General features: G+C 66.6%; 48 protein-coding genes and 1 pseudogene (2 of these 49 only partly in view). 17 read left to right on the top strand and 32 right to left on the bottom strand.

The genetic code is table 11. From position 1 onward, the window contains the following. The 9 genes from ACP7C5_RS15530 to ACP7C5_RS15490 form a co-directional block, all read right to left on the bottom strand. Positions 1–245: the start of a helix-turn-helix domain-containing protein gene (locus ACP7C5_RS15530; RefSeq protein ID WP_426264918.1), read on the bottom strand. The gene continues 727 nt to the left of window position 1, outside the view; the window shows 245 of its 972 coding nt (coding positions 1–245); it begins with the start codon at positions 243–245; its stop codon lies off the left edge, out of view. 107 nt (positions 246–352) lie between these two features. Next, complete coding sequence (gene ptsP / locus ACP7C5_RS15525; protein ID WP_206365587.1) at positions 353–2,620, bottom strand: phosphoenolpyruvate--protein phosphotransferase; 2,268 nt, start codon at positions 2,618–2,620, stop codon at positions 353–355. A gap of 100 nt (positions 2,621–2,720) precedes the next feature. Next, positions 2,721–3,743 (bottom strand): Holliday junction branch migration DNA helicase RuvB, encoded by a 1,023-nt coding sequence (gene ruvB / locus ACP7C5_RS15520; protein ID WP_426264917.1) that lies wholly within the window; start codon positions 3,741–3,743, stop codon positions 2,721–2,723. After that, on the bottom strand, positions 3,740–4,384 hold the full coding sequence (locus ACP7C5_RS15515; RefSeq protein ID WP_426264916.1) for a hypothetical protein: 645 nt from the start codon (positions 4,382–4,384) through the stop codon (positions 3,740–3,742). Before ACP7C5_RS15515 ends, ruvB begins: the two co-directional genes overlap by 4 nt. Then, on the bottom strand, positions 4,381–4,974 hold the full coding sequence (gene ruvA, locus ACP7C5_RS15510; RefSeq protein WP_133190772.1) for a Holliday junction branch migration protein RuvA: 594 nt from the start codon (positions 4,972–4,974) through the stop codon (positions 4,381–4,383). The genes ACP7C5_RS15515 and ruvA overlap by 4 nt, the downstream gene beginning before the upstream one ends. 43 nt (positions 4,975–5,017) lie before the next feature. Further along, entirely contained in the window at positions 5,018–5,503 is a 486-nt protein-coding gene (gene ruvC / locus ACP7C5_RS15505; RefSeq protein WP_426264915.1) for a crossover junction endodeoxyribonuclease RuvC, read from the bottom strand. A gap of 316 nt (positions 5,504–5,819) precedes the next feature. Further along, complete coding sequence (locus tag ACP7C5_RS15500) at positions 5,820–6,563, bottom strand: YebC/PmpR family DNA-binding transcriptional regulator (RefSeq protein WP_133190776.1); 744 nt, start codon at positions 6,561–6,563, stop codon at positions 5,820–5,822. A gap of 112 nt (positions 6,564–6,675) precedes the next feature. Then, entirely contained in the window at positions 6,676–6,915 is a 240-nt protein-coding gene (locus ACP7C5_RS15495; RefSeq protein WP_010185731.1) for a DUF2312 domain-containing protein, read from the bottom strand. A 63-nt stretch (positions 6,916–6,978) separates the two neighbouring features. Continuing rightward, positions 6,979–7,272 (bottom strand): DUF1244 domain-containing protein, encoded by a 294-nt coding sequence (locus ACP7C5_RS15490; protein WP_189676125.1) that lies wholly within the window; start codon positions 7,270–7,272, stop codon positions 6,979–6,981. An 80-nt stretch (positions 7,273–7,352) separates the two neighbouring features. Between ACP7C5_RS15490 and pyk the strand changes: the two genes are divergently transcribed. Next, positions 7,353–8,810: a pyruvate kinase gene (pyk, locus tag ACP7C5_RS15485; RefSeq protein ID WP_133190780.1), complete on the top strand. Its 1,458-nt coding sequence runs from the start codon at positions 7,353–7,355 to the stop codon at positions 8,808–8,810. Between the two features lie 145 nt (positions 8,811–8,955). Here pyk and ACP7C5_RS15480 read toward each other — a convergent pair whose 3' ends face one another. Beyond that, the gene (locus tag ACP7C5_RS15480) at positions 8,956–9,564 is read right to left on the bottom strand and encodes an HAD family hydrolase (protein WP_189676126.1); all 609 of its coding nucleotides are present in this window, start codon (positions 9,562–9,564) and stop codon (positions 8,956–8,958) included. A 5-nt stretch (positions 9,565–9,569) separates the two neighbouring features. Further along, positions 9,570–9,695, bottom strand: coding sequence for a type B 50S ribosomal protein L36 (ykgO, locus tag ACP7C5_RS15475; RefSeq protein WP_010160916.1), 126 nt, complete (start codon positions 9,693–9,695; stop codon positions 9,570–9,572). Between the two features lie 172 nt (positions 9,696–9,867). Here ykgO and ACP7C5_RS15470 point away from each other — a divergent pair, with 172 nt between their 5' ends. From ACP7C5_RS15470 to gpmA, 3 genes are read left to right on the top strand one after another with little or no spacing between them, the layout of a single operon-like run. Beyond that, positions 9,868–10,503, top strand: coding sequence for a DUF4136 domain-containing protein (locus tag ACP7C5_RS15470; protein WP_133190784.1), 636 nt, complete (start codon positions 9,868–9,870; stop codon positions 10,501–10,503). After that, positions 10,500–11,618, top strand: coding sequence for a M14 family metallopeptidase (locus tag ACP7C5_RS15465; RefSeq protein WP_426264914.1), 1,119 nt, complete (start codon positions 10,500–10,502; stop codon positions 11,616–11,618). The genes ACP7C5_RS15470 and ACP7C5_RS15465 overlap by 4 nt, the downstream gene beginning before the upstream one ends. A 23-nt stretch (positions 11,619–11,641) precedes the next feature. Continuing rightward, a complete protein-coding gene (gpmA, locus tag ACP7C5_RS15460; protein WP_426264913.1) occupies positions 11,642–12,328 on the top strand; it encodes a 2,3-diphosphoglycerate-dependent phosphoglycerate mutase in 687 nt (228 codons plus the stop codon). Between the two features lie 171 nt (positions 12,329–12,499). Here the strand turns inward: gpmA and ACP7C5_RS15455 are convergent, their stop codons facing one another. After that, the gene (locus tag ACP7C5_RS15455; protein ID WP_133190791.1) at positions 12,500–13,135 is read right to left on the bottom strand and encodes a hypothetical protein; all 636 of its coding nucleotides are present in this window, start codon (positions 13,133–13,135) and stop codon (positions 12,500–12,502) included. 119 nt (positions 13,136–13,254) lie between these two features. On the opposite strand from ACP7C5_RS15455, the gene purE reads away from it, so the two are divergent. Together purE and ACP7C5_RS15445 are read left to right on the top strand one after the other, a co-directional pair. Continuing rightward, complete coding sequence (purE, locus tag ACP7C5_RS15450) at positions 13,255–13,746, top strand: 5-(carboxyamino)imidazole ribonucleotide mutase (protein ID WP_426264912.1); 492 nt, start codon at positions 13,255–13,257, stop codon at positions 13,744–13,746. A 157-nt stretch (positions 13,747–13,903) separates the two neighbouring features. Next, positions 13,904–14,974 carry a 5-(carboxyamino)imidazole ribonucleotide synthase gene (locus ACP7C5_RS15445; protein WP_426264911.1) on the top strand — a complete coding sequence of 357 codons (1,071 nt, stop codon included), beginning with the start codon at positions 13,904–13,906 and terminating at the stop codon, positions 14,972–14,974. 35 nt (positions 14,975–15,009) lie between these two features. Here ACP7C5_RS15445 and ACP7C5_RS15440 read toward each other — a convergent pair whose 3' ends face one another. From ACP7C5_RS15440 to ACP7C5_RS15415, 6 genes are all read right to left on the bottom strand, one after another. Then, the gene (locus tag ACP7C5_RS15440; RefSeq protein ID WP_426264910.1) at positions 15,010–16,899 is read right to left on the bottom strand and encodes a CocE/NonD family hydrolase; all 1,890 of its coding nucleotides are present in this window, start codon (positions 16,897–16,899) and stop codon (positions 15,010–15,012) included. Positions 16,900–17,209: 310 nt separating this feature from the next. Further along, complete coding sequence (locus ACP7C5_RS15435) at positions 17,210–17,512, bottom strand: hypothetical protein (protein WP_133190799.1); 303 nt, start codon at positions 17,510–17,512, stop codon at positions 17,210–17,212. A 23-nt stretch (positions 17,513–17,535) separates the two neighbouring features. Continuing rightward, on the bottom strand, positions 17,536–20,346 hold the full coding sequence (locus tag ACP7C5_RS15430) for an insulinase family protein (protein WP_426264909.1): 2,811 nt from the start codon (positions 20,344–20,346) through the stop codon (positions 17,536–17,538). Between the two features lie 224 nt (positions 20,347–20,570). Beyond that, positions 20,571–22,712 carry a penicillin acylase family protein gene (locus ACP7C5_RS15425; protein WP_426264908.1) on the bottom strand — a complete coding sequence of 714 codons (2,142 nt, stop codon included), beginning with the start codon at positions 22,710–22,712 and terminating at the stop codon, positions 20,571–20,573. Positions 22,713–22,758: 46 nt separating this feature from the next. Then, positions 22,759–23,829, bottom strand: coding sequence for a hypothetical protein (locus tag ACP7C5_RS15420; RefSeq protein ID WP_426264907.1), 1,071 nt, complete (start codon positions 23,827–23,829; stop codon positions 22,759–22,761). A gap of 121 nt (positions 23,830–23,950) precedes the next feature. Then, positions 23,951–26,266, bottom strand: a complete 2,316-nt coding sequence (locus tag ACP7C5_RS15415) for a TonB-dependent receptor (protein WP_426264906.1) — start codon at positions 26,264–26,266, stop codon at positions 23,951–23,953. Between the two features lie 214 nt (positions 26,267–26,480). Here ACP7C5_RS15415 and clpB point away from each other — a divergent pair, with 214 nt between their 5' ends. Beyond that, positions 26,481–29,060 carry an ATP-dependent chaperone ClpB gene (gene clpB / locus ACP7C5_RS15410; RefSeq protein WP_426264905.1) on the top strand — a complete coding sequence of 860 codons (2,580 nt, stop codon included), beginning with the start codon at positions 26,481–26,483 and terminating at the stop codon, positions 29,058–29,060. 80 nt (positions 29,061–29,140) lie between these two features. On the opposite strand, the gene ACP7C5_RS15405 is transcribed toward clpB, so the two are convergent. Further along, entirely contained in the window at positions 29,141–32,098 is a 2,958-nt protein-coding gene (locus ACP7C5_RS15405) for a TonB-dependent receptor domain-containing protein (protein ID WP_426264904.1), read from the bottom strand. 334 nt (positions 32,099–32,432) lie between these two features. Next, positions 32,433–33,416 carry a TauD/TfdA family dioxygenase gene (locus ACP7C5_RS15400; RefSeq protein WP_426264903.1) on the bottom strand — a complete coding sequence of 328 codons (984 nt, stop codon included), beginning with the start codon at positions 33,414–33,416 and terminating at the stop codon, positions 32,433–32,435. Positions 33,417–33,463: 47 nt separating this feature from the next. Here ACP7C5_RS15400 and ACP7C5_RS15395 point away from each other — a divergent pair, with 47 nt between their 5' ends. After that, entirely contained in the window at positions 33,464–34,432 is a 969-nt protein-coding gene (locus tag ACP7C5_RS15395) for a hypothetical protein (RefSeq protein WP_426264902.1), read from the top strand. Here ACP7C5_RS15395 and ACP7C5_RS15390 read toward each other — a convergent pair. After that, on the bottom strand, positions 34,422–35,714 hold the full coding sequence (locus tag ACP7C5_RS15390) for an aspartyl/asparaginyl beta-hydroxylase domain-containing protein (RefSeq protein ID WP_426264901.1): 1,293 nt from the start codon (positions 35,712–35,714) through the stop codon (positions 34,422–34,424). The genes ACP7C5_RS15395 and ACP7C5_RS15390 overlap by 11 nt on opposite strands. 63 nt (positions 35,715–35,777) lie before the next feature. On the opposite strand from ACP7C5_RS15390, the gene ACP7C5_RS15385 reads away from it, so the two are divergent. Further along, positions 35,778–36,839: a hypothetical protein gene (locus ACP7C5_RS15385; RefSeq protein WP_426264900.1), complete on the top strand. Its 1,062-nt coding sequence runs from the start codon at positions 35,778–35,780 to the stop codon at positions 36,837–36,839. Between the two features lie 4 nt (positions 36,840–36,843). Here ACP7C5_RS15385 and ACP7C5_RS15380 read toward each other — a convergent pair whose 3' ends face one another. Then, the gene (locus ACP7C5_RS15380; RefSeq protein ID WP_426264899.1) at positions 36,844–37,098 is read right to left on the bottom strand and encodes a hypothetical protein; all 255 of its coding nucleotides are present in this window, start codon (positions 37,096–37,098) and stop codon (positions 36,844–36,846) included. Between the two features lie 81 nt (positions 37,099–37,179). Here ACP7C5_RS15380 and ACP7C5_RS15375 point away from each other — a divergent pair, with 81 nt between their 5' ends. After that, positions 37,180–38,817, top strand: coding sequence for a sulfotransferase (locus ACP7C5_RS15375; protein ID WP_426264898.1), 1,638 nt, complete (start codon positions 37,180–37,182; stop codon positions 38,815–38,817). 137 nt (positions 38,818–38,954) lie between these two features. Here the strand turns inward: ACP7C5_RS15375 and ACP7C5_RS15370 are convergent, their stop codons facing one another. Beyond that, complete coding sequence (locus tag ACP7C5_RS15370; RefSeq protein WP_426264897.1) at positions 38,955–42,056, bottom strand: TonB-dependent receptor domain-containing protein; 3,102 nt, start codon at positions 42,054–42,056, stop codon at positions 38,955–38,957. A gap of 224 nt (positions 42,057–42,280) precedes the next feature. On the opposite strand from ACP7C5_RS15370, the gene ACP7C5_RS15365 reads away from it, so the two are divergent. Beyond that, positions 42,281–42,817, top strand: coding sequence for a hypothetical protein (locus ACP7C5_RS15365; RefSeq protein WP_133190827.1), 537 nt, complete (start codon positions 42,281–42,283; stop codon positions 42,815–42,817). Positions 42,818–43,040: 223 nt separating this feature from the next. On the opposite strand, the gene ACP7C5_RS15360 is transcribed toward ACP7C5_RS15365, so the two are convergent. The 4 genes from ACP7C5_RS15360 to xseA all read right to left on the bottom strand — a co-directional run bounded on the left by ACP7C5_RS15360 (position 43,041) and on the right by xseA (position 48,734). After that, positions 43,041–45,995 carry a TonB-dependent receptor plug domain-containing protein gene (locus tag ACP7C5_RS15360; RefSeq protein ID WP_426264896.1) on the bottom strand — a complete coding sequence of 985 codons (2,955 nt, stop codon included), beginning with the start codon at positions 45,993–45,995 and terminating at the stop codon, positions 43,041–43,043. 202 nt (positions 45,996–46,197) lie between these two features. Then, positions 46,198–47,130: a M23 family metallopeptidase gene (locus tag ACP7C5_RS15355; RefSeq protein WP_426264895.1), complete on the bottom strand. Its 933-nt coding sequence runs from the start codon at positions 47,128–47,130 to the stop codon at positions 46,198–46,200. Continuing rightward, a complete protein-coding gene (locus ACP7C5_RS15350) occupies positions 47,127–47,327 on the bottom strand; it encodes a DUF2093 domain-containing protein (protein ID WP_189676148.1) in 201 nt (66 codons plus the stop codon). Before ACP7C5_RS15350 ends, ACP7C5_RS15355 begins: the two co-directional genes overlap by 4 nt. Positions 47,328–47,339: 12 nt before the next feature. After that, the gene (xseA, locus tag ACP7C5_RS15345) at positions 47,340–48,734 is read right to left on the bottom strand and encodes an exodeoxyribonuclease VII large subunit (RefSeq protein ID WP_426264894.1); all 1,395 of its coding nucleotides are present in this window, start codon (positions 48,732–48,734) and stop codon (positions 47,340–47,342) included. Here xseA and purD point away from each other — a divergent pair. The 3 genes from purD to ACP7C5_RS15330 all read left to right on the top strand — a co-directional run bounded on the left by purD (position 48,734) and on the right by ACP7C5_RS15330 (position 51,526). Further along, entirely contained in the window at positions 48,734–49,999 is a 1,266-nt protein-coding gene (purD, locus tag ACP7C5_RS15340) for a phosphoribosylamine--glycine ligase (RefSeq protein WP_426264893.1), read from the top strand. The two genes, xseA and purD, sit on opposite strands and share 1 nt — an antisense overlap. A 39-nt stretch (positions 50,000–50,038) precedes the next feature. Beyond that, positions 50,039–50,707 carry a helix-hairpin-helix domain-containing protein gene (locus tag ACP7C5_RS15335; RefSeq protein WP_426264892.1) on the top strand — a complete coding sequence of 223 codons (669 nt, stop codon included), beginning with the start codon at positions 50,039–50,041 and terminating at the stop codon, positions 50,705–50,707. Between the two features lie 261 nt (positions 50,708–50,968). After that, positions 50,969–51,526 (top strand): hypothetical protein, encoded by a 558-nt coding sequence (locus ACP7C5_RS15330; protein WP_426264891.1) that lies wholly within the window; start codon positions 50,969–50,971, stop codon positions 51,524–51,526. A gap of 64 nt (positions 51,527–51,590) precedes the next feature. Here the strand turns inward: ACP7C5_RS15330 and ACP7C5_RS15325 are convergent, their stop codons facing one another. After that, a complete protein-coding gene (locus ACP7C5_RS15325; RefSeq protein ID WP_426264890.1) occupies positions 51,591–52,916 on the bottom strand; it encodes a hemolysin family protein in 1,326 nt (441 codons plus the stop codon). 177 nt (positions 52,917–53,093) lie between these two features. On the opposite strand from ACP7C5_RS15325, the pseudogene ACP7C5_RS15320 reads away from it, so the two are divergent. Further along, positions 53,094–53,774: pseudogene (locus ACP7C5_RS15320) on the top strand (OmpA family protein). Positions 53,775–53,895: 121 nt separating this feature from the next. Here the strand turns inward: ACP7C5_RS15320 and ACP7C5_RS15315 are convergent. Together ACP7C5_RS15315 and ACP7C5_RS15310 are read right to left on the bottom strand one after the other, a co-directional pair. Beyond that, the gene (locus tag ACP7C5_RS15315; protein WP_426265045.1) at positions 53,896–54,324 is read right to left on the bottom strand and encodes a nucleoside deaminase; all 429 of its coding nucleotides are present in this window, start codon (positions 54,322–54,324) and stop codon (positions 53,896–53,898) included. Between the two features lie 58 nt (positions 54,325–54,382). Beyond that, positions 54,383–54,670, bottom strand: a complete 288-nt coding sequence (locus tag ACP7C5_RS15310; RefSeq protein WP_133190845.1) for a hypothetical protein — start codon at positions 54,668–54,670, stop codon at positions 54,383–54,385. A 198-nt stretch (positions 54,671–54,868) separates the two neighbouring features. Here ACP7C5_RS15310 and rpmB point away from each other — a divergent pair, with 198 nt between their 5' ends. Continuing rightward, a complete protein-coding gene (rpmB, locus tag ACP7C5_RS15305) occupies positions 54,869–55,174 on the top strand; it encodes a 50S ribosomal protein L28 (protein WP_133192112.1) in 306 nt (101 codons plus the stop codon). Between the two features lies 1 nt (position 55,175). On the opposite strand, the gene ACP7C5_RS15300 is transcribed toward rpmB, so the two are convergent. Then, positions 55,176–56,177 carry an esterase-like activity of phytase family protein gene (locus ACP7C5_RS15300; protein ID WP_426264889.1) on the bottom strand — a complete coding sequence of 334 codons (1,002 nt, stop codon included), beginning with the start codon at positions 56,175–56,177 and terminating at the stop codon, positions 55,176–55,178. 150 nt (positions 56,178–56,327) lie between these two features. On the opposite strand from ACP7C5_RS15300, the gene ACP7C5_RS15295 reads away from it, so the two are divergent. Then, positions 56,328–56,726 (top strand): glycine zipper 2TM domain-containing protein, encoded by a 399-nt coding sequence (locus ACP7C5_RS15295; protein ID WP_426264888.1) that lies wholly within the window; start codon positions 56,328–56,330, stop codon positions 56,724–56,726. A gap of 324 nt (positions 56,727–57,050) precedes the next feature. On the opposite strand, the gene phbB is transcribed toward ACP7C5_RS15295, so the two are convergent. Next, positions 57,051–57,352: the 3' portion of an acetoacetyl-CoA reductase gene (gene phbB, locus ACP7C5_RS15290; protein WP_322161267.1), read on the bottom strand. It continues 421 nt past the right edge of the window; the window shows 302 of its 723 coding nt (coding positions 422–723); its start codon lies beyond the right edge, outside the window; the stop codon is at positions 57,051–57,053.

Here is a 57,352-nt window from a genome sequence, read left to right as displayed (position 1 = left end):
GCGATCGCGACCTCGTCGACGCCGACCGCGCGGGCATAGGCCTTGGCGAAGCCGACCGAATAGGTGATCGACGGAAGCGCCGCATAATTGCCCTCCTCGATCGCCTCGAGCTGGCGCACCGGGATCCGCGTCCGCGCGGCGACTTCGGCAAGCGACAGGCCTTGCGTCTCGCGCGCCTCGCGCAGCGTGTCCCCCGCGGTCTTGGGAAACAGCTTCGGCTCGTCGGCCGGGATCGGTTCGGTCATCACTTCCTCCGGCAAGGCGCGTGCGGCCCGATATGTCCCTTGCCCAGCGGCTGTCTCACAAAGGGGGCGGGACAAGTCAACGCCTTGTCACGCCGCCCGCCGTACGATCACGCCAGTTCGACACCGTTTTCGCCCGCCCATGCAAGCAGCGCCCCGCGCATGTCGCGCGGCGGCGTCTTTAGCAGATCGGCCATGAACACGGTGAGCGCGGCGCGATCGAGCGAGCGCACCATCGCCTTGATCGGCCCGACCGCCGCCGGCGTGATCGACAGGCGTTCGATCCCGAGCCCGATCAGCGCCATTGCCTCCAGCGGCCGCCCGCCCATCTCGCCGCAGACGGTGAGCTGCACGCCCGCCGCGCGCGTCGGCGCGACGAGCTTTGCGAGGAAGCGCAGGATCGCGCCGCTCAGCCAGTCATAGCGTTCGGCCAGCTTGGGATTGGCGCGGTCGGCCGCGAACAGGAACTGCGTCAGGTCGTTGGTGCCGACCGACAGAAACGCAATGTTGGGCAGCAGCAAATCGAGCTGTTCGGCAAGCGCCGGCACTTCGAGCATCGCGCCGTAGCGGATCTCGCTCGGCATCTTCTTGCCGCGCGCGCTCAACCATTCGCGCTGCGCCTCGAACAGCGCGCGCGCTTCGTCGAACTCCCATGGTTCGCTGACCATCGGGAACATCACGCTGAGCGTCCGCCCCGCCGCCGCCTCGAGCAGCGCGCGCGCCTGGACCTTCATCAACCCGCCGCGCTCGAGCGCGAGCCGGATCGCGCGCCAGCCCATCGCGGGGTTCTCCTCGTCGGCATCTTCCTTGTTGAGATACGGCAGCGCCTTGTCGCCGCCGATATCGACCGTGCGGAAGATTACCGGGCGGTCGCCCGCGGCGTCGAGCACGTCCTTGTAGAGCCGCTGCTGGCGCTCGCGCGATGGCAGTGTCGCCGAGACGAGGAACTGGAATTCGGTGCGGAACAGCCCGATCCCATCGGCGCCGGTCACGTCGAGTGCCGCCACGTCGTCGCGCAAGCCCGCATTGACCATCACCGTCAGGCGATGCCCGTCCTTGGTCACCGGCGCCTCGGTCTTGAGCGCGGCGAAGACCGCGCGGCGCTTCTGGCGCAAGTTGAGCGCGGTATCGAAAACCTCCTCCATCGCGGAGGACGGCCGCGCAAAGACATTGCCGGCAGTAACGTCGAGCAGCAGCAGATCGCCCTCGCCGATCAGCCGCCGCACGTCGCGAACGCGGCCGAGCACGGGCACCCCCATCGCGCGCGCGACGATCGTGACGTGCGCGGTGAGCGACCCTTCCTCGAGCAGCACGCCCTTCAGCCGCCGCCGGTCATATTCGAGCAGCTCGGCGGGCCCCAAGTTGCGCGCGATCAGGATCGTGTCCTGGCGCAGTCCCATCTGCGCCGCGGTGCCCATCTGGCCCGAGACGATGCGCAGCAGCCGGTTCGACAGATCCTCGAGATCGTGCATCCGGTCGGCGAGCAAGGGATCGTCGATCTGCCGCATCCGCATCCGCGTGCGCTGCTGGACGCGCTCGATCGCGGCCTCCGCGGTCAGCCCCGAATCGATCGCCTCGTTGATCCGCCGCGCCCAGCCCTCGTCATAGGCGAACATCTTGTAGGTCTCGAGCACCTCCTCATGTTCGCCACCGCCACCGAACTCGGCCTGGCTGGCGAGCCGCTCGATCTGCGCGCGCATCTTGTCGAACGCGGCATAGACGCGGTGACGCTCGGCCTCGGTATCCTCGGCGACGGTATGCTCGACATGGACGCGCGGCTGGTGGAACACGGCGTAACCGCTCGCCATGCCCTCGACGAGCTTCAACCCCATGATCCGCATCGGCGCGGTCGATTGCGGGCGCATCGTCGCGGCGCCACTCGCATCGACCAGTTCGGCATTGGCGATCAGCTCGGACAGCACCATCGCGACGGTCTGCAACGCCTCGATCTCGACCTCGTCATAGCGGCGCGGATCGACATGCTGGACCGACAGCACGCCGATCGCGCGCTCGCGCCGGATGATCGGCACGCCGGCGAAGCTGCGAAACTTCTCCTCGCCCGTCTCGGGATTCTGGACGAAGTCGGGGTGGCTCGACGCTTCGTCGAGGTTGAGGATCTCGGCCTGCTGCGCGATCGTGCCGACCAGCCCCTCGCCAAGCGCCAATTTGGTGACGTGGACCGCCTCCTGCGCAAGGCCGCGGGTGGCATAGAGTTCGAGCACGCCCTCGCGCAGCAGGTAGATCGAGCACACTTCGCTCGCCATGCCTTCGCCGACGATGGCGACGACGGCGTTCAGCTTGGCCTGCGGCGCGGTGCGCGAGGCCATCACGTCGTGAAGACGAACGAGGATTTCGCGGGCGGAGGCGGCTGCAGTCATACGAATGGGCTAACAGATTGGTGCGGGGCTTGGCTATCGTGCGCCGCACAAGATTTGCTTCTCTGGTCCTTCCCTCCCCTTCAGGGCAGGGGCTTTTAGGTCAGCTATCGAACAGGCTCTCCTGCGCGCCCTCGGGTGGCGTCAGCCCGAGATGCTTCCACCCGCCCGCATTCAGGCAGCGCCCGCGTGCGGTCCGCGCGATCAGGCCCAGCTGGATGAGATACGGCTCGATCACTTCCTCGACCGTGTCGCGCGGCTCGCTCAGCCCCGCCGCCAGCGTCTCGACCCCGACCGGTCCGCCGCGATAGATGTCGGCGATCATCATCAGATAGCGCCGGTCCATCGCGTCGAGCCCGAGCCGGTCGACCTCGAGCCGATTGAGCGCAGCATCGGCAGCCTTCGCATCGACCAGGTCATGCCCTGCGGCATGCGCGAAATCGCGCACGCGGCGCAGCAACCGCCCGGCGATCCGCGGCGTCCCGCGCGAGCGCCGCGCGACCTCGGTCGCGCCATCGCTCGACAGCGGCAGGTCGAGCAGCCGCGCAGCGCGCGACACGACCTTTTCGAGCTCATCGATGGTGTAGAAGCTCAACCGCACCGGAATGCCGAAGCGATCGCGCAAAGGGGTCGTGAGCAACCCCTGCCGCGTCGTCGCGCCGATCAGCGTGAAGCGCGGCAGGTCGATCCGCACCGAGCGCGCCGACGGCCCCTCGCCGATCATCAGATCGAGCGCGCGGTCCTCCATCGCCGGATAGAGCACTTCCTCGACCGCGGGCTGGAGCCGGTGGATCTCGTCGATAAAGAGGACGTCGCCATCCTCGAGATTGGTGAGCAAGGCGGCAAGATCGCCCGACTTGGCGATCACCGGCCCCGAGGTGGCGCGGAAGCCCACGCCCATTTCGCGCGCAACGATCTGCGCGAGCGTGGTCTTGCCGAGCCCCGGCGGGCCAAAGAAGAGTACATGATCGAGCGCATCGCCGCGCGCCTTGGCGGCGGCGATGAACACGCTCAGATTCTCGCGCGCAGCCTTCTGCCCGACGAAATCGTCGAGCGATTTGGGGCGCAGCGCGGCGTCGATGTCTTCGGACTTGCGCGTGGGCGCGAGGATGCGGTCGTCGGTCATGCCATCACCAGCTCAAATTTTGGCAGATCGCCTGCATTGAACATGGCCTCGCCATTGGTCTCTAACTGGAAAAACTGGGCAGGTTCGACAAAATTGCTTCTACATATCAACACGTTTTTGATCATTGGCAAAAAAAGTGCATGGTTTCTGAGGAGCCGATTAAATCCCGCCAGCCACTTTTCAGCAGTTAAGATATCGTAAGATGGCATCTTGTTTTTTAGCATGCGATCCAGCGACCCGACATGCAACAGTTCACTGCACTGGCCGTATATCTTAGAAATTTCTGCAGGATTGACCGGCTTCGCCAAAGGCACAAATTGGCGGCTATTTCCATCCGCTAGTATGTGAATGTCCAAAGGTATCTGTGTAGGGTGACCGCTCAATGAAGAGGTTTGCGAAAGTAGGTCTTTCGGTCGCCACTTCGACAAATCGTCTAGGCCCGTATCTTCATGGTGCGCTAACGCGATCGACAGGGCGACATATTCGCAGACTTTCCGAAACTGGAACCAGCAAAAATCGCAATTTTGCCATACATCTGGATGATCAGGATCGTCTCGGACTTCAACAAGCGAGAGCGAAATAGCATCTAATCTCCGAAATATTTCAGAAATAAAATTCGCATAATTTGTAACGATGTTCACTTCGCCGCCTTGCGCAGCGCCAGCCGCACCAGGGCGTCGAGCGTCGCACCCGCCCCCAATTCCTCCTCCGCCGCCGCCACCGCACCGCTGGCTTCGGCAGGACGGAAGCCGAGATTGAGCAGCGCGGAAACCGCGTCCGCGCCCGCCCCCACCGGCATGATCGACGACGCGGCGTGGCCAAGTTCGACCCCGCCGATCTTGTCCTTCAATTCACGCACGATGCGTTCGGCGAGCTTGGGCCCGACGCCGTTCGAACGCGCGACCATTGCCTTGTCTTGGGCGGCGATCGCGCGCGCGAGGTCGGTCGGTTCGAGCGCCGACAGAATCGCCAGCGCAACGCGCGCGCCGACCCCCTGCACGCCGGTGAGCAAGCGGAACCAGTCGCGCTCGGCAGCACTCGAAAAGCCGACGAGACGGATGAAATCTTCCGCGACGAGCATTTCGGTATGCAGCATCACCGCCTCGCCGACCGGGCCGATGCTGGCGAGCGTGCGGCTCGACGCGCCGACGAGATAGCCGACGCCGCCGACGTCGATCACGGCATGGTCGAGTCCGGTCGCATCGAGGCGGCCTTTGAGATGGGCGATCATGCGCCGGTACGTAACAGGAACGGGATGCTGCGGGAAAGCGAAATCAGGGCAATCGCCGCGCGCTCGCGATATGATGCGCGTGGCAGATCGCCACCGCGAGCGCATCGGCGGCGTCGGCGCCGTCGATCTTGACGCCGGGGAGCAGCACCGAGACCATTGCATGGACCTGCGCCTTCTCCGCGCCGCCGGTGCCGACCACGGCTTTCTTGACGAGCCGCGCAGCATATTCGCCGACGTCGAGCCCCGCGCGCGCGCCCGCGCACAGCACGACGCCACGCGCCTGGCCGAGCTTGAGCGTCGATTGCGGGTTGGAATTGACGAACACTTCCTCGACCGCGCAGCCTTCGGGCGCATGATCGATGATCAGCGCCGAGAGCATCGCGTCGAGATGCGCGAGCCGGCGCGGCAGCGTGGCGGCGGTGTCGGTCTTGAGCTTGCCGTTGGCGACATGGCTGAGCCGGTTACCCTCGGCGCGGATCAGCCCCCAGCCGGTGGTGCCTAGGCCCGGGTCGAGGCCGAGGATCAGCATTGCGCTGCGCGAACGGGATTCACGCCAAGGCGCGAAGGCGCGAAGAAGGGGTTTGTTCGCGCGGAGGCGCGGAGGCGCGGAGAAGAAGGTTGCGGGGTGGCTACGCCGCTTTCGTCACCCCGGGCTTGTCCCGGGGTCCACCGGGGTCCGAGAGCAACAAGTACCGCTAATGCGGCACGGTGGATGCCGGGACGGGCCCGGCATGACGGAGGAGTGGTGGTGCCCGATCCAGAGCGCACCACCTCCGCGCCTCCGCGCCTCCGCGCGAACGAACCTTCTTCTCTTCGTGCCTTCGCGCCTTCGCGTGAAACCCAAATCACCCAAGCTTCTCGAGGATCGCGTCGGACACTTCGTAATTGCCCCACACGGTCTGCACGTCGTCGTCATCGTCGAGCGTGTCGATCAGCTTGAACAGCGTCGCGGCATCGTCCTCGCCGACTTCGACCATCGTTTGCGGGCGCCAGGCGAGCTTGGCGCCTTCTGGCTCGCCGAGCACCGGTGTCAGCGCCGTCACGACTTCGTGGAGCGAATCGTTCGAGGTCCAGATCTCATGGCCGTCCTCGCTCGACTGGACGTCCTCGGCGCCGGCTTCGAGCGCGGCCTCGAACACCTTTTCGGCATCGCCCGCCGACGCCGGATAGGAAATCAGCCCCATCCGGTCGAACGCATGGCTGACCGAGCCCGAAGCGCCCATGTTGCCGCCATTCTTCGCCATGCCGGTGCGAACGTTGGTCGCGGTGCGGTTGCGGTTGTCGGTCAGCGCTTCGATGATCAGCGAGACACCGCCGGGGCCGAAGCCCTCATAGCGGATTTCCTCGTAATTCTCGGTGTCGCCCTTCGACGCCTTGTCGACCGCGCGCTGGATATTGTCCTTGGGCATCGACTGCGCCTTGGCGGCGTTGATCGCCATGCGCAGCCGCGGGTTCATGTCGGGATCGGGCAGGCCCATCTTCGCCGCGACGGTGATTTCGCGGCTGAGCTTCGAGAACATGCCCGAGCGCTTCTTATCCTGCGCGCCCTTGCGGTACATGATGTTCTTATATTTGGAATGGCCTGCCATTGGATCTCTCTCAAACTACAGTGTCGTCACCCCGGACGTGGGAGCCGGGGTCCATGGGCGACGCTCGGCCGATCGCATGGATGCTGAAACGAGTTCAGCATGACGGGTCGGCTTAGTCGAGCCCGAGCGCTTGCTTGTAGGTCTCGAGCAGCGCCTCGGCCTCCTCGCGGTGATGCTTCTCCATCTTGCGCAGCCGCACAATCGAGCGGATCGTCTTGACGTCGAAGCCGGTCGACTTGGCTTCGCCGTACACGTCCTTGATGTCGTCGGCGATGCCCTTCTTTTCTTCCTCGAGGCGCTCGATGCGCTCGATGAGAAGGCGTAGCTGGTCGGCGGCGATAATGTCGCTCACGGTAAATCCCCCGGGGTTTGAATCAGTGAAAGGCGCGCGCTTTAGGCCAGCGCAGCGCCGCCGTCACGCATTCTTCGAAACACTCTGGCGCATCCGCTCGAGTTGCTCGGGCGTCGCATCGCCCTGATGCTCGGCTTTCCACTGCGCGTACGGCATGCCGTAGACGATCGCGCGTGCCTCGTCCTTGGTCATGCTGCCGTCTGCCTCTTCGACCCAGTCCGACAGGCAATTGCGGCAGAAACCGGCCAGCCCCATCAGGTCGATATTCTCGGCGTCGCTGCGGTGGCGCAGATGGCGCACCAGCCGCCGAAACGCCGCCGCCGCTACGGCATCATCCAGTCCATCCAAATCGCGCATCGTTTCGCTCCACGGTTGATCGTGGCGAGATAGGAGGTAGAGCAGCAGCCGTACAGCCTCCCCACGGCAAGGACCTCCCCATGATCAAGACCATCGCCCCGCGCGCGCGTAAGGTACGTATCCTCGCCACGCTCGGCCCCGCCAGCAGCAGCCCCGAGATGATCGCGGCGCTGTTCGAAGCGGGCGCCGACGCCTTCCGCGTCAATATGAGCCACGGCGACCAGCAATCGAAGATCGCCGTCATCCAGGCGATCCGTGCGCTCGAGAAGATTTATCAGCGCCCGACCACGATCCTCGCCGATCTGCAAGGGCCGAAGCTCCGCGTCGGCAAGTTCGAGGGCGGCAAGATCGAACTCGTCAAAGGCCAGACTTTTACGCTCGACCGCGACACCACGCCCGGCGACACCACCCGCGTCGAGCTGCCGCACCGCGAGATCTTCGAGGCGATCGAGCCCGGCGCACGCCTCCTGCTCGACGACGGCAAGCTCGTGCTGCGCGTGACCGACCACACCGACACGACGATCGTCACCGAGGTCGTGGTCGGCGGGGCACTGTCGAACAGCAAGGGGTTGAACGTCCCCGACGTCGTGCTGCCGATGGCGGCGCTGACCGAAAAGGACCGCAGCGATCTCGCCTTCGCGGTCGACCAAGGCGTCGACTGGATCGCTTTGTCGTTCGTCCAGCGGCCGGAAGATCTGGCCGAGGCGCGCAAACTGATCGGCGGCAAGGCGTCGCTGCTCGCCAAGATCGAGAAGCCGCAAGCGATCCAGCGGCTCGAGGAAATCGTCGAGATGTGCGACGGCGTGATGGTCGCGCGCGGCGATCTCGGCGTCGAGATGCCGCCCGAGAGCGTGCCGCCGCTGCAGAAGCGCATCATCGAAGTGTCGCGCCGCCTGGGCCGCCCGGTGGTGGTCGCGACGCAGATGCTCGAATCGATGATCACCTCGCCCTCGCCGACGCGCGCCGAGGTGTCCGACGTCGCGACCGCGATCTATGACGGCGCCGATGCGATCATGCTCTCGGCCGAAAGCGCGGCCGGCGCGTGGCCGACCGAATCGGTAGCGATGATGAACGCGATCGGCGAAGCGGTCGAAAAGGATCCGACGCATGGCGACCGGATCCACTTCACGGTGATCCGCTCGGACCCGACCACCGCCGATGCCCTGGCCGAGGCCGCCAAGAACATCGCGCAGACGGTCGAGGCCGCCGCGATCATCTGCTTCACCGCCTCGGGCTCGACCGCCCGCCGCGTCGCGCGCGAGCGGCCCGGCGTCCCGCTGATGATCCTTACCCCGAACCCCGAGACCGCGCGGCGGGCGGGCCTGCTGTGGGGCGCCTATGCGATCCTGACCAAGGACGTCGATTCGTTCGAGGAGATGGTCGCCAAGGCCAAGCGCATGGCGCTGCGCCACAACCTCGCCAAGGCGGGCGACCGCATCATCCTGATCGCGGGCGTGCCGTTCAAGACGCCGGGGTCAACCAACGTGCTCCACGTCGTGCGGGTCAGTGGCGATGAGCTGAAGGGGTATGCGAGCTAGGTCCAACCCCTCACGGTCACCCCGGGCTTGTCCCGGGGTCCACTGCGATGCCCACCCTGCCGCCCGAGAGCGCGCGGCACGGTGGGCCCCGGCACAAGGCCGGGGTGACGAAGTGGGTGCTACGCGATGGAACCGAAGGTGTGGCTTAGGCGAGAATGCCGTAGCGCGCGAGATCCGCGCGCAGCGTCGCGGCGTCGGTGAAGACCACCGCGCCCATCCCGACGCTCTGCGCGCCCGCGACATTGTCTTCGCGATCGTCGACGAACAGCGTGTCCTCGGCGCGCAAGCCGAAGCGGTCGAGCGCGAGGCGGTAGATCGCCGGATCGGGCTTGGTCAGCAATTCGTCGCCCGAGACGACGATGTCGTCGAAGCGATCGAACAGATCGGCCTCGCGGTCGCGGAACGACGGCCAGAACTCGCCTGAGAAATTGGTGATCGCATAGAGCGGCACGCCCGCCTCCTCGAGTTCGCGCACGAGGTCGCGCATCCCCGGAAGCATCCCGCCAAGCTGCTCGCCGAAGCGCGGCCCCCAGGCGGCGATCAGCGCGGCATGCTGCGGATGCGCGGCGGCGAGCTCGGCCGAGGTCTCGGCGAACGGACGGCCAGCATCATGCTGGAAATGCCATTCCTTGGTCGCGACATCGCGCAGGAATGCATCGAGCGCCCGATCGTCACCGATCAGGCGCTCATAGAGGAATCTGGGATTCCAATCGTACAAGACGTTGCCGACGTCGAAGACGACGGCCCGCGTCACGTCGCTTAGCCCTGGCGGGCCTTGAAGCGGCGGTTGGTCTTGTTGATGATGTAGGTCCGCCCACGACGACGGATCACGCGGTTATCGCGATGACGGCCCTTGAGCGACTTCAGGGAATTGCGGATCTTCATGATCGATTCGCTTTGCAAAATCTGGAATGTGGAAAAGAGCCGCTGCGCATATGGTCGCGCCCTCCCCAAGTCAAGCGCGACCGCGTCGATACGCCGCGCTATAGCGACGGAACCCGAAGCCCGGGTCCAGGCGTTACACCCCTGCAACGACTGTGATAACAAGGACAAGAGTATGAAGCTGGCTTTGGGAATGGCAATTGCCGCGGCAGCGAGCTTGAGCGCCTGCGCGACGACGACGACGAGTGGTCCGGTCGAAGTGACGCGGTTTCACCTCGGATCGACGGCAACGCCGCTCGAGACGGGGACGCTCGCGGTCGAACCCGCGCCCGGTGGCGGCCCCGCCAGCCTCGAGTTCAAGACCTATGCCGCCGCCGTCCAGACCGAGGCGCTGGCGCACGGCTTCACCGTTCCCAAAACCGATCCCGATGCGCAATATCTCGCGGTCGTCGGCTTTACGCGGACGACGCGCCCGGCGCCGCCGCGCAATGGCGGCAGCGGCGTGAGCATCGGCCTCGGTGGTGGTGGCTATAGCGGTGGTGGTGGCTATCGTGGCGGCGGCGGCGTGGGCCTCGGTGGCGGCATCTCCTTCCCGATCGGCAAGCAGAAGTACCGCACCGTGGTGCTCACCGACCTGACCGTGCAGATCCGCCGCCGCCGCGACGCGACGGTGATCTGGGAAGGCCATGCGCAGACCTTCTCGCCCGGCGAGGCGCCCGCTGCACAAGCCAACGCCGCGGCAGCCAAATTGTCGCATGCGCTGTTCCTGGGCTTCCCCGGGGAATCGGGTCGCACTATTACGGTGCGATGAGCATCACCATCAACGCCGCTTCCGATAGCGGAAACATCGACGTGGTCGCCATTGACGGCGACCACGTCGATCTCGCCATCCGGCTCGACCATCAGTCGGACTTCTTCCAGTGGTTCCACTTCCGCGTCGCCGGCGCGAAGGGGCGGACGCTCACCTTGCGCATCACCAACGCTGCGCAATCGGCCTATCCGTTCGGCTGGCCGGGCTACAAGGTGCGCGCGAGCACCGATCGCCTGGCATGGCGGATGATCCCGACGCGCTACGTCGACGGGATGCTCGAGTTCGAGTGGAACGGCGACAGCGAACTCGTCTGGTTCGCCTATTTCGAACCCTACACGATCGAGCAGCACGACGCGCTGGTCGCCCGCATCGCGGGGCAGCCAGGCGTGACGCATCGCGAGCTCGGCCAGTCGCTCGACGGCCGCGCGATCGATTGCCTCGATATCGGCAGCGGCCCCAAGCATGTCTGGCTCTATGCTCGCCAGCATCCAGGCGAGAGCATGGCCGAGTGGTGGATGGAAGGCGCGCTCGACTGGCTGACCGATGCCGCCAATCCGGTGGCCCGCGCCTTGCGCGAAAAGGCGACCTTCCACTGCGTCCCCAACATGAACCCCGACGGCTCGTTCCGCGGGCATCTGCGCACCAATGCAGCGGGCGTGAACCTCAACCGCGAATGGCATACCCCGACGCCCGAGAAGAGCCCCGAAGTGCTGTGCGTCCGCGAGGCGATGGACGCGACCGGCGTCGCCTTCGCGATCGACGTGCACGGCGACGAGGCGATCGCGGCGAATTTCTTCGCCGGGTTCGAGGGCATCCCTTCCTGGACCGACGCGCTCGGCGCCAAATATACCGAGTTCGGCGAGCGGCTCGCGGCGCATTCGCCCGATTTCCAGACCGCGCGCGGCTATGACAAGGCGGCACCGGGCAAGGCCAACCTGTCGATGTCGACCAACCAGCTCGCCGAGCGGTTCGGCGCGGTGTCGATGACGCTCGAAATGCCGTTCAAGGACCATGACCCCAACCCCGACGCGGAGTTCGGCTGGTCGGGCGCACGCTCGAAGACGCTGGCGCATGCCTGCCTCGAAGTGCTTGCCGACATGATCGACGCGATCTAGGTCCCCTCGCAAAGGAGACCCCGATGCCCACCCTCGTCCTGATCCGCCACGGCCAGTCGGCCTGGAACCTCGAGAACCGCTTCACCGGCTGGTGGGATGTCGATCTGACCGACAAGGGCGTCGAGGAAGCGCGCGCCGCGGGGCGGCTGATGGCGGAGAAGGGGCTCGATTTCGATCTCTGCTTCACCTCGCTGCAGACGCGTGCGATCAAGACGCTCAACCTGGCGCTTGAGGAAATGCGGCGACTGTGGCTGCCGGTCGAGAAGGACTGGCGGCTCAACGAGCGGCATTATGGTGGGCTGACCGGGCTCGACAAGGCCGAGACCGCCGCCAAGCACGGCGCCGAGCAAGTCCATGTCTGGCGCCGCAGCTTCGACATCCCGCCGCCGCCGCTCGAAGCCGGCAGCGAATACGATCTGTCGCAGGATCGCCGCTATGCCGGGATCGATATCCCCGCGACCGAGAGCCTCAAGGACACGATCGCCCGCGTCCTGCCGTATTGGGAGGGGCGGATCGCGCCTGCTCTGCGCGACGGGCAGCGCGTCGTCATCTCGGCGCACGGCAATTCGCTGCGCGCGCTCGTCAAGCATCTGTCGGGGATCCCCGATGACGAGATTACGACGCTCGAGATCCCGACCGGGCAGCCGATCGTTTACGAACTCGACGATTCGCTGGCGGCGACCGATCGTTATTATTTGAGCGAGCGCTGAGCTCGTAGCTCGGCCGCTGGGCGGAAAGGGGAACTGCCCGCCTTCTTCAAACGGATGGTGGAGGGAGATCGATAGCGCGCACAGCGCATGTTGCCCCCTCCAATATTCGCTGACTGCTCAGCGTCCACCTCCCCCGATCGCCGGGGGAGGGGATTAAACCATCGCTCGGGCTTACTGGCCCGTCGTCACCGTCGTGGTGGTCTTCTCGGTCACGCGCGCAGGTGCAGCGCGGCGCGTCGTTGCCTTGCGCACGACGCGCTTGACTGCGGTGTGACGAACGGCAGGCGCCGCGGTCTTCGTCGTCTCGGTCGTTACCGTCGTGGTCGGTGCGGGCGCCTGGACGACGACCGGCGGCGCCGACCGTGCTGCGGCTGCGTCGGCGGCTGCCGAAGCGGCGGCCTCCTCGGCCGCGTTCGCACGGGCGTTGGCGGCTGCGGCATCGGCCTGGGCGTCCATTGCGACGTTGCGGGCGTTGGTCGTGGCGGCATGGGCGGCATCGTTATGCGCGCGCTGCGCCTGGCCGAGCGCGGTGTCGGCAAGCTGCGACGCGCGGTGCGCATCGTCGATCGCTTCGGCCTTCTTGCCAGCGGCAAGATGCTCCTCGGCGGCGCGGAGCTGCGCCTGTGCATCGGCCTGGAGCCGCGGCGTCTCCGTGGTCGCGCCGACCTTGGCCGACGCGTCGATCTTGGCGCGCGCTTCTGCGATCGCCTGCTCGGCGCGGTCGTGCTTGCCCTCGGCAAAGGCGGGGGCGGAGAATGCCAGCACGCTGGCGAGCGCGACGGACGAAAGGGTCGAAAAACGGGTCATGGCGTGTGTCCGATATGACTGTATGGACTCGCCCAACCCGCGCCACGTCGAACAAGTTCCGCTTGCGATATGACGGCGGAGTGGTTGCCCTGCGGCACCCCGCTCGCTAGTCGGGTGTGATGGCACAGAGCGCGTCCCCCCTTGTCGGCATCATCATGGGCAGCACGTCCGATTGGGAGACGATGCACCACGCGGCCGATTTGCTCGCCGAATTGGGCGTTGCGCACGAGACGAAGGTCGTCTCGGCGCACCGTACGCCGCAGCGGCTCTACGATTATGCGACCGGTGCCGCGGAACGTGGATTGCAGGTGGTGATCGCGGGCGCTGGCGGTGCTGCGCATTTGCCCGGAATGGCGGCGGCGATGACACATTTGCCGGTGCTCGGCGTGCCGGTCGAGAGCAAGACGATGAAGGGCCTCGATAGCCTCTATTCGATCGTCCAGATGCCGGCGGGGATCCCGGTCGGCACGCTGGCGATCGGCAAGGCGGGCGCGAAGAATGCGGCATTGCTCGCCGCGGCGATCCTCGCGCTGTCGGACGCGGCGCTGAGCGCGCGGCTGCAGGCGTGGCGCGCGGCGCAGACCGATGGCGTGGCGATCGATCCGGAATGATGCTCGACGGCTGCTTCCCGTCTACTCCCCTCCCTGAAAGGGTGGGGTTGGGGCTGGGTCGGCCTAGGGCGGGTGCCCGGCCGAACCACGGGCCAACCCATCCTCGCCCCCTCCCTTCCAGGGAGGGGAGGCTCCCCCATTCGACGGACACGCGCGCATGACCCCCCTCCCCCCCGGCTCGACGATCGGCATCCTCGGCGGCGGGCAACTCGGGCGGATGCTTGCGGTCGCCGCGGCGCAGCTCGGCTATCAAACCCGGATACTCGCCCCCGACGAGGAAGCCGTCGCCGCGCAAACTGCGTCGAGCTACATCCGCGCCGATTATCACAGCCACATCGTGCTCGACGAATTCGCCGCCGCGGCTGATGTCGTCACCTACGAGTTCGAGAATATCGCGCTGGCGCCTGTCACCTATCTCGCGGGCAAAGTGCCGGTCCATCCCGCCCCGGCCGCGCTCGGCATCGCGCAGGATCGCGCCCTCGAAAAGGCCTTCGTCGCCGAGATCGGCGGGCGTACCGCACCCTGGGCAAAAGTAGAGACGCGCGCGGACCTTGCCGCCGCGCTCGCCGAGATCGGCACGCCCGCGATCCTCAAGACGCTGCGCATGGGCTATGACGGCAAGGGCCAGGTCCGCATCACCGCGCTCGACCAGGTTGACGCCGCTTGGGACGCGATCGGGCAGCGACCGGCGATCCTCGAGGGGTTCGTACGGTTTACCCACGAATTCTCGATCCTGCTGGTGCGCCGCGCCGACGGTCAGATGGTGAGCTATCCGCCGCCGTGGAACCAGCACGAGGACGGCATCCTCGCCACCTCCACCCTCCCCGCCCCGCCCGAGATTGCCGCGCAATGGGGCGAGGCGGCGGCGCTCGCCGGGCGGATCGCCGATCGGCTCGAGTATGTCGGGGTGCTGGCGTGCGAATTCTTCGCCGGCGCTGACGGGCCGGTGTTCAACGAAATGGCGCCGCGCGTCCACAATTCGGGGCATTGGACGATCGAGGGCGCGGTCTGCTCGCAATTCGAGAACCATATCCGCGCAATCTGCGGGCTACCGCTCGGCGACACCGCGCTGACGGCGCCCACGGTAGCGATGGAGAACCTGATCGGCGACGACGCTGACCGCTGGGCCGAGATTCTCGCCGAGCCGGGCGCGCATCTGCATCTCTACGGCAAGGGCGCGAGCCGGCCGGGGCGCAAGATGGGGCATGTCACGCGGCTCGGGCGGTAAACGCTTGATCCTCCGCTCGCTAGGCGAGGGAGGATTTAGGGGACGATCGGCAGCGCGATGTAGCTCTGGTCGGGCCCGCTCACCATAACCTGCTGCGTCGCCTTCACGTAATCCGCCGGCTTGGCGTAGAAGATGTTGGGCACGAAGCGCTGCGGGTTGCGGTCATAGAGCGGGAACCAGCTCGACTGGACCTGCACCATGATGCGGTGCCCCGGCAGGAACACATGGTTCGCCTGCGGCAGCGCCCAGCTATACGCCAGCGGCACGCCGGGTTTCAGCGCCACCGCATGGTCGAGCCCCTCGCGATACCGCCCGCGGAAGATGTCCATGCCAACCGCCAGCTGATAGCCGCCCATCTTCGGGTCGCTCGGCACCTGGTCGGGATAGACGTCGATCAGCTTGACCACCCAGTCGCTGTCGGTGCCGCTCGTTGCCGCGGTGAGATGGACGACCGGTTGCCCGGCGATCGTCACGGGCTGCGTCAGCACCGGGCCGGTAAAGGTCAACACGTCGGGGCGGCTCGAGACGATGCGCTGGTCGCCGACCAGCCACGCCTTCCAGTGATTGTCCTCATAGCTAACCGGCCGCACCGGACGCGGGACGTTGGTCACCGGATGCGCCGGATCGGAGACGTAATCGGCGGTCTGCGCCGGTCCGGCGGCCGGTGCGAAACCAACCGCGTCGCCCGGTTGGAGGTATAGCTTGGTCATCGCTGGCTGCGCCGACCAGCTCGGCAGGCGCTGCCACTGGTTGGTGCCGCTCTGGAACGCGGTCACGGGCGCGACGTCCATGGGCGTGCCCTTGAGGTAATGCGCAAGGAACGGGCCGAGCACTTGGCGGCGCCACCATTTGGCGGTGTCCTGGTCCCATTGGATATCGCCGAGCGCCTTGCCGTCGTCGATCTGCTGACCGTGATACCACGGGCCCATCGTCAGATAGACCATGTTCCCGGCGGTATCCTTGGGTTTCAGCGCGCGATACACCGCCGTCGCGCCATAGATATCCTCCTGGTCCCACAGGCCGTGGACGAGCATCACCGGCACCTTGAGCGGCTGGCGGCTGAGCACCTGGTCCATCGCCTGCGCTTGCCAGAAGCTGTCATACGCCGGGTGCGCGGCGATCTTGCGCCAGAAGCCGATCTGGTCGAGCCCGTGCGCCGTGGCGAGCGCGCCGGTCGAGCCGGCGCGCATCACCGCGTCATATTCGTCATAGGTGGTGCGCGCATAGGGCGACGAATTGTCGCGCGTCGCGATCTGCTCCCAGATATAGTCGATCCCGACGCGGAACGCGCCGTTGTGGAACCAGTCGTCGCCGCGCCAGCCATCGACCATCGGGTTCTCGGGAACAGCCACGACGAGCGCCGGATGCGGGTTGATCAGCGGCATCAGCGACAGGAAACCGTCGTAGGAAATGCCGAGGATCCCGACCTTCTTGTTCGACTCTGGCAGATGTTTCACCAGCCAGTCGATCGTATCGTAGGTGTCGGTCGAATCGTCGGTATGCGTCGGGTTGAGCGCGGTGTCGTGGAGCGGCGGGTTCATCATCGCGATGCCCTGCGACCCGTATTTGCCGCGCACGTCCTGCACGACGCGGATGTAGCCGCCGTCGACGATCACGTCGGTGGCATTGTCATAGCCAGTGAGGCTCGTCGCGAGATCGGCGTTGTTGCCGCCTTTGCCCGTCATCCCGTCGGCGTTGTACGGCGTGCGCGTCATCAGGATGCCGGCGTCGTGCGCCCCCTTGGGCAGGAGGATGACGGTGTGGAGCTTGACCCCGTCGCGCATCGGGATCTCGACGATGCGACGCTCGTAGTTGAAGCCTTCGCTCGGGGGGACGAGCTTCGCCGGGCGCTCGTCATAGGTTTGCGCCTGCGCGGCGAGTGGCAAGACCGCCAATGTCGCGCCCAACAGCCAACGTGCTTTCATGCCCCACTCCCCTACGCGTCACCCCGGCTAAGCGCATGATACCCTTCGCCGTCATCCCCGCGAAAGCGGGGATCCCGCTGCCTGGCCCCGCCCCCGAAGAAGAAGCGGGACCCTCGCTTTTGCGAGGGTGACAGGAGTGGGGCGATCGAACGATCTCATGCTGCCGGGCACACCGGATTGCAAACCCCGACGCGCAAAGTGTGCGGCACGGTGGGCCCCGGCACAAGGCCGGGGTGACGGTCGCGCCATACAAAAACGGCCCGCGCTCCGATTGGAGCGCAGGCCGTCTTCATCGCTCAAACGAACGGCGTTACGCCGCGCGCGTGCCCGTCATCGGGAAGCTGCCGAACGCGCCTGCGCCGACGGTGCCGGTGAGCGTGTCGCCCTCGGCGGTCGCCTTGCAGTCGAGCGTCATCGGCATCGGGACGACGATCGACATCTTCCAGCTGATCGTGTCACCCTCGACCGTGCCGTCGGTGATCTCGACCGAACCCATCGCGCCGTTCTGCGAGCCGGTCCAGCTGGTGCCGTCGGTCTTGACCGTCAGCACCGCCTTCTGGTCGCCGAGCGGCGACTTGACGATCGTATCCCACGTCCCATCAACTGCAGCCATGATGTGTCTCCTGCCAATAATTTCTAGCGTACGTCCGCCACGGACGCCGCAGGGATCACCTCGACCGGCAACCCGATGCTGTCAAGCTGACCGCGGACCTTCGCTGCGTCACCAACGACGATCCAGACGAAGCGTTTCGGGTCGAGCGCCGCGCGTGCCGCAGCGTCAAGCTGGCCTGCGGTGAAGCCCCGATATTTTTGCGGCAGCGTCGCATAATAATCGTCGGGGCGGCGATACAGGTCGTTCGACTGCAGCGCGCCAAGCACCGCGCCCGACGTCTCGAAATTGCCCGGCAGCGAGCTGATCGCGTCGGTGATCGTGCGGTCGAACTCGTCGCTCGTGATCCCCTTGGTCGTCACGAAATCGGCGAAGTCGGTGCGCAGCGATGCGATCGATTCGCCGGTCTTGTCCGCCTGGACGCCGGTGCCGAGCAGATACGGCGTGGCGTATTGCGCGCGACGGAACGATCCGTTGACGCCGTACGACCAGTGCCGCGCCTCGCGCAGGTCCATGTTGACGCGCGACAGGAAATCCCCGCCGAGCGTGTCGTTCGCGGTTTCGAGCGGCAGCAGATCGTCGGTGCCGACGAGCGCGGTGGGTGCGCCCGCGATGATGAACGACTGCGGCGAATCGGGCCGGTCGATCAGCACGATTTTCGGCGCGGACGGCGCGGTCTTCACGCTGAAATCCTTGACGCCGGCGGGCCCGGTCGGCGTCCAGTCGCCGAAGCGCGCGTCGAACGCGGCCTTGATCTCGGCGAGCGGACGATCGCTGACGACGAAGATCTTGGCCTTGTCGGGACGGATCCAGGCCTGCTGGAAGGCGACCAGATCGTCGCGCGTCAGTGCCGCCACCGCCTTGGCGTCGCCGCTGCCGAGCGCCTTGGCGTAGGGATAGGCCGCGCCGTAGACGAGTTTGGGGAACACGCGCAGCGCGAGGCCCTGCGGGCTCGTCAGCTCGGCGGAGATACGTGAGAGCTGCTGGTTCTTGAGCCGCGCGACCTCGGCCGGATCGAACTTGGGATGGCGCACGATATCGGCGAGCAATTCGGTCGACGCCGCGAGATTGGCGCTCGGCGTGAACATTCCGACGATCGTGCGGTCGGGCGCCGAACCGCTGGTGATGCTTGCGCCGAGCCGCTCCTTGGCCTCCGCGATCGCGATCGAATCGCGGGTCGTCGTGCCCTCGTCGAGCATGTCGAGCGTCAGCCCCTGCGTGCCGAGCTTGCCCGGCACGTCGGCGGCGACGCCCGCGTCGAAGCTGATCGACGCCTGCGTTATCGGTACCGCGTTGCGATAGGCGTAGATGAGCTCGATGCCGTTCTTGAGTTTGGCATGCTCGACCTTGGGGAAGACCAGGCTCGACAGCGTGCCGACCGGCGGGAGCGCACCGCGCGTGCCCTTGAATTCCGGCTCGGGCGCGGCGGCGACCTTCACCGGCGGCGTCGCCTCGACATAGGCGTCGCGCGCACCGGGGATGACGGTCAGCGCATAGACCGGGCGCGTCAGCCATTTGGCGCTCGCCGCCTTGACGCGCGCGGGCGTCTGCGCGGCGAGCTCGGCGAGCTGCTTTTTGTAGAAGCCGGGATCGTTTTCATACAGCGCGCCCTCGGCGAGCGCGACCGCCTTGCCACCGAAGCCGCCGGTCGATTCGAGCCCGGCGATCCGCCCTGCGGCGTCGCGCGTCGCGACGCGCGCGACTTCGTCGGCCGTCGGGCCGTTGGCGATGACATCGGCGATGATCTCGTCGAGCCGCTTGGCGACGAGCGCGGGGTCGACACCAGGGCGCGCATCGGCGCTGACCACGAACATGCCGACTTGCGCGAAGCTCTCATTGTTCGCCGAGACGCGCACCGCGAGCTTTTCCTTGCGCACCAGCGCATTGTCGAGCCGGCTGCTCGACAGCCCGCCGAGCACGCCCGCCGCCACATCGAGCGCGACTGCGTCGGGGTTGTTGATGCCGGGCACCGCCCACATCCGGTAGATCCGCGTATTGGCGACGCGATCCCTCATCACCTCGCTTTTCGGCGCGGCGAGCGTGGGGACATCGGCGGTCGGCACGACGCTTTCGGGCCCCTTGGGGATCGCACCGAAATATTTGGTGACGAGCGTCTTCGCGGTCGCGACGTCGACGTCGCCCGAGAGCACGAGCACGGCGTTGTTCGGCCCGTAATGCCCGCGGAACCAGTTCTTCACATCCTCGACGCTTGCCGAATCGAGATCCGCCATCGCGCCGATCGTGGTGTGGCCATACGGATGCGTCGCGGGGAACAGCGCTTCGGTCTGCTTGTACTGGACCAGGCCGTAGGGCTGGTTGTCGCCCTGCCGCTTCTCGTTCTGCACGACGCCGCGCTGCTCGTCGACGACCGCAGGCGTGATCGCGCCGAGGAGGTAGCCCATCCGGTCGCTTTCGAGGAACAGCGCGCGGTCGAGCGCCGCCACCGGCACCGTCTCGAAATAGTTGGTGCGATCGAAATAGGTCGTGCCGTTGAGATCGGTCGCGCCGATCGCCTTGGTGTAGGTGAAATAGTCCTTCGGCGCGTTCTCGCTGCCGTTGAACATCAGATGCTCGAACAGATGCGCGAAGCCGGTCTTGCCCTTGGGCTCGAACTTCGACCCGACATTGTACCACACCGACACCGCGACGACGGGCGCCTTGCGATCGGTGTTGACGATGACGCGCAGGCCGTTGGGCAGGCGGAATTCGCTATAGGGGATGTCGACCTGCTTCACGAGGTCCGCCACCGGAACGGGCTTGGGCGCGGTCTGCGCAAAGCTCGGCGTGACGAAGGTTGCGAGCGCTACACCAGAGAGCGCGAGCAGCTTGACGGTCATGGAAATCCCCTGGGAATGGCGTCTGAAAGATGAACTGTAGTGTGAGGCTATAGCAGCGCTTGGGCGGTAGCAAACGCTTCCTCGGCCTTCGTTTGAACGGGTCGGTTCGCATTCTCCTCCCCTCCCTGGAAGGGAGGGGTCGGGGGTGGGTCGGCCCGGTGGGAGGGTAACACCCGCCCTAGGCCGACCCACCCCCAGCCCCTCCCTTCCCGGGAGGGGAGCAACTAGGGCCGGTATACGCGCTCGACATTCTTCCGCAGATCGTCGCGCCAGAACAGCACCGGCTTGAACCGGTGCGCCGCGAACAATGGCGCCTGGTCGGCATAATGCGGCGATTCGGGCCGCGTCGTCGCCGCGCCGTAGGGCTGGATCGATTCCGACGCGACGCGCCCGGCCTTGTCCCACGCCATCACCATGATGAAGCTGTCGCCATGCTTGACGACCAGCCGCCCGTCATCGGCTTCGTCCCACGTCGAGGCCGCGCGCAGCACATCGGGGGCGCCGTCGAGTGGCAGATCGGCGCTCCCGTGACGCAACCGCAGCAGCGTGCCGAGCGGCGGATCGAGCGTGCCGAAATGCGTTTGCAGATATGCCGCGGCCTTGGCCAGCGCGTCGCGCGGGTCGAGCTCGGGGCGGCGCTGGTAATGCCATTTCTGCCCCGTCCGCAGCAGGATCGCGGCAAGCGCCTGGCCACTGTGATGGCCGTCGAAATCCCAGTTCCAGCCGCGCAGCAGGCCAATCGCTTGCTTCAGCTGCGCATCGCCCTGCGGATCGACGCGCGCGACATCGCGATACCATTTCGCCGCCCAGCTCAGCTTGCTGACGCCGGTGTCGAACTTGATCCGCAGCAGATCCTCGGCCGAGATCGACGGATCGGCGCCCAGGAGCTCGACCGCGCGCGTGCCGCGATTGGTCGTGTCGGTCTCGATCCCGAGCAGCGGCGAATAGTCGCCCGGCTTGAGCTCCGCCCCCGCCCCCGCCGCCTGGAACGGCGTGTTGTTGGCATTGGCGAGAAAGCCCGACGCGGGGTTCACGTTGCGCGGCACTTGCGCGAACGGCACCGTGCCGGCCGCAAGATCGCGCGAGGTGTCGCCGCGCAGAACGTGGCGGTAATCGAACCCCGGCTTCCGGTTCGGGAAGCTCGCATTGTAGACATAGGCGATGTTGCCCGCGGCATCGCCATAGAGGAAGTTGGTCGCGGGAACGCCCTGGAGCGCCAGCGCCTTCTGCCACTCGCCGAAATCGCGCGCGCGCGTCAGCCGGTAATATTCCTCGACCATGCGGAGCTGGTCGGCACCGGCATAACGGATCGCGAACGCGCCGCTCTTGTTGACGATCACCGGCCCCTGCACCGCGCGATAGACCATCTTCGGGATCGGCAGCACGAACGGCCCGAAACGCACCTTTAGCCACACGCGGCGCGCCTCGAGCGGGAGCCACTTGCCGTCGAAGCGATACTCGGTGCCCGCTTGATTGCGCACGAGCTTGTAGACGTCGGTCAGGTCGGGCCGGTTGACGGTGTTGGTCCAGCCCAGATGTTCGTTATGCCCGAGCACCGGGAACGGCACGCCGGGGAAGGTCGCGCCCGAGAAATGCCAGCCAGTGCCCGATTGCACGCTGAGTTCGTACCATGCGACTGGCCCGCTCCACGGCTGATGCGAGTTCGAGATCACGCGCGTGAAACCGTCGGCCGAGCGTTTCGGCGCGACGACGAAGGCGTTCGAGCCATTGGGCATCGCTTCGCCGGTCGCGGGGAGTGCGGTCGGATCGGGGCTGTCGGGCACGGCCCCCGCGGTCTCGGCCGGGAGCGGCTTGTCGCCCGACAGCGCACCGAGCGTCTGGTCGAGCCCGAAGAAGAACGGCGTGCGCAGCACGAAACCCGTCGCGATATCCTCGCCATTCGCCGGGAACAGTCGCGCGAGCCGGATTTCTCCGGGATGCCGCCGCGCATAGGCGTTGAGCCCGCTGGCATAGGCGTCGAGCAAGGCGCGCACATCGGCGGGCTGCTTGTCGTAATCGCGCTGCGCGGTCTCGCGCGCACCGAGCAAGGCGAGCGTGTAATCGACCTTGGCGCCGTCCGCGCCGGTCATCGCGCCAAGCCGCCCGCGCGCCATCGCGACCGCCTCCTGCAGCGTCGCGAAATCGTCCTCGGCATGGGCATAAGCGACACCGTAGGCGACATCGGGATCGGTCTTGCCGAAGATGTGCGGCACGCCGAAGCGATCCCGCGCGATCACGCTGTCGTAATGGCGCTCGACCGGTGCGACCACGCGCGCCGCGGTGAACGGCTCCCACACCGCCAAAGCAATTGCGGCGCCGAGCAGCACCACCGCCAGCCATACCGCCCCGGATCGTATCGTCCGCATTCGGATCCCCTCTCGGGGCGAATAGAGCAGCCTTCGGGGGATTAGGCTAGACGTGCTTGCGCGCCACCGACCAAATGAAGCTGTCATACCAGAAATGCAGCAGCGAGCAGGCGATGAACGGCGCCAGGAACACGCGCACGCTCCCCGTCATCGCCGCCGCATAGGCCAGGCCGAACAGGATGCAACCGCCCCAGAAATACAGCATCGTGCGGCCCTGCCGCCCGCCCAACGCCTGCGTCATCCGCCCGCCCTCCTTCACCCAGACGAGCGCGAAATATTGCACCGCATGATAGAGATTGATCACCGCCAGCGCGACGATCGGCGGCGTGAAGCCCCAGGCGAGGATCGACACCGCGCCCGTCGAGACGAGCGTCGCGACCTTGTGGGCGGGGAGGCGATACCCAGCGCGCATCGCCTGCCGATAGTCGAGGATCGCCCACACCAGCACGATCGCATAAGCGAGCAGCGCGGCGGCGCGGATGCCGGTATTGTAGCCGGCAAGCACGCCCGGCACGCTGGCCAGCGTGGCCAGCGCGGTATGGTCGAACTTCGCAAAACTCTGGAGATGCGTCGCGAGCGCGGCTCCCGCCGCGAGCGGGCCGACATAGAGCAAGGTGTTGAGCCGCAAATCGGTCTTGCGCAGCAGCTCGGGCGGATTGCCCGCCTTCATGTCGTAGATCCGCGCGAAGCCGAAATTCTGCATCGCCGAGTGATAGACATCCCAGAACACCGCCAACACGCTCGCCGCGACTAAAGCGATCGGCGAGAGGAACAGCGTCGCGATCAACGCGATCGGCGCGACTGTCAGCTTGCCGCGATGCGCCGCGAACACCGTGCGATTGCCATAGGCGCGCGGGACGACGGCGATGAGATGCGCCCAAGTCGTGATCGCGATCACCGCGAACATGCCCTTGATCGCGACCGACGCGGCGTCGTGCGGTGCCGCCAGCGCCCAGCCGTCGAGCCACAGCTCGACCGCGAGGAATGCGACGAGCGGCGCGCCCCAGAACACCAGCGCATCACGGCGTGGCCCGAGGATCGCGCGCGACGGGTCGGACAGCGAGCCGGGTGCCGGTGCTGCGGCGGTCCAGCGCAGAGTGTCATAGTGCGTTGCCACGGTATCCCCGGATTGCCTGCGGTTTCGGCGCGATCCTATGGCAGTCAGGGTTAATATCGTATTCGCGTCCCGGAGCGAATGGAGGGCAGCCCGATCTTGCGACCTGCCCTCCTCCGATGGCTTAGAAGCCTGCCTTGATCGTCACGAAATACTGCGCGGGCGCGCCCGCCAGCAGCGTCTGGTTGTCGCCCTTATAGCCAAAGCCGTTCGATCCGATCGTCGCGACATATGTCTTGTCGAACAGATTGGTCGCGTTCGCCTGGATCTCGAACTTGCGATCGGCGATCGTGACGCGCGCGCCGATCGTCGCGTCGACCAGCACGCGGCCGGGCACCGACTGGTCGTTGGTGTAGGTGAAGTAGCGGCGGCTCATATAATCCGCGCCAACGCGGCCGAAGAAGATGCCCTTGTCGTAGGTCAGCTCGCCCTTGATCAGGTGTTTGGGCGTGTCGACCGTCTGCTTGCCGCGGATCGCCTGCACCACGCCGCCGACGGTCACATTGTCGCGATAGGTCGAGTCGTTATAGCTGTACGAGCCGTAGACGCCGAAGCCGTAGCCGAGCTTCGCCTCGAGCGCGGTCTCGAGCCCGTAGGCCCGCACCGAACCGACGTTCGACAGGATCGGCGGGTTGCCGACGATCCCCGCGCCGACGCTCTGCGCGAGCGTGCGGTTCGAGAAATCAACATAATAGCCCGCAAGCAAGGCGGTCACGCCGCGATAATGGTAGCGCCCGCCGAGCTCGAACGTGTCCGACGATTCGGGCTTCAGCTTGTTGGTGGTGAGCAGCGCATTGAACCCAGCCTGCGTCGTCGCGAACGGCCCGCTTGTCGCGGCGGAGACGAACGCACGCTTCACTTGCGTGAAATCGCCGAACAGTTCGAACGCATCGCCGATCCTGTAATTGAGCCCGGCGTGCGGCTGGAAGAAGTCCTTGACCTGGATCCGCCCCGAGGCGAGCCCGCCCGACACGATCGGCGTCGCTTTATTGGTGACGGCGAACCCCTTCCAGCCGAGATCGATCGTCAGATCGCCGAGCGCGATCTTGTCCTGCACGTAATATTGGACGGTGTCGGTCTGATAGGTGTTGTACCACTGCGTCGCGAACGGAAGGTATTGGAAGTCGCGCGCGCTGCGGCTCGGCGCGGTGCGGCTGTCGAGCGCGTAGAAGCGGCGCGCCTGGCGGAAGTCGTTGACTTCGTACCAGCCGCCGACGGTGATGTCGTTGAAGCCGAGCTTGGTGCCGAGCGAGCCGAACACGCCCTTGCGGTGGATGTCATATTCGGTCGTGCGGACCGCGATCGGCACGCCCGACGGCGACGGGACATACGGCGTGAACCACAGGCCCTGGCCGTGATTGGCGTGATAATAGGCCTTCAATTCACCGTGGACGGTCGCGTCCTTGGCGGTCTCGACGCCGAGCGAGGCGAGGTAATCCTGACGCAACCCGGCCGCGTCGAAATAGGCGTCGTCGGCATTGGCATAGGGTGCGGGCGTGACCGACCCCGCCGCCGGATTGAGCTTCGGCGCGCCGGTATAGCCGCTGTTCGCGCCGGTATCGGCGATCAGCACCGCGAGCGGGAAATTGTTGGCGATATTGTCGACGCGGTAGCCGAGCCGCTTGATCATATCGAGCGACAGATCCTGATAGTCCTGCTCGCGGCGATCCGAATAGTTGAAGGTGCCGACGAGCCGTACCGCACCGACCGGCGCGACGAACTTGGCGTTGACCTGATTCTGCCGCTGGACGCCGAAGCCCTTCCACTTGTCGGTATCGAGGAAGCCGTACGAGACATAGGCGCTCGGCCCATTGTCGCCGAGCACGCCGGTGTCGAACCGCCCGAACGCGCGCACGGTGTTCGCGCTGCCATAGCTGCCGTTGAGCGTCAGCGCGGTGGTCGGCTTGGGATCGCTCGAGAAAAATTCGATCGTCCCGCCGAGATTGTTGGTCGCCTGCGCGCCGATCGAGCCCGAACCCTGCGACACCAAAGTGCGCCCGATATTCTCCGACGAGATCGCGCGGCTGATGTGCAACCCGTTGGTGTTGCCATACGATCCGTCGCCGAGCGGAATGCCGTCGAGCGTGAAGCCGAGCTGGTTCTGGTTGAAGCTGCGGATCGAGACGCGCTGCGACCATTCGTACGCGCCGAACGCATCGGCCGACTGGAAGTTGACGTTGGGCAGCTTGGCGATGGCTTTCAGCGGGCTGGTGCCCGGCGCGAGAATCGCGATGTCGGCTTGCCCAAGTTGCTGGACCTGCCGCGTCTGGCCCTTGCCGACGATGATGATGTCGTTGCCGGCATCATCCGCAACCGGCTCTGCCTCGGGTGCCGGCGCTGCGGGTGCCGGCGTCGGTGCGAGCGCGCCATCGCGCGCGGACGCGGCCAGCGGCCAGGAAAGGGCGGCGCCCGCAAGCAGGCAAAGCGTGAAACGACGCATGATAGGATCCCCGATTTGATCGTTTGTGGGGCACTACTCCCCGCGCCCTGTCGCGGTGCCTAGCCATGCTGCGTTGCCGAAATGCGTAGATTCCGTGGCACGCCGATGACGGTCTTTACAGCTAGACGTGTTTTGAGAGATCGCGCCGGCCCGGCCCCTTGTGTTGCATAAGTGCAACACTACATCGATTGGCAAGAAGGAGGGACACTTCCCAATGAACATCGAGAAATTCACCGACCGCGCCAAGGGCTTCCTGCAATCGGCGCAGACCGTCGCGATCCGCATGAGCCACCAGCGGATCGCGCCCGAACATGTGTTGAAGGCGTTGCTCGAGGACGAGCAGGGCATGGCGTCCGGGCTGATTACCGCCGCCGGCGGCGACCCCAAACGCGCACTGAGCGAGACCGATCTCGCGCTCGCGAAGATCCCCGCAGTGTCGGGCAGCGGCGCGCAAACGACGCCGGGGCTCGATAACGACGCGGTGCGCGTGCTCGACCAGGCCGAGCAGATCGCGACCAAATCGGGCGACAGCTTCGTGCCGGTCGAACGACTGCTCGTCGCGCTCGCGCTGTCGCTCAACACCGTCGCCGGCAAGGCGCTGAAGACCGCGGGCGTTACCCCCGAGGCGCTCAACACCGCGATCGAGCAGGTGCGCAACGGCCGCGTCGCCGACAGCGCGGGGGCCGAGGACAAGTTCGACGCGCTCAAGAAGTTCGCGCGCGACCTGACGCAGGCGGCGCGCGACGGCAAGCTCGATCCCGTGATCGGCCGCGACGAGGAAATCCGCCGCACGATCCAGATCCTCGCGCGCCGCACCAAGAACAATCCGGTGCTGATCGGCGAACCCGGCGTCGGCAAGACTGCGATCGCCGAGGGGCTCGCGTTGCGCATCGCGAATGGCGACGTTCCGGACACGCTGAAAGACCGCAAGCTGATGTCGCTCGACATGGGCTCGCTGATCGCGGGCGCGAAATATCGCGGCGAGTTCGAGGAGCGCCTCAAGGGCGTGCTCGACGAGGTAAAGGCCGCCGAGGGCGACATCGTCCTGTTCATCGACGAGATGCACCAGCTGATCGGCGCGGGCAAATCCGAAGGCGCGATGGATGCGGGCAATCTGCTCAAGCCAGCGCTCGCGCGCGGCGAGCTGCACTGCGTCGGCGCGACCACGCTCGATGAATATCGCAAATATGTCGAGAAGGACGCAGCGCTCCAGCGCCGCTTCCAGCCGGTGTTCGTCGGCGAGCCGACCGTGCCCGACACGATCTCGATCCTGCGTGGGCTCAAGGAAAAGTACGAGCTCCACCACGGCGTGCGGATCACCGACGCGGCGATAGTCGCGGCGGCGACGCTGTCGAATCGCTACATCACCGACCGCTTCCTCCCCGACAAGGCGATCGACCTGATGGACGAGGCCGCGAGCCGGATCCGCATGGAAGTCGAGAGCAAGCCCGAGGAGATCGAGATCCTTGACCGGCGGATCATCCAGCTCAAGATCGAACGCGAGGCGCTGAAGCGCGAGAGCGACGAAGCGTCGCGCGACCGGCTGGTCAAGCTCGACGGCGAGCTCGCCAATCTCGAGCAGCAATCGAGCGAGCTGACCACACGCTGGCAGGGCGAGAAGGACAAGATCTCGGCCGAGGCCAAGCTCAAGGAACAGATCGATGCCGCGCGGCTCGAGCTCGAGCAGGCGCAACGGGCCGGCGACCTCGCCAAGGCGGGCGAGCTGTCCTACGGGCGCATCCCCGATCTGCAGCGCCAGCTCGATGCCGCGGCGGGCGCGACCAAGGGCGCGATGCTGCGCGAGGAAGTGACCGCCGAGGACATCGCAGGCGTCGTTGCGCGCTGGACCGGGATTCCGGTCGAGCGGATGCTCGAGGGCGAGCGCGACAAGTTGCTCGCGATGGAAGCGACGATCGGCAAGCGCGTGATCGGCCAGCAGAACGCAATCCGCGCGGTGTCGACCGCAGTGCGGCGGGCGCGCGCGGGGCTGCAGGATCCGAACCGGCCGCTCGGCTCGTTCCTGTTCCTCGGGCCGACGGGCGTCGGCAAGACCGAGCTGACCAAGGCGCTCGCCGAATTCCTGTTCGACGATCCAACCGCGATGGTTCGTATCGACATGAGCGAGTTCATGGAGAAACATGCGGTCGCGCGGCTGATCGGTGCGCCTCCGGGCTATGTCGGCTATGAGGAAGGCGGCGTTCTCACCGAGGCGGTGCGGCGCCGGCCGTACCAGGTCGTGCTGTTCGACGAGGTCGAGAAGGCGCATGGCGACGTCTTCAACATCCTGTTGCAAGTGCTCGACGACGGGCGGCTGACCGACGGCCAGGGCCGCACGGTCGACTTCACCAACACGATCATCGTGCTGACCTCGAACCTCGGCAGCCAGGTGCTGACGACGCTCGGCGAAGGCGAGGACGTCGCGAGCGTCGAACCGCAAGTGATGGAGATCGTCCGCGCACACTTCCGGCCCGAGTTCCTCAACCGGCTCGACGAGATCGTGCTGTTCCACCGGCTCGGCCAGGCGGAGATGGCGCCGATCGTCGATATCCAGGTCAAGCGGATCGCGACGTTGCTGGCCGAACGCAAGGTCGAGCTCGATCTTACCGATGCTGCCCGGCTGTGGCTCGGCCGGGTCGGCTATGACCCGGTGTACGGCGCGCGGCCGCTGAAGCGCGCGGTGCAGCGCTACCTGCAGGACCCGCTCGCCGACCTGATCCTGCGCGGGAGCGTGCACGACGGCGCGACGGTGCGGGTCGACGAGGGCGACGGCAAGCTCGAGCTGGCGGTCGAGTAAGCCGCCTGCCTTTTGCGAGACCGACAAAAAAAGGGGCGACCGCGAGGCCGCCCCTTTTTCCGTTCGCGCAAAGTGCGATCTTACAGCTTGAACTTTGCCCCTGCCAGGAAGCGACGGCCGTAAATGCCCTCGCCCGACTGGACCGGGTTGTACAGATACCCGCCATAGGTGACCGGATCGATCGACGGCAGGCGATCGAACAGGTTGATCGCATTGACGTAGAAGGTCATTCGGTCGTTGACCTTGACGCTCGTGTTGAGGTCGAAGGTGATATAGCTCTTCACGCGGCAGCCGGTGTACGCCGGCGACGGTGCCAGGCCGCAATCCTTATAGCCCGTGCCCTGGTCTTCCGCCGAGAGATCATAGCCCGACGTATAGTTGACGGTGCCCGTCAGCGCGACCGGACCTGCCTCGAAGGTGTTCTGCCAGTTGCCGTGCCAGCGATACGTGCCCGAACCCGCGGTCAAGTTGAAGTTGCCGAGCGTGTCGACATACGTTTCGGAGTGGCCATCGGGGAAGCTCGTGCTGAGCTCGATCTGCATCGTCGCGTCGAGGTTGCTGGTCCAGGTGATCCCATGGAAGCGGACGCGGCTGTTGATGCCGAAGTCGATACCCGATGACTTGATCGTGTTGGCGTTCACCAGCGCCGATGCAACGTAGAGCACCCGCGGCTTGGCATTCGGGAAGGCGGGGTCCGCCGCGTCCGGCGTGATGGTGAAGCCAGCCGGGATCGCTGCACCCGAATAATACGCGTTGAGCGCGTCGCCCGACGTCAGCGAGGTGATCGCATTGGTCTTCTTGATGTTGAAGTAATCGACCGTCAGCGTCACGTTGCGGATCGGCTCGAACACCACGCCGCCGGTGAAGCTGCGCGACCGCTCGGGCTTCAGATTGGGCGAGGCGAGCGTGGTCGCACCATAGCTTCCCGAACGCAGATAGGTCGGGCACGCCGTGCTGAAGGTCGCGGTCGTGCAGTTATACTGCGCGAGGTAGGCGTTGTTGAACAGGCCAGCCGAGTTCGTGACATAGCCGGTGGTCGGCAACGCATTGGCTTCTGCAAAGCTCGGGATGCGGAAACCGCGCGACCAGGTGCCGCGAATTGTCAGCTGCTTGAACGGCGTGAACTTCGCGCCGACCTTCGGCGAGAAAGCGCCCTGGCCGGTCGAGTAATGGTCGTACCGTCCCGAAGCGTTGACCGTGAACTGGTCGACGATCGGTGCGTTCAACTCGGCGAACCCCGAGGTGACGGTCCGATGACCGCTGGTGCCGAACGCGTTGATCGTGAAGTAGCGCTGCGTCGGGCCGTTGATGTCCGAGTTTGCGCTCGGCGAGTCGACGGCTTCATAATAGACCGAGGCACCCGCGCCGAGCTCGAGCGGACCGCCCGGAAGCTGGAATAGCGCCTTATTCACGCTTGCCTGCGCCTGATACAGATCCGAGCTCGAATCGGTGGTGTTGGTCGGCGTCAGATAGTTGCGAACGGCCTGACTGTTCGCCGCGGGGTTGGCGAAATTGTAGGTGCCGTCCGCGACGACATCGAGCAGATGCTGGATGTAGACATAGCCGTCCTGCTTGCGACGCAGATCGGTATGCATCGCGGTCAGGTCGAGGCGATAGTCCCAATCGCCGAACACCGTGCCGTGGATGCCCGCCGCGGCGCGATACACGCGGTAGCGCGTCTCGTCGCGCATAACGGTATCAGGCAGCGTGCCGATCACCTGTGCGGTGCGGCCCGAGGCGGCATAGGGGTTGTTCGGGTTGAACGTGCCGTTGGCCGCGGTGCAGTTGACGCGTGCCGCGCAGACGAACACCGGCAGCGTCAGCGCACCCGAACCCGCCGCATAGGAGGCAGCGTTCGAGCGGGTCGAGTATGGCTGGAAGAAGATGCCAGCCGGAGCGTTCGCGTAGATCTGCGACGGGTTGCCGGTGTAGCTGCTGCGCGTCTGCAGGAAGTTGAACTCGGCGTAGGCCTCGGACGTGCTGCCGACCTTTGCGGTAAACTTGGCCGACCCGCCGAAGCGATCGATGTTCGGGGCGACGACGCCATATTGGTTGATCGCGTCGGTCCCGCAGACCGTCGAGGGTACGATCCCGCCGACGGTGTTGGTCGACGGCGTCCCGTTGGCACAGCCATTGCCCAGCAGCGAATATTGCGTGCCGCCGGTCGGCCGTACGTAAAGGTTGGAACCGGCCGTGGTCGCACCGAAATTGTCGCCGCTGACGATATCGTTCGGGCCGCCGATGCCGCTCTGGTTCGACGAGTTGAACGGCGCGCGCAGGTCGCTGTTGCGGACTTGGCCGCTGTGATAATAAAAGCCGCTGATATAGGCGTTATAGCCCTTCTCGTTCAGATCGCCCGTGCCCGCGGTGAGCGACAGACGCTGGCTCGGCGCAGTGCCGTCCTGCGAGATCCCGGCCTCGGCGCGGCCCGAAACACCCTGGATGCTGCGCTTGGTGATGATGTTGACCACGCCCGCGATCGCGTCGGCGCCATAGCTCGACGAGGCGCCGTCCTTGAGCACTTCGATCCGGTCGACGATGTCGTCGGGGATGGTGTTGAGATCGACGAAGTTGCGCGTCGCGTCGTCGGCGAGCGGATAATAGGCGGCGCGGAGGCCGTCGATCAGCACCAGCGTCGAGCTGCTCGAAAGGCCGCGCAGCGACACGGCCGATGCTCCACCGGCGAAAGCGCCGTTCGCGGTGAACGAGTTGGTGAGCGCCGGGCCGTTGTTCGACGACAGCCGCTGGATACCGTCCTGCACCGTCTGGATGCCGCGCTGGTCGAGGCTTTCCACCGAAAGCGTCGTGACGGGCGACGGCGTCACCGCCTGGCGGAACAGCGAACCGGTGACGACGATGTCCTTGCCGCCATTGTCTTCCGGCGCAGCCTGTGTGGGCGCGGGCGCTACGGGAGCGGGAGCGGGAGCGGGCGCCTGATCCTGGGCGAAAGCCGGGACGGCGAGCGAAAGGAGGACGGCGGACGATGCAGCACTGGCCAGCAGCCGGGTCTTACGCGCGATAAAGGTCGTGTCAGTCACATGCGATTCCTTGCTAAACGCACGCCCCGCGATCGCTCGCGGTGCTGCGTAGATGGCAAGTCTCGTAACCGAACATGTGCTCGGCCCCCCGAGACATGGCGATTGATTGGCGGCGCGCCGGGTCGCTGTAAATACGCGAAACGAATCGATGATAACTTCTGCAACGACCTGTAACCGCGCTGCAACATTGCATCCGGACCGGCCATATCGGCCTGTAACTGGGCGATTTACGAAAGATTCGGGGTCTTTTGCGTGCATCCCCGCACAGATTGCATCGCGACGGTGCTGGATCGTCCGCGGTCGCTAAATGCCCCCGCGCGCACCGATCGAGCGCTCAATCGGCGACCGTCAACCGTGGATGATCGGGCCGCAACGGCGGTTCGAAATCCTCGCGCCGCCAAATCGCGTTCGCGGGCTCCTCGGGGTCGGGCCGCGCGAAATCGAGATAGCCGAAATAGGTCAGGATCGCGCGCTCGGCGGTATCGACGATCGCGGTGCGGCCGTGCAGGAAACGCGTATTGTCGAGCATCAGCAGATCGCCCGGATCCCATTCGATCTCGGCGCTGAGCCGATCGCCCGTCGCCTTGATCGCCTGCAACCACTCCTCGGGCACCGGATGGCCGTCGTCGAGCACCGGATGGTCGGCGCGCCCGTGGTTGAAGCGCGAGAACAGCAGGAAATTGCCGAAGGCGGGTGCGTCGTTGAACATCGGAATGTGTAGCGCCGGCCGGCTGAACACGCGCAAGATCCCCGCATCGGGATAGCGCCGGAAATAATAGGGACAGCCGGGCGGCGGGGACGCGAGTTGCGCGTCGCTCGGCTCGGGCGTGCCGAGCCAATACTTGAGCAGCGTCGGCCATGTCGGCTTGATGTAGAGCAGGCGCCGCGTCGCGAGCGCACGGCGCACCGGCTCGGGCATTTCGCGGGCGAGCGCGACGCCGTCGCAGATCGTCGTGCGCCCGCCCGATCGCGGCGCGACGATGCAGCCGAAAAAGGCGACATCGGGCTTCCACGGCTCGCGCGACAGTTCGGGATGGAGCGCGAACGCACCGTTTCCGGCATCGACCGTGAAGACGTTCGCCGCAGGATCGACCGGCTGACGCCCGGGGCTTTCATTGACCACCGAGGTTGCGCAGAACTGTTTTGCGAAGGTCCCGAAGCCGGCGACATCGACGCCGAAGCCGCGAAACAGCAGCGCGCCATGCGCCTTGTAAAGAGCGATCAGGCGCGCCCGGTCGAGCTCGAAAATCGAGGTTTCGCCGGTCGCTTCGATCACGACGTGCGGCTGGTGAAGCGCGGGCAAATGGATCGCGGGCATGACGCACCGGGGATAGCCGCCATCACGCCTGCGCGCTACAGCGAAGCGTGGCCTTGACCTTCGACGATCTCTTCGGCTCGCCCGATCATTTCCTGCAGGCGTTCGAGCAGGACCATGCGGTGTTCGTGCCGATGGACCGCGCCGCCTATCATCGTTCGATCTTTCTCGATCACCGGATTTCGCCGGCGGCGGCGCAGCGCATGGCATTGCCGCTCGCCGATCTGATGCCGCGCGCGCGGGGCGCCGCGCCGACCGCGTGGATCTTCCACATGGCGCATTGCGGATCGACCTTGCTCGCGCGCGCGCTCGACGATCCGGCCGCCAGCCTGGTGCTGCGCGAGCCGCTCGCGCTGCGGCAGAGCGCGATCGAGCGCGACCCTGCCCGGCTCGCGCTGGTGCTGGCGATGCTCGGCAAGCGCTATCGCGACGATGCGCCGACGCTGGTGAAGGCGAACGTGCCGGTCAATTTCCTGCTGCCACAGATCGCCTCGGCACAGCGCGCCGCGCCCGCGATCCTGCTCTATCTCCCTTTACGCGCGTACCTGCTCGCGATCCTGCGCGACGACAATCACCGCGGCTGGCTGCGCCACGTGACGACGCAATTGGCGCCCTATCTCGGCGACTGGTCGGCGCTGAGCGATGCCGAGCGCGGAGCGGCCCTGTGGCTCGCGCAGGTCGAGGCGTTCACGACCGCGCTGTCGGCAATGCCCAATGCCCGCACGCTCGATGCCGAAACGCTGTTCGATGCGCCGCTACCGACGCTGCGCGCCGCCGCGGCGCAGCTCGGCCTGCCGATCGCGCCACAGACGCTCGAGACGGTCGTCGCCGGCCCGCTCTTTTCGACCTATTCGAAGAATCCGAGCGTCGCGTTCGACAATGCGGCGCGGCGCACTCGCGCGGCCGAGGTTGCAGCGGCGATCGCGCCCGAACTCGACGCGGCGGAGGCCTATGTCGCACGCCACGCGGCGACCGCGGCCCCCGACGCCGCGCTTTTGGCAGCCGCGCTCAGTCGCTGACGCCGAGCGCGGACTGCCCCGCGACGTCGGTCTCGGCAGCGACCGCGTAGAAGCGGCGCAACAGCTCGCGCTCGGTTTCGGTGATATACGGGTTCCACACGTCGAAGATCAGGATCGCGCGCATCTGGTCCGAGCGATTCCACGCCTCATGCTCGATCGTGTCGTCGAACACCCACGCCTCGCCCGCGCGCCAGTCGCGCGTCTCGCCGCCGACGCGGAAGCTGCAGCCGGGCGGCACGATCAACGGCAGATGAACGATCGAGCGGACGTTGCTGACCCCGGTATGCGCCGGCAGATGCGCGCCCGGCTGGAGCAGCGAGAAGAACACCGTCGGCGTCCGGCCCGGCAAATCGGACAGCGGCAATGCAGCGATCGCTTCCGCCGTACGCGGCGCGCGTGCGCAGGCGGCGTCGTCGCGGGCGCCGTCCTTCCACAAATGCAGCGCACCCCATTGCAGCGAATGATCGAGCGCCGACCATTTGTTCTGCGGCGTCCCCGGCGGCATCGCGACATACGGGCGGATCGCCTGGGCATCCTCGGCAAGGATCGCCTCGAGCTCGGCGCGGATCATGTCGGCCTTGGCTTCGATATCGGCGAGCCACGGAAAATGCGCACGCGCGAAATATTCCTCGGCCGGAAGGAAGGGAAAGTGCATCCCGGCACAGACGTTCGCATAGATCGCGCGCCGCCCGAGCGCATGATCGATACATGCGTCGGCGCGTCGACGCTCCGCCACCGGGATCGCCTCGCGCACAGCGGCGAGCCCGCGGTCGATGGTATCCCCGAACGCCGCGCGCTGCCCGCGGACGAAGGCGCGCGCATGGTCGAACATCAACTCTAGCGCCGGGCTGCGCTCCTCGATCGAGGCTTCCATCGCGAGCACGCTGCCCCAGCGGTCGGCGGCACTGGCAACATCTCCCTGGCGCTCGCGCAGTTCCGCCATCCGCACCAGCGCCATGAAGTGGCGCTGGTCGATCGCCAGCGCGCCTTCGAGCGCGGCGGCCTCGGCCGCGTCGTCGCGCTGCTCGCGGCGCGCGCGCGCGAGGTTCATCCACAATTCGGGGGCAAGCGCGTCGGCGGCGATCGCGCGCTCGAAATAGGCCGCGGCGTCTCCCGGACGCAATAGCGCCAAGGCATGCATTCCCAGCGCGTTGAGCGCCAGCGGATGCTCGCCGGCCTGTGCCAGCACGTCGCGAAACAGGCCTGCGGCGATTTCAGGCCGTCCGGCGCGCCGCTCCTGGACCGCCGCCTGAAGCATCCGCTGAATATCCGCATCGTCCATGCCACCTGCATATCGGCGTCGAACCGACTAGACAACGCGCGCGCGGCTGCACAAACAAGCACGATGACACCGGCCACCTTGTCGGGCGGCCCGCAAGGCCAGCCGGGATCGATCGCCGAAGCGGTGCGCGATGCGAGCTGGCTCGCGCATCGCTACGATCCCGGCCACGACGCCGTGCATTTCGTGCCGGTGCCGCGCGCCGAGCATCGCCGCGCGACCTTCCTGACCGACGAGTATCTGCCCGCTGGCCTCGCTCCGCTCGTCGTCCGCCGCGCCGATGCCATCGCCGCCGCACCGACGGCCGCGCCGATCCACTTTTTGTTTCACTCGGCCTTCTGCTGTTCGACGCTGCTGGCGCGCGCGCTCGATCATCCCGGCTGGGCGATGGGGCTGAAAGAGCCGGTGATCCTCAATGACATCATCGGCTGGCGGCGCCGCGGCGGCAAAGGGCCAGACATGGCGGAAGTGCTCGACGATGTGCTGACCTTGCTGGCGCGTCCGTTCGAGCCGGGCGAAGCGGTGTTCGTCAAGCCGTCGACCGCGGTCAACGCGCTGGCCCCTGCCCTGCTGACGCTGCGCGGCGATGCCTGTGCGGTGCTGCTCTATGCGCCGCTGCGCACCTATCTCGGCTCGATCGCGCGCAAGGGGTTGGACGGGCGGCTCTGGGTGCGCACGCTGCTGACCGGGATGCTCGACGACGGGCTCGTCAATCTCGGCTTTGGTCCGCGCGACTATCTCGGGCTGACCGACCTGCAGGTCGCCGCGGTCGGATGGCTCGCGCACCAGCAGCTCTTCGCGCGGCTGGTCGCGCAATTCGGGCCGGCGCGGGTGCGCACGCTCGACAGCGCCACGTTGATGGCGGATCCGTCGGCGGCGCTCGCGAGTCTCGCTGCGCTGACGCAGCGCGCGATCGATCCGGTGACGCTCGCGGCGATGGCGCACGGACCGGCCTTCACCACCCATTCCAAGTCCGGCGCGGCGTTCGATTCGCGCGATCGCGCGGTCGAGCTTCAGCGCGGCGACACGCTCCACGCCGACGAAATCGAAAAGGTCGCGATCTGGGCAGAAGCGGTCGCAGCGACGAACGCGATCGCCCTGACCGCGCCCGCTCGCTTGGTCGCTTGACCGCTCAGCACTTGCCCCCAACGCCAACATTTGCGCAGGCATCGAACCCCGTGCCGCTCGCGCTGGCACGGAACCGCTCACGTTCGATATCCCATTCACGCCGCGTCTTGCAGATCTTGGAGGTGGTGACCAAAGAGCCGGTGACCACGGACTGCTTGCAGATAACCTTGTCCGGAGACAAAGCCGAAGGCTTGGCCGCGCTCGCGGGTATTGGCTGAGGGTCGGCGGCGACCAGCGAAAGCAGAATCAGGATCATCATCACGACCTCGCAGCGCAAGTGATTATGGCAATGTGCCAGCGCAACGATACGGATTATGGCTGAGCGATGTCAAAGCGAAACATGAAGCAAAATCGCCCCACGGTCGCCGCTCGGTCGCAAAGATCGCAGATCGATCAAGCGCTTGCGGCTGGTGACATCGCGCGCGCCGCCACGCTGGCAGACCGTGAGCTCGCGGCGGGGCGCGCCGATCCGCTCGTGCTCAACCTCGCCGCGTGGCGCAAGGAGGAAGCCGGCGATTTCGCAGCGGCGCACGCGTTGCTCCGCCAAGCGCTGACGCTCAGCCCGGGCGACGTTGCGATCCTCGGCTCGATCGGCGCGGTGCTGCGCAAACAGGGGTTCCTCGAAGACGCACTCGCGGTGCTCGATGGCGTCGTTGCGGCCGAACCGCGCCATTCGGCGGCGTGGCTCGAACGTGGCTATGTGCTCGATGCACTGCGGAACGATGCCGCGGCGACCGACAGCTATCACCACGCGCTCGCGCTCGATCCGACGCTGTCGCCGGCGCTCGGCAAGCTGAGCGACGCCGCCGCGCGCCGCGGCGATGCTGGGAGCGCGCAAAGCTATGCGCAGCGCGCGCTGGCGCTCAACCCGCACGAGCCGTCGGCGATCTTCGCGCTCGCGCTGCTGGCGGTCGAAGCGCGCGACGGCGCACATGCCGAGGCCGTGCTGCGCCCCTTGCTCGAGACGCCGCTCGCGCTCGACGATCGCACGCGGACGCTGACCTTGCTCGGCGACGCGCTCGACCGGCTCGACCGCCCCGCCGAAGCGTTCGACGCGTATCGTGCAGCGCAAGCCACCTTCCGCGAGGCGTATCGCGAACAGCTCGCGCCGGCGGTGGACCGTCCGTCGCACCGCGCCTTCATCGATTCGATCCGCGCGCAGGTTGCCGCGACCGGCTCAATCGCGGCGCTGCCCGCCGACGAGCGCGTCGCGGGTGCCGCCGCGACGCACGTCTTCCTGCTGGGCTATCCGCGGTCGGGAACGACGTTGATCGAGAACGTGCTGGCGAGCGCGACCGATGTCGTCGCGCTCGAGGAACGCGACACGCTGGTCGATATCGACGCCGCGCTGCTTGCCAATGACGGCACGATGCCCGACCTCGATACGCTCGACCCCGCGCTGCTGCTCGATTTGCGGACGCGCTATTGGGCGCGCGTCGCGGCGCTCGCCGAAACATCTGTCGCGGGCAAGGTGCTCGTCGACATGAACCCGTTCAACGGGATCAAGCTGCCGATCCTCGCGCGGCTGTTCCCGCAGGCGCGCTTTGTCGTGATGCGCCGCGACCCGCGCGACGTCGTCCTGAGCTGTTTCCGCGTCAATTTCACGCCCGGTGCGGGTGCCTGGGCGTTCAGCGATCTCGAAGAGACCGCGCGGCATTATGATTCGCTGATGCGGCTGATCGACCTTGTGCGCGAGACGCTGCCGATCGCGACGCATGACGTCCGTTACGATCGACTGGTCGGGGAGTTCGAACCCACCGTCCGCGCGCTGGCCGAGTTCATCGGGATCGCCTGGACCGAGGATTTCGCAGCGTTCGCCAGCACGGCGAGGAACCGTGGCGTCCGTACCGCGAGCGAGACGCAAGTGCGCAAGGGGCTCTATAATGGCGGTGGCCAGTGGCGGCGCTATGCCGACCAGCTCGGCCCGGTCCTGCCAATCCTCGCGCCGTGGATCGAGCGCTTCGGCAGCGGCGACTAGGCCCGGCGACGGCGGGCGCGTGCCGCCGCCTTGCCTACGAAGTCCACGGTCCCAAAGCATCCCGCGCGAGCGCGGCACGCATACAAAAAGGGGCGAGCCTTGCGGCCCGCCCCCTGTTTGCCCGTTTCGGAGATCCGTCAGAACTTGACGGTGGCGCCGACTGCGAAGCGACGGCCCAGCGCGTCGTAGGTCGACGGATAGGTGTTGCCGCTGTTGAACGTGGTCGAACCGACGGTACCACCGACGACGGGCGGATCGCGATCGAACAGGTTCATGACCGTGAAGGTCAGGTCGAAATGGTCGCCAATGGCAAAGCGCGTCGTCAGATCGAAGTAATTGTACGACGGGATCTTGCCGAAATTGACGGCCTTGCCCGCCAGTGCGCCCGTGGCGATCGTGCCGCTGAACGTCGTGACGCCCGGCTCGACGCGCATCGAGCTGATGTGGCGCCAGTTCACCGAGAAATCGACGCGGTTGAAGGTCAGCGTGGTGCGCTGGTTCCACGTGATCTGCGGCTGGAGCGAGCCGGCCGACGACGACGGACCAGCGGAAGCGGGCGAACCGCAGTTCTGGCCGTAATAGCCTACGCAGCTGCGGACCAGCGACAAGGGTGTCGCCTGGAACTTCGACCGCGACGTCCAGTTGCCGAGGAAGCCGAGGTTCAGCTTCGCAAAGCCAAGGTTGCGGCGATAGTTGACGTTGAGATCGATACCATCGGTGAGGACCGTACCGAGGTTGCTCGGAGCGATGAACAGACCGGCCGTGGTTGCGGGATCGCCGTCGAGCGCACCGGTCGCCGGATTGCGGCGGATCGACGTACACGCCACGTTCGACGCGCTGGCGGCGGTGATCCCGGCGCCCGTGCGGTTGCCGAAGCACAGATTGTAGGCGTCGCCTGCGGTCGGCTGCGAAATCGCGTTCTTGATCGAGATATTGTAGTAATCGACCGAGACCGACAGGCCGGGAACGTAGTTCGGCTGATATACGAGGCCGAGCGTGTAGGAGTCCGACTTTTCGGGCTGGAGCGCGAGATTGCCGCCGCCGGTGAAGTTGGCCTGCGCTGCGGTCGGGGTCTGGATGCTGCCGATCGAGGCCGCCGGGGCGCCCTGTGCAAGGCAGACCGCGCGGAGGTTGGCATTCGTGGTCGGCCCGGTGCCGGCGCACGCATCGTACGACAGGTTCGTCAGGCCGGTCGAAACCGGTGCGAACAGTTCGTTGATGTTCGGCGCGCGAACAGCGCGCTGATAGGTGCCACGGATGCGGATCCCGCTCGTCGGCTCCCAGGTTGCGCCGCCCTTGTAGGTCAGCGTGTCATAGCCACGCGAACCCGCGGTATCGACCTTGTAGCTCGAATAGCGCAGGCCGCCCTCGAGCGTCAGGCTCTTGAAGAACGGCTTGTCGGTGACCACCGGAACGATCAACTCGCCATAGCCTTCGGTGACATGATAGCCGCCCTGGAAGGTCGGCGCAGCACCGCCTGCGCCACCGAGCTCGCCCGGCGTCTGCGACAGCGTGTCGGACGCCTGCGACGCGGTGTATTTGCGATACTCGGTACCCAGCGCGAAACCGATCGGCGTATCGGCGAAGGGCGACGTCACGCCGATGTCACCGTTGAGCAGCGCGCGCGCTTGCGCCAGCGATGCGCGGTTTGACGTCGTGCTGTTCGCGGTCAGATACGACACCTGATTCGGCGTGATCGATCCTTCAGGTCCGAACAGGTTGATCGGAACGCAGCCGGTCCCCGCCGTGATGCTGGCGGCACCGTTGGGCCCGTTGGGAAGGCAGCTCGTGGTATTGGTGGCAAACGCTGCAGCGCGAAGCCGCGAGGTCAGCACATAGTTCTGGATCGACTGGATGTTCTCGGATTCGCCGTACGAACCGTTGATGTCGAGCTTGATCGAATCGGTGATCCCGATCTTCACGCCGGCGCGGTAATCGAACAGCGTCGTGGTGTAATCCGACAGACGCGAGCCGACTTCGGTCGTGCGGCGGTTGGTCGCCACCGTGAAGTAGCGGAAGTTCGGATCGGTCGTCGCGGTTGCCGTCGCTGCGGCGGCGCACTGCGCTGCCGTCAGCTGAGCGACCTGAACGCCCGTCGCGCTGAAGGTCGGGTTGTTATCGCAGAAGGTCTGCCGTGCTGCCGCTGGCAGATACGGGTTCGAGAACGGAATCGCGAGCGACGAACCAAAGCTGCCCGACGGCGCGATGATCGTGCTCACCTGGTTCTTCGAGAACATTCCGCGCGAATAGACTTCGACATGGTCGGAGATGTCATACCGCGCCGCGCCGTAGATATTGTAGCGCTGGAACGGCGTCTGGAAGATGTTGTACGGGTTGAAGTTGAACGGCACGACCGGCGACTGCAGCGCGCCCGTGGAAGGGTTGATCTGGCGATTGCCCGAAACGCGTGCAGCCCCCGTGCCAAGACCGGCGACCGAGAAGCGCGTCGGCACCGTCGTGCCCGAACCACCGGCCGCGCCGCTGGTCGAGGTGTAGTTGTTGACCGCGATGTTGCGCGCGCCCTGATAGACCGGGTCGGAATGCTGATAGCCGACCGACAGCACCGCGTTGCCACGGCCGTCGTCGAAATTGGCGCCAATCGTCAGATCGGCGCGATAGGTGTGGCCATCGCCGCGCTCGGTGATCTGGTTCGACACCGTCGCCTCGACGCCCGAGAAATCCTGGCGCGTGATGAAGTTGATGACGCCCGACACGGCGTCGGCACCATACGTCGTGGCAGCGCCGCCCGTCACCGTCTCGACGCGCTGGACGAGCGCGAGCGGGATGTTGTTGAGATCGACGCGACCGACGGTGTTCGACGGCGTGATGCGGTTGCCGTCGAGCAGCACGACGTTGCGGAAGTTGCCGAGGCCGCGAAGATCCGCGTAGCTGGCGCCGCCATTGCCGTTATTGACCGCCGAGCCGATGCTCGCGACCGCGCCCGGCAGATCGCGCAGGACCTGTTCGGCGGTGTTGGTCTGGCGCAGCGCCAGTTCGTCCGAACCGATCACTGCAACCGGCGTCGAGCTGACGAGATTGGGATTGCGGATAAGGCTGCCGGTGACGACGATATCGGCACCGCTTTCCGTGGGAGTCGACTGCGCTGCGGGCGCGGGTTGCGCCGTGGTGTCAGCGGGCGGCGTGGCCGGAGCGGTCTGCGCGAAGGCAGGCGCCGACGCCAGTGCCGCGCTGGCGAAGAGAGTGGACCCAAGCAAAATGGACCGCGTCGTCGATTTCATAAAACCCCCATTCCGGCCTGTTCGGCTGGTGTAATCTGTGCCCGATCTTGGACGGACGTTGACACATGGGTATGATATCCCGAGGTAGGACCGCAACGGGCTAATACGTCACCGTGTGAATATTGTTCGGCCTGTGATGTTTTAGATACAGATCGCCACGTTCGGACAGATTTCCGCCCGGCGGGCGCCCGCTACGACGGCTACAACCATGGGAGCACGGTCTCTTGCCCACACGCGCCACTGCCCTGATCGCCTGCCTTGCGCTGGCGCCACTCCCTGCCGCAGCGCAGACCACCGAGAGCCGGGGCGAAGGCTTGGTCTCGGCGCTCGCTGCATGTCGCACGGCAGCCGCCGACCAACGCCTGGCGTGTTACGAACAGGCCAGCGCGGCCCTTATCTCCGCGCGCGATCGCCACGAGATCAGGATCGTCGACCGCGAAGCTGTCCAGCGCGCCAAGCGCTCGCTGTTCGGGTTCTCGCTACCGCACCTCAATCTGTTCGGCACCGGCAAGGAAGATCCCCGCGCCGATTCGGACACCGACGTTCGCGAGATCACCAGCACCGTGACATCCGCCCGCCAGGCGGCCTACGGCCTGTGGGCGTTCGGGCTTGCCGAAGGCGGGGAATGGCAGTCGACGGCCGAATCGCCGACCTTCGATCCGCGCAAGGGCGACACGGTCACCATCAAGGCGGGAATGCTGGGCCGCTATACCGCGAAGATCGGCAAAGGCCGCGCGGTCGATGTGAAACGGCTCCGCTGATTCGGACGCGGTCGCATCGGCCCCCCGGCGAAGGCCGGGATCGTGTGACGCGCATGCGCTGCGTCGGTTTGAAGCGCTCCCGGCGTTAGCCCGGATGACGGCGGCAATCGCCGCGTCGGCACCGCACACAGCAAAACGGCGCAGCGTCGGGGCTTTCGCCACGACGCTGCGCCGTCCCGCCTGCACCCCCGGAGCAGGCAAACCCGCTCGGGGTGCCGCCAGATCAGAACTTGAAGTTCGCCCCAGCGCGGAAGCTGCGACCGACGATCCCGGCCATGTGCCAGGTCGGCAGGTAGTTGGCGCCCGAATACGATGCCGGTGCCAGCGGGGCCTTCTCGCCGGTGATGTTGCCGACATAGACGTTGAAGGTGAAGCTGTCGTTCACCTTGAAGGCAGCGTTGACGTCGGCATAGACGAACCGCTTGATATAGCAGAAGTTGTTGCCGGTGCCGTACAGGTTGCCGGTGTTCTCGCCCTTCGCATTGGCACAGCTCAGATCGTCGCCTTCGTCAGCGGCGACTTCCTTGATCCGCGACACGTAATAGGTCGTCGCGGTCAGCGCGAAGCGACCGAAGTCGAGCGTGTTCTGCCAGTTGCCGCGGACGCGCGGCGTGCCAGCACCCGACGACAGTTCGTAAGGCCCAAGCGTACCGGCATATTTCTGGATCTTGCCACCGGTCGCCGGATCGAGGTCGTACTGGATCACATAGGTCATATCGAGGCGGCTGGTGAACTTCACGCCGTCGGCGATCGGAACGGTCACGTTGGCGCCGAAGTCGAGGCCCGAGCTCTTGATCGAGCCGGCGTTGACGAACGGCACGTTGATGATGAGCACGCGCGGCAGCGCGTTCGGGAACAGCGGATCGGGCGAGTCGACGGCCGAAACGGTGTAGCCTGCCGGCAGCGCGGTCCCAGCGAAATAGTTCGCACGGGCGGTGAGCGCATCCGGACCGGTCACGATCACGTCGGTCTTCTTGATGTTGTAGTAATCGACCGTGAAGCTGACGTTGCGGACCGGCTCGGCCACGATCCCGGCGGTGAAGCTGCGCGACTTCTCGGGCTTCAGATTGGGGTTGCCGGTCGAGCCCGAACCAAGGCTGTAGGCCTGGGCGTAAGGGTTGGTGTTGCCACCGGTGATCAGGCCACCATGTGCCAGCTGGAAGCTCGCCGGCGGCGTTACCGTCACGAAGCCGGCATAGCTCGACGCCGGATTGTTTTCGGCGAAGGTTGGCGCGCGGAAGCCGTTCGAATAGGTGCCGCGGATCGCGAGCTGCTTGATCGGTGTCCACTTGGCGCCGATCTTGGGCGAGAAGTGGCTGAAGCCTTCCGAATAATGATCGTAGCGGCCCGAAGCGTTGACCTCGAGCGTGTCGAGGATCGGCGCATTGACTTCGAAATAGCCAGCAAAGACGTCATGCGTACCGAACGCCGCCGAGGTGTTGGCGTATTTGGTAAGACCCGGGTTGTTGCTGTTGTTGACTTCGGTCTCGTGGCGGAACTGCCCGCCGACCGCGACCTGCAGATTGCCACCTGGCAGGGCGAAGAGGTCCTTGGCGATCGATGCATCGACCGAAATCAGCGAGGTGTGCGACGGAGTCGTGTAGACCGGCGCGATCGTGTTGCGCACCGCCTCGGTGTTCAGCGACGGATTGACGAAGTTGTAAGCGCCGGTGTTGATCGCGTTCTTCAGCCCGGCAATGTCGAGCACGCCGTGGTTCTCGATCGAGAAATTGTCGCGCGCGCCGACCGCATCGACCTTCCAGTGATAATCGCCTGCAATGTCGCCGTTGAAGCCGACTGCGCCACGGATCACTTCGTTGTTGCGGATCGAATAGACCGGGATGTCGCCGAACGCATAATAGATGCGCGCTGCATTGCCCTCGGCCGCATACGGGTTGTTGGGGTTGAAGCGGCGATCTGCGGCGGTCAGGCAGTTGGTGCCGGCTGCGCACACGAAGGCCGGAAGCACGATGCCCGGGTTGCTCGACGACTGGGTCGGCGAAGCACCGTATGGCTGCGTCTGGCGGATGCCGTTGGGCGCGCGGCCGATCGTGACCTGGCTGTGCGAGTAGCTGCCGGTGGCATAGCCCTCGATTGCGTCGGAAAGGCGAACGCTCAGTCGCCCGCTGAAGTTGTACCGCTCCTGCGACGGCTGGATGTCGTTATAGCGCGTGCCATATTCCTGGCCGTAGTCGTGCGCGCAGCCCGTGCCCCCCGCAGCGCCCGCCACCGTGAAGGTGCCGCGCGTGCACTGCGCGGTCCCGCCGAGCAGCGTGTAGGTGCCCGAGGCGGCGCCGCCGGCGAAGGGATTGTTGGGATCGGTCTGCGTTGCGCGGCGCACGACGGCGTTGGTCGATTGGAACTGCAGCGAACTGTCGCCGCTATTGTTGTCGAGGCCACCGATCGAGCTCAGATCGTTGGTGTTGTACGGGAAGCCGCGCGTCGTCGCGCCGATCGGCTGGTCCTTCTGATATTCGCCGTTGACGTAGAAATTCCAGCCCTTGGCGTCATAGTCGCCATAGCCGGCGGTCAGGTTGGCGCGATAGCGGGCACCGTCGCCCTTCTCGGTCACGCCGCCTTCGACCGTGCCCGAGACGCCGGTGAAGTGCTTCTTCATGATGATGTTGACGACGCCGCCGATGGCGTCTGCGCCGTAGCTCGACGAAGCGCCGTCCTTCAGGACTTCGATCCGCTCGACCGCGCTGAACGGGATCGAGTTGAGATCGACATAGGCGTTGTGGCCGTCGTCGTTGAGCGGGAAGTTGGTCGAACGCAGCCCGTCGATCAGCACCAGCGTCGACGAAACGCCGAGGCCGCGCAGCGAGACCGCGGCGCCGCCGGCCGAGAAACCGTTGGTGAAGCCGGTCGAGATCGAGCCCGCGCCATCGGCCGAGATCGAGCGCACGGCGTCGTTGATGTTGGTGATGCCGGCACGCGACAGCGTCTCGGTGGTCAGCACGGTGACCGGCGACGGCGTCTCGGTATTGGTGCGGCGGAAGATCGAGCCAGTGACGACGATGTCCTTGCCTTCTTCGCTCGCCTGGGTCGGCGCGGACTCAGGTGGCAGCGGTGCGGTGGTCTGCGCAAAGGCCGGCCCTGCCGAAAGCGCAATGAGCAATGCGACGGGCGCTGCGGTTGAACGAAGACGCGCGACTGCGCGGGCTTGCATGGACTGCATCGAAGAAAACCCCTGTTGTGCTGACGGCAGTGTTGCCGGCGACGACCACGATCCCCCGTGTCGTCGCTATGTCACGAGACTGTAAGGCAGAGACCGTATTGTAAAGGGTTCGTAACGGAACTTTTCCAAGTGTCGCCGCAATGCAACACTATTTCAAATGAAACCGGTTTGGCGTTACAAACGCCGCTTCACCGATCGCCGCTCATTCCGAACGCGGCATCGGCCCCGCGACCAGCAACGGATCGATCTTCGCGTCGCGCCACTTCAGGCTCCAGTGCAGATGCGGCCCGGTCGCACGCCCGGTCATCCCCGACAGCGCCACCGGCTGCCCGCGCCGGACGCGCTCGCCGACGCGCACGTCGATCCGCGCGAGGTGGAGGAACGCGGTGTTGAGGCCATTGCCGTGATCGATCATCAAGAGGTTGCCCTCGAGCGTGAAGGGGTGATCGGCGGCCAGAATGACCACGCCGTCGGCGGGCGCGAGGAGCACCGAGCCCTGCGGCTTGGCGACATCGAGGCCCGAATGGTACGACCCTGCCTCGCCATTTTGGTAGATCCGCTGCGAGCCGAACAGCGTCGAGATGCGGCCCGTCGTCGGCCACAGGAAGGTCTGCCGCCAGCCTTGCGAATCCGATTGGACGCGGCGCGCGGCGGCGATCTGCGCGAGCTCGGCGGGGCGCAGCCGGTCGAACTCGGGCTGCGGCAGCGGGATCTTGGGGAGCGTCGACAGGCGCGAAATGTCCCAGCCGCGCGGCGCGATCGCCAGCGTGTCGCGCACGACGCGGCCATCCTCGAGCGTCGCGACGAGGGTCGCGCTCGGGCCGGCATCGCGGTCGAAGCCGATCAGGAAGCGGCCATCGCTCGCCACCGGGATCGCCGCGCCGTTGAAGCTCAACAGGCTGGTGCCGGCGGGCGCGATGCCGATGACGATGCCGCCCTGGATCATCGATCCGGTGTAGCTGAAGCTGGCCGGCAGCGGCGCCGGACGGCGCACCGGCGGTGCGGTGACGCGCTGGGGGGCCGCTTGTTGGGGGGTCGAACGCTCGGCCGCCGCCGCGCAACTGCCGAGGACGACCATTGCGGCGAAACCGGTGGTCCAGCTGGCGATGATCGAAATGCCCCCCCGGGCCTTCATGCGGGCGTCATCGCTTCGGTCGCGAGCGCCGCGCTGGCATAGGCTTCCTGCTTGGCGACGCTCCAATAGCGCAGGTCGTCGAGCGCGATGCGCGTGCCGCTGACCGCGCAGACGACGTGATCGCCGGGCGCCAGCACGCGAAACCCGTTCGCCATGAAGTGGAGCCGCGCGGGGCGATCGGTATTGGACATCAACATGGCGCGGCTCTTTTAGAGGAGGGTGGGCTGTTCGGGTGACGGGCCACCATATGCCTTGGTGCCGCTGCGCTCAACCTTGGCGTCGACCTCGCCGTCGCGGAAGTGGAGCGTGACGGTGCCGGCGCTGCGCGCCGCGCTCGCCGAGCCGACCACCGCGCCCGAGGGCCTGGCCGAGACGAAGGCATAGCCGCGGTCGAGGATCGCATTGGGCCCGAGCGATTCGACCAGCCGCCACGTCGCGCTCAGCCGGTCGCGCCCGCGTTCGAGCTGGCGGTCGAGCGTCGCGAGCCGCAAGGCGCCTGCCGAGCGATCGAGCTGCCCGCGCGCGACGACGACGCGGCGCTCGAGCCCCCGATCGAGCCGCGCGCCGAGATCGTCGGCCTTCTGCCGCTGCGGCCCGAGCAGCGCGTCGCGCCGCGGCAGCACGCGGACCAGCGCGTCGAGCCGCTCGCGTCCGCGCTCTGCATAGCGCCGCGCGCATTTCTCGGTGCGGTTGCCATAACCCGCGAGCGTCAGGCGCAAATCGGCAAGCACCGGGACCGCCATTTCGGCCGCCGCCGTGGGGGTCGGCGCGCGCAGATCGGCGGCGAAATCGGCGAGCGTGGTGTCGGTCTCGTGGCCGACCGCCGAGATCAGCGGGATGCTGCACTTGGCGATCGCGCGGACGACGACTTCCTCGTTGAACGCCCACAGATCCTCGATCGACCCACCACCGCGCGCGACGATGACGAGGTCTGGCCGGTCCCCGAGCGGCATCGCGTCGAACCCGGCGATCGCGCGCGCAACCTCCTCGGCGGCGCCCGCACCCTGCACCTTGACCGGCCAGACGAGCACATGCGTCGGGCAGCGATCCTCGAGCCGGTGAAGGATATCGCGGATGACGGCGCCCGTCGGCGAGGTGACGACGCCGATGCGGCGCGGCAGGAACGGCAGCGGCTTCTTGGCGGAAGGTGCGAACAGCCCCTCCCCCGCAAGCTTCGCCTTGAGCTTTTCGAGCAGCGCCATCAGCGCGCCCTCGCCCGCCAGCTCCATCCGATCGATGATGATCTGATATTTGGAGCGACCCGGATAGGTGGTGATCTTGCCCGTCGCGATCACCTCGGCGCCGTCCTGCGCGGTGAAGCCCAGTTGCGCGACATTGCCCTTCCAGATGACGCCGTCGATCACCGCGCTGTCGTCCTTGAGGCTGAGATAGGCGTGGCCAGACGACACGCGCTTGTAGCCCGAGATCTCGCCGCGCAGCCGGACGAAGCCGAATTCGGTCTCGACGACGCGCTTGAGCTTTCCAGCGAGTTCCCCGACACTCATCGGCGCGGCGTTGTCGCCGGGAGCGGGCTCGGCTACGAGGCCGCCCAATCCGGCGCCCATCCCCTCGCGCCGCGCAATCTCTAGAAAAGGGTCCGCCATTGAATGTCCTGTTGATCGGCTCGGGGGGTCGCGAACATGCGCTGAGCTGGAAGCTCGCGCAATCGCCGCGCCTGCGTACACTGTTCGCCGCACCCGGCAATCCGGGCATTGCAGCGCATGCGCAGATCGTATCGCTCGACCTGACCGATCACGCCGCGGTGGTGGCGTTCTGCGCCGAGCAGTCGATCGAGCTCGTCGTGATCGGGCCCGAGGCGCCTTTGGTCGACGGCCTCGGCGACAGCCTGCGCGCGGCCCGCGTCGCGGTGTTCGGGCCGGACAAAGCCGCGGCGCAGCTCGAAGGGTCGAAGGCCTTCACCAAGGCGCTTTGTGACCGCGCCGGCATCCCGACCGCGGGCTATGTCCACGCCACCAGCCGCGCCGAAGCGCGTCACGCGCTCGATCGCTTTGGCGTGCCCGTCGTGGTCAAGGCCGATGGCCTCGCCGCGGGCAAGGGCGTGACGGTCGCGATGACGCGTGAGGAAGCGGAAGGCGCGCTTGCCGATCTGTTCGGCGCGCGCGGCGGGGAAGCGGTGATCGAGGAATTCCTCGAAGGAGAGGAAGCCAGCCTGTTCGTGCTGACCGACGGCAAGGACATATTGAGCTTCGGCTCGGCGCAGGACCACAAGCGCGTCGGCGAAGGCGATACCGGCCCCAACACCGGCGGCATGGGCGCGTACAGCCCGGCGCGCGTGCTCACCCCCGAGCTCGAAGCCCGCGCGATCGAAGAGATCGTCAAGCCGACCGTCGCGGCGATGGCGGCGGCGGGGACACCGTTTTCGGGCGTGCTCTATGCCGGGCTGATGCTGACCGCGGACGGCCCCAAGCTGATCGAATACAATGCCCGCTTCGGCGACCCCGAGTGCCAGGTGCTGATGGCGCGGCTCGACGAGGATCTGCTCGAGCTGCTGCTGTCGGTGGCGACCGGTACGCTCGGCGAGCGTGGGCCCGCGAAGTGGGTCGCGCAGACCGCGCTGACCGTCGTGCTCGCCGCCAACGGCTATCCCGGCACGCCGGCGAGCGGCGGTGCGATCGACGATGTGGCCGAAGCCGAGGAGACCGGCGCGTTGGTCTTCCAGGCGGGAACGCGGCTCGACGGCGAGCAGCTCGTCGCATCGGGCGGGCGCGTACTCGCGGTGACGGCGCTTGGCGATACCGTCGCCGCCGCGCAGCAAGCGGCGTATCACGCAGTCGACCAGATCGTCTTCCCGAGCGGTTTCTGCCGCCGCGACATCGGCTGGCGCGAGATTGCGCGCGACGCGGGCTGAGCTTGTGCGTTAGCCTTTGTAAACATCAGGAGTAGCGTCATGTCTTCCGGCCCCCAGAACCCCAATCAGGCAATCGACGTGATGGTGCCGATCACCATCTCGCACGTCATCCTGATGGTCGCGCTCGCTGCCGCCGCGATCGCGATCCTGATCTACGGCACGATCATCGCCCGCCGCCGCCGCAATGCGGCAAAGCAGGTCGAGGAGAATTTCGCGATCGCCGAGGAGCACGGCGCGACCGCCGAGCCGGGGAGCGCGTCGATCGACGGGACGCCGGCGGTATCGTCCGACGTGCCGAAGGCGGAGCGCGCGCCCGATCCTGCCGGCACGCCGCTGTCAACGCCTGCGGCTGCGCCGGTTTCTGCGCCTGCGCCTGCTCCGATCACCGCACCTGACGCGGCTCCAGCACCAGCTCCGGTTGCGGCACCTGTTCCGGCCCCCGCCGCGCCCGCTGCGGCACCGATCGCGAGCGACCTTACGCAGATCAAGGGGCTCGGCCCCAAGCTGGCGGCAACGCTCGTCGACCTCGGCATCACTCGCGTCGAGCAGATCGCCGCACTGACCCCCGACGCGGCCGCCGCGCTCGATGCGCAACTCGGCGTGTTCAAGGGCCGCATGACGCGCGACCGCTGGATCGAGCAGGCCACGCTGCTGAGCGCGGGCGACCGCGCGGGCTATGAGGCGGCGTTCGGGAAGCTGGGCGGGTAAGCACGGCAACGGGGGACGCAGGTCGGGGGGCTTTCGCTTGACTCGATTGACCCCAAAACGCGACATCTTCAGCGGCGATCGTTTCCATTCCTTGCATAATGCAGGCGGGAGCGGTCGACGATTTCAAAGAGCCGGAAAGGCATATCACAATCCCGTGATGTAGGACAGCGCGAGGTCGCGAACGATCGATTGCAGACGCCCGATCCCCGGCATATCCTCGGCGGAAGGCTACTCGTCGTGGCGATCTGTCGGAGACCATCGATGCGCTATCTGGCACTTCTCTTCGCGCTCGTCGCCACTCCGGCGCTTTCGGCAAGCACGCCCGCCGATGGTGCCGCCGCCTTGCTGGCGCAGACCGCCGGTCGCTGGCAGGGGGAGCTCGCATATCGCGATTACCAGTCGAACAGCTGGCAGGCGCTGCCGGTAACCGTGACGATCGCCGCGCAGCCCGACCAGGTGACGACGATCCGCACCGCCCAATTCGACGACGGACCCAAGACGGGGATCGTGACGATCACCACGGTGACGATGGTCGATCCCGCCGCCGCGACGGTGGCCTATGCCAGCTTCCGCCGCAGCCGCGCGCCCGATTCGGGAAGCGCCAAGATCGTCTCGGTCGTGCCTGGGGTCGATGCGGCGCACTGGACGATGGTGACGACCGAGCGGCGCGGCGACGGCAACGACATGGCGCAGGTGCGCGAAACGACCATGCGCGCGGGCGATACGATGACGACGCTGAAGGAGGTCAATCCCGATGGCGACAAGCAGGACGTCTGGCTTCCGCGCAACCGGTCGGTGCTGCGCCGGATCGGATCCTAGTCTCTGAAGAGAGCTCGACCGCTGAGGTCTTGGCGGCGCCTCAGCCGCCGCGAAACCCGCCGAGTCAGCCCAGCCGGAACCCGGCCTCGCGCGCGCGCCTCACCAGCAGCTTGTCGATCCGTCGCCCGTCGAGATCGACCACCTCGAACTTCCAGCCCTGCTCGACGAAGCTCTCGCCCTCGCCCGGCAGATGGCGGAACACCGCGAGCGCGAGCCCCGCGACGGTCGCGTAATCGCGCCCCTCGGGCAGATCGATCCCCAGTCGCTCGGCGAGCGCGTCGACCGCCATCTGGCCCGCGACCAGCAGCGAACCGTCGTCGCGCGTCACTACCGAGGGCGCATCGTCGGGGTCGGTGTCCGAGGCGAATTCGCCCGCGATCGCCGCGAGCAGATCGGCCGGCGTGACGATCCCTTCGAAATGGCCGTATTCGTCATGGATCAACGCCATCGGCACCTCGGCCTGGCGCAGCGCGTCGAGCGCGTCCATCGCGTCGATCTGGTCGAGCACCACCGGCGCCTGGCGCATCAGCGCGCGCAGGTCGAATGCCCCGCCCTCCAGCAGGGCGACCGCGATGTCGCGCGCCTGCACCACGCCGATCACGGTGTCGACCGAGCCTTCGGTCACCGGCAGCCGGCTGTGCGACGCCTGCATCAGCGCGGCGCGGATCCCGGCATCGTCCATCGTCGCGTCGATCCACTCGATGTCGGTGCGCGGCGTCATCACCTCGCGCACCGGGCGATCGGCGAGGCGGACGACCCCGGAGATGATCGAGCGTTCATGCTCCTCGATGATCCCCGACTTGCTCGCCTCGGCGACGATCAGATGGAGCTCCTCGGCGGTGACATGCTCCTCGCTCTCGCGCTTTAATCCCATCAGCCGGAACAGCAGCCCCGACGACGAATCGAGCAGCCACACCAACGGCGCGGTGATGCGCGCGAGCAGCAGCACCGGCCCCGCCATGATCGCGGCGAGCGGCTCGGGCGCGCGCAGCGCGATCTGCTTGGGGACGAGCTCGCCGATCACCAGCGAGGCGTACGTCGTGATGCCGATGACGATCGCGAAGCCCAGCGACTGCGTCGTCTCGGCGCCGAACCCGAGGAACGCCAGCCGCGCCGCGACCGGGCCGCCCAGACTCGCGCCCGAATAGGCGCCCGAAAGGATGCCGATCAGCGTGATGCCGATCTGCGTGGTCGAGAGGATCTTGCCCGGATCGGCGGCGAGCGCGAGCGCGGTGCGCGCGCCGCGCGCGCCGACGCGCGCCATCGCCTCGAGCCGCGCCTTGCGCGCAGAAACGATGGCGAGCTCGGACATCGCGAAGACGCCGTTGACGATGATCAACACGGCGATGATCGCGACGTCGATCCAGGGAAAGGGGGGAAGCGGGTGCATGGCGCCGCGCACCTTTCGCGCGAATCGGGTCATTGCACAACCGTTCTCGCGCTCCATCGTGCAGGCGGGTATGCGTCAGGGCGTGGCTGGACATCGGTGCGCAAGCGGAACAACCGGCGCATCCGGCGGGTTTGATCAGCCCTAGCAGCGCGTACCGGCTGGAAAAGGGATAGCAGCATGACGACGACCTTCCGCACCTTGGCGACCACCGCCGCGCTCGGCGCCCTGCTCGCGACCGGCGCGTGCGCGACGCCGCAGGCGGCGCAGACGCCGCGCGTGGCGGACACCGCGGTCGGCGGGATCGGCGCGGCGCTCGGCGGCTATCTGCTCGACGACGTCGTCGGCGGGCGGCGCGCCCGCACCGCGAGGATCAGCGCGGCCGGGATCGGCGGGATCGCGGGCGCCGGGATCGGCGCATACATGGACCGACAGGAAGCCGAGCTGCGCGCGCGGATCACGGGGACCGACGTGCAAGTGACGCGGCGCGGCGACGATCTGATCCTGACGATCCCGTCGGGACTGAGCTTCGCTTATAAGGATGCGAGCGTCGCGCCGGGCTTCCAGCCGACGCTCGACCAGATCGCCAGCGTGCTCAAAGCGTACGATCACGCGCTCGTCGACGTCTATGGCCACACCGATTCGGTCGGGTCGGAGGCGTACAACCAGCGGCTGTCCGAGCAGCGCGCGGCATCGGTCGCGGCGTAGCTCGTCGCACACGGAGTCCATTCCGCGCGGCTCGGCACCAAGGGATTCGGCAAGAGCCAGCCGATCGCCTCGAACGAGACGCCCGACGGCCAGGCGACGAATCGGCGCGTCGAGATCAAGATCGTGCCGATCGCCGATACCGATCTGCGCTAAGACGCGGCAGCGCGCCCGTCACCCCAGCGAAAGCTGGGGTCTCGTGCTGCTCGCGCGGTGCCTCCAGGCCGGAGACCCCAGCTTTCGCCGGGGTGACGGATGGGGTGACGGTTCGCGGGTCTCAGCGCCGCGCGGCGAAGAAGCCTTTCAGCAACGCCGCAGCCTCGCCCTCGCCGATCCCGGGAATGATTTCGGGCCGGTGGTGCACCGTGCTTTGCGAAAACAGCCGCGGGCCGTGCTCGACCGCGCCGCCTTTCGAATCGCTCGCGCCGTAATAGAGCCGCGCGATTCGGGCGTGGGCGATCGCGCCGGCGCACATCGCGCAGGGTTCGAGCGTGACCCACAAATCACAGTTCTGCAGCCGATCGTCGCCAATCGCGGCGGCGGCGGCGCGAATCGCCAGCATCTCGGCGTGCGCGGTCGGATCGTGCAGCGCGCGCGGGGCGTTCGCCGCGGTCGCGATGATGCGGCCGTCGAGCACCACCACCGCGCCGACCGGCACTTCACCGGCGGCACCGGCGGCGGCGGCGGCATCGAGTGCGGCGCGCATGAAAAGGGGCATGGGGATCACGACCGTCCCCATGCCCCAGTCAGGCGCGAATCGCTACTTACTGCGTGGTGACGCTGTTGCCGTCGGCGCCGGTCGGCTTGTTGACACGTAGCGTCGGGACCGAGATCGTCTTGGTCGTGGTGGTCACGGTCGGGACTTCGATCTCTTTGGTCTTGCTGCCGAATTCCACGGTCGCCATGTTGGCGGTGACCTCGGGCGCCTTGCCGCCGTTGACGCTGAGCGACGGCAACGAGCCCGCCCTGGTGTCGATCTTGAGCATACCCAGCGATACGAGCGCGACCACGACAAGCGCGGCAAGGCCGACCAGAGCTAACAGAAACCGCATGATCTTCTCCAACAGGACACTCGAACACTGCGCATTCGAATCGTTACCGTAACCAACGCCGCGTCTTCCTGAAGGTTGCAAGCGGTGCCGAACACGCAGCCGAATCGCCACGCGCGGTTGACCGACTGGCTCGCGTTCGGTATGCGCCCCGCCTTCACGAGCTGCTTCACGGCTCAATCTGGTATTCAGGAATTCAAGATGTCGCGCATCTGCGAACTGACCGGCAAGGGCCGGATGGTGGGTAACAACGTTTCCCACGCGAACAACAAGACCAAGCGCACGTTCCTCCCGAACCTGCAGAATGTCACGCTGATCTCCGACGCGCTCGGCACCAGCGTCAAGCTGCGCGTCTCGGCGCACGGCCTGCGCTCGGTCGAGCATGTCGGCGGGCTCGACAACTGGCTCGTCAAGACGACCAACGACAAGCTCTCGCTGCGTGCGCGTCGCCTCAAGCGCGACGTGTCGAAGAAGCTGACGGCCGCTGCGCCGCAGGCTGCAGCCTAACCTACCCTTTGCTCCGGTCGGGCTTATGCTCGACCGGATCGAGCCTGAACTTGAACAGCAGGCTGCGCTCTAGCGCGAACTGGTTATCGTCCGAGACGAGCCAGATGATTGTCGTGCCCGCTTCGCGCGTGGCGGCGACCCCCTCGAAATTGTCGTGCAGCAACGGTGCCGCGATCGTCGCGATGTCGCGTCCACGCACGCTCGCGCCCGGCTTGACCTGCTGTGCGTCGACGATCGTCAGCGTGCTCGAAAAGCGCAGCTGCGCGAAGCGACGGCTGAGGATCAGCCAGCGTCCGTCGGGCAGGACCGTCATGTCGGTCACGTCATACCCCGCGGGCGGAATGAAATTGAAGCGGAAGCCGCCACGCGGGTGCGCGACCGGATCGCCATAGAAGACGATCCCGCCACGCCCGGGCTGATCGGGCCAGGGCGTCGTCTCGTTGATCGTCGCCATCCCGCCGCCCGGCAGCAGCGTCATCGCCTCGGGCCCCTCATTCTCGGGCCAGTTCTTCATGACCGGCGGCGCGACATGCGCCAGCGCGCGATGAAAGCCCGAATCGTAGCGCCAGAACTGGTTGTGGCTTTCGAACCCGACCCAGACGTCGCCGGTCTTCGGGTCGACGCTCATCGATTCGCTGTCGCGGTCGCGCTTGCTCCAGCCCTGCCCTGGTCCGTCGGGGAGCGTGGTGATACTGCGCCGATGGACACGAAAATCGCGCCCCATCGTGAAGCGCAGCACATCGCCGCCGTCGCTCAGCAGCGTGAAGCGGTCGCCCGCGACGTGGAGCGACGAAAAGCCGCCAAAGGCGGGGTCGCCGCTCGACAGCTTGATCCCGCCGAGCCACGCCAGATCCCCCACGCGCGTGCGGTGCGGATCGGCGAAGTCGAGCTCGACCGGCTCGACCTGAAAGGGATAGGCTGGGTCGAACACCTCGCGCCGCTGCGCTCCCATCCAGTCGGGAACGAGAACGACGCACAGCAGGACCGACCACAGAATTCGCATTCCCCGCCCCTGCGGGAGGCATGAAGCGCGCGCAACCGGGTTTCGCCCCAGTGCTGCGATGAACGGTGGGTAACAAGCGCATTCAGGCTTACCTCAGCAGCCAGTCGGCATACCGTCATCATTGGACCACCGCCTATCAGGAGACGCATCATGATGAAGACGCTCACGCTCGCCGCTACCGCGATTGCCATGACCGCCTCGGGGCTGGCCGCAACGCCCGCTGCCGCGCAGCGCTACGACGATCAGAGCTATGCCTACGCCCAGGCCTATCGCGACGGCTACAATCGTGACGATGGCTATCAGGACCGCCGCGCATACCGCGATGACCGCCGCTATGATGATGGGCGCCGCTATGACGACCGCCGCTATTACAACCGTTCGCGCTGCAACTCGGGCAATACGGGCACGATCCTCGGCGCGATCGCGGGCGGTCTGCTCGGCAACACCATCGCAGGGCGCGGCGACCGGACGCTCGGCACCGTGCTCGGCGCAGGCGGTGGTGCGCTGGCCGGGCGCGCGATCGAGAAGGACGGAGAGCGCTGCCGATGACGAGTGCAGGCGCGGCGACGACCGCGCCGGTGCGGGCATAGCCCGCAGCACTCGGCACGGCCGGCGGGTCGCCCCCTGGGCGAACCCGACCGACGGCGGCTTTGCCGCCGGCGCCGCGCGTTTACAGAGTTACCCTCGGCGCACGCAAAGCGAGGGTGTGAGGCCGGCTTCTCCTCGAGGAGGCCGGCCTCTTCTTTGCGGGCAGTCTGGCTGGGATTGCCGCCGGCAAAGCCGTCGGCCGGATCGGGGTGAACCCCGTCCGCCGGCCGTGCCGGGCGCTGCGCCGCAGGCGCATCGGCGCGGGCGGGGCCGCGCCTGCGCCCGTCAGTACATATGCTGCCCGCCATTGATGCTGAGCGTCGAGCCCGTCACGAACCCACCCTCGTCCGAGCACAGGAACGCCACGCCGCGCGCGATCTCGCTCGCCTGGCCCAACCGGCCGACGGGGATCTTCGCGACGATCTTCTCCAGCACATCGGCCGGCACCGCCGCCACCATGTCGGTGTCGATATAGCCCGGCGCGATCGCATTCACCGTCACGCCAGCCCGCGCGCCCTCCTGCGCCAGCGCCTTGGTGAAGCCGTGGATGCCCGATTTCGCCGCGGCGTAATTGACCTGGCCGTACT

Source organism: Sphingomonas sp. PWP1-2 (genome assembly GCF_049898305.1).
Taxonomy (GTDB): domain Bacteria; phylum Pseudomonadota; class Alphaproteobacteria; order Sphingomonadales; family Sphingomonadaceae; genus Sphingomonas; species Sphingomonas glacialis.
This window is presented reverse-complemented; position numbering and strand designations above follow the sequence as displayed.

Excerpts from the sequence above, each read along its gene's own strand:
- ptsP (WP_206365587.1), bottom strand. The coding sequence starts at position 2,620 with ATGACTGCAGCCGCCTCCGCCCGCGAAATCCTCGTTCGTCTTCACGAC.
- ruvB (WP_426264917.1), bottom strand. The coding sequence starts at position 3,743 with ATGACCGACGACCGCATCCTCGCGCCCACGCGCAAGTCCGAAGACATC.
- ruvA (WP_133190772.1), bottom strand. The coding sequence starts at position 4,974 with ATGATCGCCCATCTCAAAGGCCGCCTCGATGCGACCGGACTCGACCAT.
- ruvC (WP_426264915.1), bottom strand. The coding sequence starts at position 5,503 with ATGCTGATCCTCGGCCTCGACCCGGGCCTAGGCACCACCGGCTGGGGG.
- ACP7C5_RS15500 (WP_133190776.1), bottom strand. The coding sequence starts at position 6,563 with ATGGCAGGCCATTCCAAATATAAGAACATCATGTACCGCAAGGGCGCG.
- ACP7C5_RS15490 (WP_189676125.1), bottom strand. The coding sequence starts at position 7,272 with ATGCGCGATTTGGATGGACTGGATGATGCCGTAGCGGCGGCGGCGTTT.
- pyk (WP_133190780.1), top strand. The coding sequence starts at position 7,353 with ATGATCAAGACCATCGCCCCGCGCGCGCGTAAGGTACGTATCCTCGCC.
- ykgO (WP_010160916.1), bottom strand. The coding sequence starts at position 9,695 with ATGAAGATCCGCAATTCCCTGAAGTCGCTCAAGGGCCGTCATCGCGAT.
- ACP7C5_RS15470 (WP_133190784.1), top strand. The coding sequence starts at position 9,868 with ATGAAGCTGGCTTTGGGAATGGCAATTGCCGCGGCAGCGAGCTTGAGC.
- ACP7C5_RS15465 (WP_426264914.1), top strand. The coding sequence starts at position 10,500 with ATGAGCATCACCATCAACGCCGCTTCCGATAGCGGAAACATCGACGTG.
- gpmA (WP_426264913.1), top strand. The coding sequence starts at position 11,642 with ATGCCCACCCTCGTCCTGATCCGCCACGGCCAGTCGGCCTGGAACCTC.
- ACP7C5_RS15455 (WP_133190791.1), bottom strand. The coding sequence starts at position 13,135 with ATGACCCGTTTTTCGACCCTTTCGTCCGTCGCGCTCGCCAGCGTGCTG.
- purE (WP_426264912.1), top strand. The coding sequence starts at position 13,255 with ATGGCACAGAGCGCGTCCCCCCTTGTCGGCATCATCATGGGCAGCACG.
- ACP7C5_RS15445 (WP_426264911.1), top strand. The coding sequence starts at position 13,904 with ATGACCCCCCTCCCCCCCGGCTCGACGATCGGCATCCTCGGCGGCGGG.
- ACP7C5_RS15440 (WP_426264910.1), bottom strand. The coding sequence starts at position 16,899 with ATGAAAGCACGTTGGCTGTTGGGCGCGACATTGGCGGTCTTGCCACTC.
- ACP7C5_RS15435 (WP_133190799.1), bottom strand. The coding sequence starts at position 17,512 with ATGGCTGCAGTTGATGGGACGTGGGATACGATCGTCAAGTCGCCGCTC.
- ACP7C5_RS15430 (WP_426264909.1), bottom strand. The coding sequence starts at position 20,346 with ATGACCGTCAAGCTGCTCGCGCTCTCTGGTGTAGCGCTCGCAACCTTC.
- ACP7C5_RS15425 (WP_426264908.1), bottom strand. The coding sequence starts at position 22,712 with ATGCGGACGATACGATCCGGGGCGGTATGGCTGGCGGTGGTGCTGCTC.
- ACP7C5_RS15415 (WP_426264906.1), bottom strand. The coding sequence starts at position 26,266 with ATGCGTCGTTTCACGCTTTGCCTGCTTGCGGGCGCCGCCCTTTCCTGG.
- clpB (WP_426264905.1), top strand. The coding sequence starts at position 26,481 with ATGAACATCGAGAAATTCACCGACCGCGCCAAGGGCTTCCTGCAATCG.
- ACP7C5_RS15400 (WP_426264903.1), bottom strand. The coding sequence starts at position 33,416 with ATGCCCGCGATCCATTTGCCCGCGCTTCACCAGCCGCACGTCGTGATC.
- ACP7C5_RS15390 (WP_426264901.1), bottom strand. The coding sequence starts at position 35,714 with ATGGACGATGCGGATATTCAGCGGATGCTTCAGGCGGCGGTCCAGGAG.
- ACP7C5_RS15385 (WP_426264900.1), top strand. The coding sequence starts at position 35,778 with ATGACACCGGCCACCTTGTCGGGCGGCCCGCAAGGCCAGCCGGGATCG.
- ACP7C5_RS15380 (WP_426264899.1), bottom strand. The coding sequence starts at position 37,098 with ATGATGATCCTGATTCTGCTTTCGCTGGTCGCCGCCGACCCTCAGCCA.
- ACP7C5_RS15375 (WP_426264898.1), top strand. The coding sequence starts at position 37,180 with ATGAAGCAAAATCGCCCCACGGTCGCCGCTCGGTCGCAAAGATCGCAG.
- ACP7C5_RS15370 (WP_426264897.1), bottom strand. The coding sequence starts at position 42,056 with ATGAAATCGACGACGCGGTCCATTTTGCTTGGGTCCACTCTCTTCGCC.
- ACP7C5_RS15360 (WP_426264896.1), bottom strand. The coding sequence starts at position 45,995 with ATGCAGTCCATGCAAGCCCGCGCAGTCGCGCGTCTTCGTTCAACCGCA.
- ACP7C5_RS15355 (WP_426264895.1), bottom strand. The coding sequence starts at position 47,130 with ATGAAGGCCCGGGGGGGCATTTCGATCATCGCCAGCTGGACCACCGGT.
- ACP7C5_RS15350 (WP_189676148.1), bottom strand. The coding sequence starts at position 47,327 with ATGTTGATGTCCAATACCGATCGCCCCGCGCGGCTCCACTTCATGGCG.
- xseA (WP_426264894.1), bottom strand. The coding sequence starts at position 48,734 with ATGGCGGACCCTTTTCTAGAGATTGCGCGGCGCGAGGGGATGGGCGCC.
- ACP7C5_RS15335 (WP_426264892.1), top strand. The coding sequence starts at position 50,039 with ATGTCTTCCGGCCCCCAGAACCCCAATCAGGCAATCGACGTGATGGTG.
- ACP7C5_RS15330 (WP_426264891.1), top strand. The coding sequence starts at position 50,969 with ATGCGCTATCTGGCACTTCTCTTCGCGCTCGTCGCCACTCCGGCGCTT.
- ACP7C5_RS15325 (WP_426264890.1), bottom strand. The coding sequence starts at position 52,916 with ATGCACCCGCTTCCCCCCTTTCCCTGGATCGACGTCGCGATCATCGCC.
- ACP7C5_RS15315 (WP_426265045.1), bottom strand. The coding sequence starts at position 54,324 with ATGCGCGCCGCACTCGATGCCGCCGCCGCCGCCGGTGCCGCCGGTGAA.
- ACP7C5_RS15310 (WP_133190845.1), bottom strand. The coding sequence starts at position 54,670 with ATGCGGTTTCTGTTAGCTCTGGTCGGCCTTGCCGCGCTTGTCGTGGTC.
- rpmB (WP_133192112.1), top strand. The coding sequence starts at position 54,869 with ATGTCGCGCATCTGCGAACTGACCGGCAAGGGCCGGATGGTGGGTAAC.
- ACP7C5_RS15300 (WP_426264889.1), bottom strand. The coding sequence starts at position 56,177 with ATGCGAATTCTGTGGTCGGTCCTGCTGTGCGTCGTTCTCGTTCCCGAC.
- ACP7C5_RS15295 (WP_426264888.1), top strand. The coding sequence starts at position 56,328 with ATGATGAAGACGCTCACGCTCGCCGCTACCGCGATTGCCATGACCGCC.